This window comes from Brevibacillus reuszeri (genome assembly GCF_001187725.1).
GTDB lineage: Bacteria > Bacillota > Bacilli > Brevibacillales > Brevibacillaceae > Brevibacillus > Brevibacillus reuszeri.
The window spans coordinates 1,549,493-1,607,163 of record NZ_LGIQ01000009.1 but is presented as its reverse complement, the minus strand read 5'-3'; the positions used below and the strand labels follow the sequence as shown (position 1 = coordinate 1,607,163).

General features: G+C 46.4%; 59 protein-coding genes and 8 tRNA genes (1 of these 67 cut by a window edge). 20 read left to right on the top strand and 47 right to left on the bottom strand.

Translation table 11 applies throughout. From position 1 onward, the window contains the following. Positions 1 to 180 carry the 5' end (the start) of a helix-turn-helix domain-containing protein gene (locus tag ADS79_RS22055; RefSeq protein WP_049740503.1) on the bottom strand. Its footprint begins 441 nt before the window's first position, so 180 of the gene's 621 nt are visible here — the first part of the coding sequence; the start codon lies at positions 178 to 180; its stop codon lies beyond the left edge, outside the window. A 374-nt stretch (positions 181 to 554) separates the two neighbouring features. Between ADS79_RS22055 and ADS79_RS22050 the strand changes: the two genes are divergently transcribed. Continuing rightward, positions 555 to 953 (top strand): RidA family protein, encoded by a 399-nt coding sequence (locus tag ADS79_RS22050; RefSeq protein WP_049740502.1) that lies wholly within the window; start codon positions 555 to 557, stop codon positions 951 to 953. A 138-nt stretch (positions 954 to 1,091) separates the two neighbouring features. Here ADS79_RS22050 and ADS79_RS22045 read toward each other — a convergent pair whose 3' ends face one another. The 9 genes from ADS79_RS22045 to ADS79_RS22005 form a co-directional block, all read right to left on the bottom strand. Then, positions 1,092 to 2,360 (bottom strand): cytosine deaminase, encoded by a 1,269-nt coding sequence (locus tag ADS79_RS22045; RefSeq protein WP_049740501.1) that lies wholly within the window; start codon positions 2,358 to 2,360, stop codon positions 1,092 to 1,094. Next, on the bottom strand, positions 2,350 to 3,624 hold the full coding sequence (gene codB / locus ADS79_RS22040; RefSeq protein WP_049740500.1) for a cytosine permease: 1,275 nt from the start codon (positions 3,622 to 3,624) through the stop codon (positions 2,350 to 2,352). The genes ADS79_RS22045 and codB overlap by 11 nt, the downstream gene beginning before the upstream one ends. 346 nt (positions 3,625 to 3,970) lie before the next feature. After that, positions 3,971 to 4,450, bottom strand: coding sequence for a 23S rRNA (pseudouridine(1915)-N(3))-methyltransferase RlmH (gene rlmH / locus ADS79_RS22035; protein ID WP_049740499.1), 480 nt, complete (start codon positions 4,448 to 4,450; stop codon positions 3,971 to 3,973). Between the two features lie 222 nt (positions 4,451 to 4,672). After that, positions 4,673 to 5,275 (bottom strand): copper amine oxidase N-terminal domain-containing protein, encoded by a 603-nt coding sequence (locus ADS79_RS22030; protein ID WP_049740498.1) that lies wholly within the window; start codon positions 5,273 to 5,275, stop codon positions 4,673 to 4,675. Between the two features lie 40 nt (positions 5,276 to 5,315). Next, on the bottom strand, positions 5,316 to 6,611 hold the full coding sequence (locus ADS79_RS22025) for a M56 family metallopeptidase (protein ID WP_049740497.1): 1,296 nt from the start codon (positions 6,609 to 6,611) through the stop codon (positions 5,316 to 5,318). Beyond that, entirely contained in the window at positions 6,608 to 6,988 is a 381-nt protein-coding gene (locus tag ADS79_RS22020) for a BlaI/MecI/CopY family transcriptional regulator (RefSeq protein ID WP_049740496.1), read from the bottom strand. Before ADS79_RS22020 ends, ADS79_RS22025 begins: the two co-directional genes overlap by 4 nt. Before the next feature lie 175 nt (positions 6,989 to 7,163). Beyond that, the gene (locus ADS79_RS22015; protein WP_174769590.1) at positions 7,164 to 7,406 is read right to left on the bottom strand and encodes a CxxH/CxxC protein; all 243 of its coding nucleotides are present in this window, start codon (positions 7,404 to 7,406) and stop codon (positions 7,164 to 7,166) included. A 208-nt stretch (positions 7,407 to 7,614) separates the two neighbouring features. After that, complete coding sequence (locus tag ADS79_RS22010) at positions 7,615 to 8,841, bottom strand: S1C family serine protease (RefSeq protein WP_049740495.1); 1,227 nt, start codon at positions 8,839 to 8,841, stop codon at positions 7,615 to 7,617. A 296-nt stretch (positions 8,842 to 9,137) separates the two neighbouring features. Further along, positions 9,138 to 9,746 carry a LysE family translocator gene (locus ADS79_RS22005; protein WP_049740494.1) on the bottom strand — a complete coding sequence of 203 codons (609 nt, stop codon included), beginning with the start codon at positions 9,744 to 9,746 and terminating at the stop codon, positions 9,138 to 9,140. A gap of 332 nt (positions 9,747 to 10,078) precedes the next feature. On the opposite strand from ADS79_RS22005, the gene ADS79_RS22000 reads away from it, so the two are divergent. Further along, positions 10,079 to 10,315, top strand: a complete 237-nt coding sequence (locus tag ADS79_RS22000) for a hypothetical protein (protein WP_049740493.1) — start codon at positions 10,079 to 10,081, stop codon at positions 10,313 to 10,315. Here the strand turns inward: ADS79_RS22000 and ADS79_RS21995 are convergent. The 6 genes from ADS79_RS21995 to ADS79_RS36500 all read right to left on the bottom strand — a co-directional run bounded on the left by ADS79_RS21995 (position 10,310) and on the right by ADS79_RS36500 (position 17,530). After that, entirely contained in the window at positions 10,310 to 11,098 is a 789-nt protein-coding gene (locus ADS79_RS21995; RefSeq protein ID WP_049740492.1) for an MBL fold metallo-hydrolase, read from the bottom strand. The two genes, ADS79_RS22000 and ADS79_RS21995, sit on opposite strands and share 6 nt — an antisense overlap. A gap of 56 nt (positions 11,099 to 11,154) precedes the next feature. Then, a complete protein-coding gene (locus ADS79_RS21990; protein WP_049740491.1) occupies positions 11,155 to 11,934 on the bottom strand; it encodes a two-component system regulatory protein YycI in 780 nt (259 codons plus the stop codon). Beyond that, positions 11,921 to 13,303, bottom strand: a complete 1,383-nt coding sequence (locus ADS79_RS21985) for a YycH family regulatory protein (protein ID WP_049740490.1) — start codon at positions 13,301 to 13,303, stop codon at positions 11,921 to 11,923. Before ADS79_RS21985 ends, ADS79_RS21990 begins: the two co-directional genes overlap by 14 nt. Then, on the bottom strand, positions 13,300 to 15,144 hold the full coding sequence (gene walK / locus ADS79_RS21980; protein ID WP_049740489.1) for a cell wall metabolism sensor histidine kinase WalK: 1,845 nt from the start codon (positions 15,142 to 15,144) through the stop codon (positions 13,300 to 13,302). The genes ADS79_RS21985 and walK overlap by 4 nt, the downstream gene beginning before the upstream one ends. After that, positions 15,141 to 15,851: a response regulator YycF gene (gene yycF / locus ADS79_RS21975; RefSeq protein ID WP_049740488.1), complete on the bottom strand. Its 711-nt coding sequence runs from the start codon at positions 15,849 to 15,851 to the stop codon at positions 15,141 to 15,143. The genes walK and yycF overlap by 4 nt, the downstream gene beginning before the upstream one ends. A gap of 185 nt (positions 15,852 to 16,036) precedes the next feature. Next, positions 16,037 to 17,530: a LysM peptidoglycan-binding domain-containing M23 family metallopeptidase gene (locus tag ADS79_RS36500; protein WP_049740487.1), complete on the bottom strand. Its 1,494-nt coding sequence runs from the start codon at positions 17,528 to 17,530 to the stop codon at positions 16,037 to 16,039. 259 nt (positions 17,531 to 17,789) lie between these two features. Between ADS79_RS36500 and ADS79_RS21965 the strand changes: the two genes are divergently transcribed. Further along, positions 17,790 to 18,161 carry a hypothetical protein gene (locus ADS79_RS21965; RefSeq protein ID WP_049740486.1) on the top strand — a complete coding sequence of 124 codons (372 nt, stop codon included), beginning with the start codon at positions 17,790 to 17,792 and terminating at the stop codon, positions 18,159 to 18,161. A gap of 82 nt (positions 18,162 to 18,243) precedes the next feature. Here ADS79_RS21965 and ADS79_RS21960 read toward each other — a convergent pair whose 3' ends face one another. The 10 genes from ADS79_RS21960 to ychF all read right to left on the bottom strand — a co-directional run bounded on the left by ADS79_RS21960 (position 18,244) and on the right by ychF (position 27,182). Beyond that, a complete protein-coding gene (locus ADS79_RS21960) occupies positions 18,244 to 18,450 on the bottom strand; it encodes a hypothetical protein (RefSeq protein ID WP_049741103.1) in 207 nt (68 codons plus the stop codon). A 133-nt stretch (positions 18,451 to 18,583) separates the two neighbouring features. Further along, positions 18,584 to 19,870: an adenylosuccinate synthase gene (locus ADS79_RS21955; protein WP_049740485.1), complete on the bottom strand. Its 1,287-nt coding sequence runs from the start codon at positions 19,868 to 19,870 to the stop codon at positions 18,584 to 18,586. Between the two features lie 218 nt (positions 19,871 to 20,088). Further along, the gene (dnaB, locus tag ADS79_RS21950) at positions 20,089 to 21,441 is read right to left on the bottom strand and encodes a replicative DNA helicase (RefSeq protein WP_049740484.1); all 1,353 of its coding nucleotides are present in this window, start codon (positions 21,439 to 21,441) and stop codon (positions 20,089 to 20,091) included. A 24-nt stretch (positions 21,442 to 21,465) separates the two neighbouring features. Beyond that, positions 21,466 to 21,909, bottom strand: a complete 444-nt coding sequence (gene rplI, locus ADS79_RS21945; protein ID WP_049740483.1) for a 50S ribosomal protein L9 — start codon at positions 21,907 to 21,909, stop codon at positions 21,466 to 21,468. Positions 21,910 to 21,935: 26 nt separating this feature from the next. Next, a complete protein-coding gene (locus ADS79_RS21940; protein ID WP_049740482.1) occupies positions 21,936 to 23,873 on the bottom strand; it encodes a DHH family phosphoesterase in 1,938 nt (645 codons plus the stop codon). 4 nt (positions 23,874 to 23,877) lie between these two features. After that, a complete protein-coding gene (locus ADS79_RS21935; protein WP_049740481.1) occupies positions 23,878 to 24,786 on the bottom strand; it encodes a DUF2232 domain-containing protein in 909 nt (302 codons plus the stop codon). 83 nt (positions 24,787 to 24,869) lie between these two features. Beyond that, positions 24,870 to 25,100, bottom strand: a complete 231-nt coding sequence (gene rpsR / locus ADS79_RS21930) for a 30S ribosomal protein S18 (RefSeq protein WP_049740480.1) — start codon at positions 25,098 to 25,100, stop codon at positions 24,870 to 24,872. A 41-nt stretch (positions 25,101 to 25,141) separates the two neighbouring features. Further along, a complete protein-coding gene (locus tag ADS79_RS21925; protein ID WP_049740479.1) occupies positions 25,142 to 25,621 on the bottom strand; it encodes a single-stranded DNA-binding protein in 480 nt (159 codons plus the stop codon). Between the two features lie 30 nt (positions 25,622 to 25,651). Then, complete coding sequence (rpsF, locus tag ADS79_RS21920; RefSeq protein ID WP_049740478.1) at positions 25,652 to 25,939, bottom strand: 30S ribosomal protein S6; 288 nt, start codon at positions 25,937 to 25,939, stop codon at positions 25,652 to 25,654. A 142-nt stretch (positions 25,940 to 26,081) separates the two neighbouring features. Further along, positions 26,082 to 27,182: a redox-regulated ATPase YchF gene (ychF, locus tag ADS79_RS21915; RefSeq protein ID WP_049740477.1), complete on the bottom strand. Its 1,101-nt coding sequence runs from the start codon at positions 27,180 to 27,182 to the stop codon at positions 26,082 to 26,084. Between the two features lie 198 nt (positions 27,183 to 27,380). Between ychF and ADS79_RS21910 the strand changes: the two genes are divergently transcribed. Next, entirely contained in the window at positions 27,381 to 28,004 is a 624-nt protein-coding gene (locus ADS79_RS21910; RefSeq protein ID WP_049740476.1) for an NAD(P)-dependent oxidoreductase, read from the top strand. Between the two features lie 68 nt (positions 28,005 to 28,072). Here the strand turns inward: ADS79_RS21910 and pepF are convergent, their stop codons facing one another. Further along, positions 28,073 to 29,986, bottom strand: a complete 1,914-nt coding sequence (gene pepF / locus ADS79_RS21905) for an oligoendopeptidase F (protein WP_049740475.1) — start codon at positions 29,984 to 29,986, stop codon at positions 28,073 to 28,075. Between the two features lie 359 nt (positions 29,987 to 30,345). Here pepF and ADS79_RS34600 point away from each other — a divergent pair, with 359 nt between their 5' ends. Then, positions 30,346 to 30,432, top strand: a complete 87-nt coding sequence (locus ADS79_RS34600) for a YjcZ family sporulation protein (protein ID WP_016739383.1) — start codon at positions 30,346 to 30,348, stop codon at positions 30,430 to 30,432. A 186-nt stretch (positions 30,433 to 30,618) separates the two neighbouring features. On the opposite strand, the gene ADS79_RS21900 is transcribed toward ADS79_RS34600, so the two are convergent. The 4 genes from ADS79_RS21900 to ADS79_RS21885 all read right to left on the bottom strand — a co-directional run bounded on the left by ADS79_RS21900 (position 30,619) and on the right by ADS79_RS21885 (position 32,901). Continuing rightward, complete coding sequence (locus ADS79_RS21900; protein WP_049740474.1) at positions 30,619 to 31,407, bottom strand: Ig-like domain-containing domain; 789 nt, start codon at positions 31,405 to 31,407, stop codon at positions 30,619 to 30,621. A gap of 109 nt (positions 31,408 to 31,516) precedes the next feature. Beyond that, on the bottom strand, positions 31,517 to 31,726 hold the full coding sequence (locus ADS79_RS21895) for a DUF951 domain-containing protein (protein WP_049740473.1): 210 nt from the start codon (positions 31,724 to 31,726) through the stop codon (positions 31,517 to 31,519). Positions 31,727 to 31,747: 21 nt separating this feature from the next. After that, complete coding sequence (locus ADS79_RS21890) at positions 31,748 to 32,623, bottom strand: mechanosensitive ion channel family protein (protein ID WP_049740472.1); 876 nt, start codon at positions 32,621 to 32,623, stop codon at positions 31,748 to 31,750. Then, positions 32,620 to 32,901 carry a putative Se/S carrier protein gene (locus ADS79_RS21885; RefSeq protein ID WP_049740471.1) on the bottom strand — a complete coding sequence of 94 codons (282 nt, stop codon included), beginning with the start codon at positions 32,899 to 32,901 and terminating at the stop codon, positions 32,620 to 32,622. Before ADS79_RS21885 ends, ADS79_RS21890 begins: the two co-directional genes overlap by 4 nt. A gap of 219 nt (positions 32,902 to 33,120) precedes the next feature. Between ADS79_RS21885 and yyaC the strand changes: the two genes are divergently transcribed. After that, positions 33,121 to 33,726 carry a spore protease YyaC gene (yyaC, locus tag ADS79_RS21880; protein ID WP_049740470.1) on the top strand — a complete coding sequence of 202 codons (606 nt, stop codon included), beginning with the start codon at positions 33,121 to 33,123 and terminating at the stop codon, positions 33,724 to 33,726. Positions 33,727 to 33,869: 143 nt separating this feature from the next. Here the strand turns inward: yyaC and ADS79_RS21875 are convergent, their stop codons facing one another. From ADS79_RS21875 to rpmH, 16 genes are all read right to left on the bottom strand, one after another. Further along, on the bottom strand, positions 33,870 to 34,814 hold the full coding sequence (locus ADS79_RS21875) for a diacylglycerol/lipid kinase family protein (protein WP_049741102.1): 945 nt from the start codon (positions 34,812 to 34,814) through the stop codon (positions 33,870 to 33,872). A gap of 235 nt (positions 34,815 to 35,049) precedes the next feature. After that, positions 35,050 to 35,766: a DUF554 domain-containing protein gene (locus ADS79_RS21870; RefSeq protein WP_049740469.1), complete on the bottom strand. Its 717-nt coding sequence runs from the start codon at positions 35,764 to 35,766 to the stop codon at positions 35,050 to 35,052. A 23-nt stretch (positions 35,767 to 35,789) separates the two neighbouring features. Continuing rightward, entirely contained in the window at positions 35,790 to 36,944 is a 1,155-nt protein-coding gene (locus ADS79_RS21865) for an aminotransferase class V-fold PLP-dependent enzyme (RefSeq protein ID WP_049740468.1), read from the bottom strand. A 17-nt stretch (positions 36,945 to 36,961) separates the two neighbouring features. Next, on the bottom strand, positions 36,962 to 37,807 hold the full coding sequence (locus tag ADS79_RS21860) for a ParB/RepB/Spo0J family partition protein (protein ID WP_049740467.1): 846 nt from the start codon (positions 37,805 to 37,807) through the stop codon (positions 36,962 to 36,964). After that, complete coding sequence (locus tag ADS79_RS21855; protein ID WP_049740466.1) at positions 37,804 to 38,562, bottom strand: ParA family protein; 759 nt, start codon at positions 38,560 to 38,562, stop codon at positions 37,804 to 37,806. Before ADS79_RS21855 ends, ADS79_RS21860 begins: the two co-directional genes overlap by 4 nt. 643 nt (positions 38,563 to 39,205) lie before the next feature. Then, positions 39,206 to 40,060 carry a nucleoid occlusion protein gene (gene noc / locus ADS79_RS21850; RefSeq protein WP_049740465.1) on the bottom strand — a complete coding sequence of 285 codons (855 nt, stop codon included), beginning with the start codon at positions 40,058 to 40,060 and terminating at the stop codon, positions 39,206 to 39,208. 740 nt (positions 40,061 to 40,800) lie between these two features. Further along, positions 40,801 to 41,361: an MgtC/SapB family protein gene (locus tag ADS79_RS21845; protein ID WP_049740464.1), complete on the bottom strand. Its 561-nt coding sequence runs from the start codon at positions 41,359 to 41,361 to the stop codon at positions 40,801 to 40,803. Positions 41,362 to 41,644: 283 nt separating this feature from the next. After that, the gene (gene rsmG, locus ADS79_RS21840) at positions 41,645 to 42,361 is read right to left on the bottom strand and encodes a 16S rRNA (guanine(527)-N(7))-methyltransferase RsmG (protein WP_049740463.1); all 717 of its coding nucleotides are present in this window, start codon (positions 42,359 to 42,361) and stop codon (positions 41,645 to 41,647) included. A gap of 12 nt (positions 42,362 to 42,373) precedes the next feature. Then, positions 42,374 to 44,275 carry a tRNA uridine-5-carboxymethylaminomethyl(34) synthesis enzyme MnmG gene (gene mnmG / locus ADS79_RS21835; RefSeq protein ID WP_049740462.1) on the bottom strand — a complete coding sequence of 634 codons (1,902 nt, stop codon included), beginning with the start codon at positions 44,273 to 44,275 and terminating at the stop codon, positions 42,374 to 42,376. 171 nt (positions 44,276 to 44,446) lie between these two features. Next, positions 44,447 to 45,823 carry a tRNA uridine-5-carboxymethylaminomethyl(34) synthesis GTPase MnmE gene (mnmE, locus tag ADS79_RS21830; RefSeq protein WP_049740461.1) on the bottom strand — a complete coding sequence of 459 codons (1,377 nt, stop codon included), beginning with the start codon at positions 45,821 to 45,823 and terminating at the stop codon, positions 44,447 to 44,449. 334 nt (positions 45,824 to 46,157) lie between these two features. Continuing rightward, positions 46,158 to 46,787: an RNA-binding cell elongation regulator Jag/EloR gene (gene jag, locus ADS79_RS21825; protein ID WP_049740460.1), complete on the bottom strand. Its 630-nt coding sequence runs from the start codon at positions 46,785 to 46,787 to the stop codon at positions 46,158 to 46,160. Next, a complete protein-coding gene (gene yidC, locus ADS79_RS21820) occupies positions 46,784 to 47,542 on the bottom strand; it encodes a membrane protein insertase YidC (protein WP_049740459.1) in 759 nt (252 codons plus the stop codon). Before yidC ends, jag begins: the two co-directional genes overlap by 4 nt. Positions 47,543 to 47,580: 38 nt before the next feature. Then, the gene (yidD, locus tag ADS79_RS34595) at positions 47,581 to 47,805 is read right to left on the bottom strand and encodes a membrane protein insertion efficiency factor YidD (RefSeq protein WP_084766017.1); all 225 of its coding nucleotides are present in this window, start codon (positions 47,803 to 47,805) and stop codon (positions 47,581 to 47,583) included. Between the two features lie 4 nt (positions 47,806 to 47,809). Next, positions 47,810 to 48,178: a ribonuclease P protein component gene (gene rnpA, locus ADS79_RS21815; protein WP_049740458.1), complete on the bottom strand. Its 369-nt coding sequence runs from the start codon at positions 48,176 to 48,178 to the stop codon at positions 47,810 to 47,812. 144 nt (positions 48,179 to 48,322) lie between these two features. After that, entirely contained in the window at positions 48,323 to 49,291 is a 969-nt protein-coding gene (locus tag ADS79_RS21810; RefSeq protein WP_049740457.1) for a nucleotidyltransferase family protein, read from the bottom strand. A 152-nt stretch (positions 49,292 to 49,443) separates the two neighbouring features. Further along, entirely contained in the window at positions 49,444 to 49,578 is a 135-nt protein-coding gene (gene rpmH, locus ADS79_RS34590; protein WP_084766016.1) for a 50S ribosomal protein L34, read from the bottom strand. A gap of 583 nt (positions 49,579 to 50,161) precedes the next feature. On the opposite strand from rpmH, the gene dnaA reads away from it, so the two are divergent. The 14 genes from dnaA to ADS79_RS21735 all read left to right on the top strand — a co-directional run bounded on the left by dnaA (position 50,162) and on the right by ADS79_RS21735 (position 57,550). Beyond that, a complete protein-coding gene (gene dnaA / locus ADS79_RS21800) occupies positions 50,162 to 51,523 on the top strand; it encodes a chromosomal replication initiator protein DnaA (RefSeq protein ID WP_049740455.1) in 1,362 nt (453 codons plus the stop codon). A gap of 207 nt (positions 51,524 to 51,730) precedes the next feature. Next, on the top strand, positions 51,731 to 52,870 hold the full coding sequence (gene dnaN / locus ADS79_RS21795) for a DNA polymerase III subunit beta (protein ID WP_049740454.1): 1,140 nt from the start codon (positions 51,731 to 51,733) through the stop codon (positions 52,868 to 52,870). Positions 52,871 to 52,919: 49 nt separating this feature from the next. After that, on the top strand, positions 52,920 to 53,135 hold the full coding sequence (gene yaaA / locus ADS79_RS21790; protein ID WP_049740453.1) for a S4 domain-containing protein YaaA: 216 nt from the start codon (positions 52,920 to 52,922) through the stop codon (positions 53,133 to 53,135). Positions 53,136 to 53,151: 16 nt separating this feature from the next. Next, positions 53,152 to 54,270, top strand: coding sequence for a DNA replication/repair protein RecF (recF, locus tag ADS79_RS21785; RefSeq protein ID WP_049740452.1), 1,119 nt, complete (start codon positions 53,152 to 53,154; stop codon positions 54,268 to 54,270). 10 nt (positions 54,271 to 54,280) lie between these two features. Further along, entirely contained in the window at positions 54,281 to 54,565 is a 285-nt protein-coding gene (gene remB, locus ADS79_RS21780; protein ID WP_049740451.1) for an extracellular matrix regulator RemB, read from the top strand. A gap of 3 nt (positions 54,566 to 54,568) precedes the next feature. Next, the gene (gene gyrB / locus ADS79_RS21775; RefSeq protein ID WP_049740450.1) at positions 54,569 to 56,494 is read left to right on the top strand and encodes a DNA topoisomerase (ATP-hydrolyzing) subunit B; all 1,926 of its coding nucleotides are present in this window, start codon (positions 54,569 to 54,571) and stop codon (positions 56,492 to 56,494) included. Between the two features lie 177 nt (positions 56,495 to 56,671). Further along, a tRNA-Ile gene (locus ADS79_RS21770) sits at positions 56,672 to 56,748 on the top strand. 51 nt (positions 56,749 to 56,799) lie between these two features. Beyond that, positions 56,800 to 56,875: transfer RNA gene (locus ADS79_RS21765), tRNA-Ala, on the top strand. A gap of 9 nt (positions 56,876 to 56,884) precedes the next feature. Next, positions 56,885 to 56,960, top strand: a tRNA-Asn gene (locus ADS79_RS21760). Positions 56,961 to 56,980: 20 nt separating this feature from the next. Further along, a tRNA-Glu gene (locus ADS79_RS21755) sits at positions 56,981 to 57,057 on the top strand. Positions 57,058 to 57,167: 110 nt separating this feature from the next. After that, positions 57,168 to 57,243, top strand: a tRNA-Val gene (locus ADS79_RS21750). A 26-nt stretch (positions 57,244 to 57,269) separates the two neighbouring features. Continuing rightward, a tRNA-Asp gene (locus ADS79_RS21745) sits at positions 57,270 to 57,346 on the top strand. 36 nt (positions 57,347 to 57,382) lie between these two features. Continuing rightward, a tRNA-Phe gene (locus ADS79_RS21740) sits at positions 57,383 to 57,458 on the top strand. 16 nt (positions 57,459 to 57,474) lie between these two features. Next, a tRNA-Thr gene (locus tag ADS79_RS21735) sits at positions 57,475 to 57,550 on the top strand. The last annotated feature ends 121 nt before the right edge of the window (positions 57,551 to 57,671 follow it).

Below are 57,671 nucleotides of genomic sequence, written 5' to 3'. Positions count from 1 at the left end.
ATAATCTGTCGTCACTTCAAAGAAATCGCTCAACAAAACGATTTTATCCAGTTCAGGGGTAGATTGTTCACTTTCCCATTTTGAGACTGCCTGCCGTGATACGCCTATTTTTTCTGCAAGCCCTTCTTGAGAAATTCCTTTTGCCTTTCTCAAAGTTTGTATTCTGTTTGATATAGTCATTATCTACACTCCTTTCGTTGTTATTATCATTGCAAAAGCTTAGGTTGCATTGCTAGCAACCATGCCTTGAAGGTTGTCAACTAGCGGTTGCATATGTGCAAATTTACCACAAAAACGATGCACGTATATCGTCACCGATCAATCCATTTTGACTCAACCTATTATTTTGGCTACAATCTATTCATAGCATTCACTTCGTATCTACAAGAAAGGAGTAATCCATCCATGAAGAAAAAGTCCCTACGCTGTATATCTTTTGGATATGGATACTCTACTGCTGTTTTTTTCTAGAATTCATTTTACGGGAGAAGTCTGTCCAAAAATGAATGCATAGTCAAGATAGCAGAAAACTTTAGATTGCGAGGTCATATAAAATGGAAAATGCAAAAATCGTTAGGAAAAACCCGGCAGGTATGTATAACCCAGTAGGTAACTACACGCATATTACGAAGATTCCGCGAAATGCAGAGTGGTATGTTGCTTCTGGTCAAATCGGGGCAGATCAGAATGGTGAGATACCCGACAGTATGAACGAACAAATAGAGAATACGTTTAACAATATACAAACCGTATTACACGCAGAGGAATTAACAGCAGAACATATTATCAAAGTAAATATATGGGCTACTCAAAAAATAGATTGGGATTATCTTTATGCAAAATGGGAGGAATTGTTCGGGAGTAATTATCCGGCAATGACGATTGGTTATCTTTCTGAATTAGGATTACCAGAAATAAAAATAGAAATTGAAATATGGGCAGCTAGAGTCTAAAACTACTTGCATACCATCTAACCCACGTAAAAGACACGACATTTACGTGGGTTTTTTGCTGATTTTTTTGACCTCGCTCTATCGTGTAATGCCTGTAAAAAAAAGCGCAACCCTATTAAGGCTGCGCATCATTGTCTCCTACCTATTAAAAGTAACGTTCTCTTCCTTTTGATCAAGAGTGATCGTTGTTTCACTTGGTTTTGTTTTGGCAATTTGCTTTCCATTTCTAAAGGAATACGTAACCACCGCTTGCTTGCGAATGGCTTCATATTCATTTTCCGCAGACAAGACAATGAAATTAGCTGGTTTGCCTTCCTCAATTCCGTAAGTCTCTTCAATGTGCAGTGTTTTGGCGCTGTTTTTCGTGATCAAATCAATGGAATTGACAATTTGCTCATAGCCCATTAATTGCGAAGCATGGATGCCCATATGCAAGACTTGAAGCATATTTCCTGTTCCCAGCGGATACCACGGGTCAAAAATATCGTCGTGGCCAAAGCAAACATTCAGCCCAGCTTCCTGCAGCTCTTTTACCCGTGTCAGACCTCGTCTTTTTGGATACGTATCAAATCGCCCTTGAAGGTGAATATTCACTAGTGGGTTCGATACAAAATTAATGGAAGAAAGCTTTAACAGACGGAATAATTTATACGTATAGGCATCATTGTAAGAGCCCATTGCCGTTGTATGGCTCGCTGTTGTACGCGTACCGATTCCACGTTCGTATGCCTCTTTCGCGACAACCTCAACAAAGCGTGATTGTTCATCATCGATTTCATCGCAATGAATGTCAACCAATCGGTCATACTTTTCAGCCAGGTCAAAGACTATTTTTAATGAATCCACACCATATTCTCTCGTAAATTCAAAATGAGGGATGCCACCGACTACATCTGCGCCCATCTTCAATGATTCCTCAAGCAACTCGACCCCATTCGGATAGGAAAGGATCCCTTCTTGTGGAAACGCAACAAGCTGAATATCTACGAAGGATGCCAGTTCTTCCTTAACTTCCAGCATTGCTTTCAGGGCTGTTAGCTCTGGATCGGTTACATCTACATGTGTACGGACGTGCTGAATCCCTTGAGCAATTTGCCATTTTAGCGCTGTTTTCGCTCTCGTTTTCACATCGTCCCTTGTTAATGTTTCTTTTCGCTGCGACCATCTTTGAATCCCTTCGAACAAGGTCCCACTGATATTCCACTCCGGTTCACCGGCTGTTAATGTTGTGTCCAAATGGATATGCGGCTCAATGAACGGTGGAAGGACGAGAGAACCATTCACATCTACAATTTCTTTGCCTTCCACATCTCCAAGTTCCTGCGTCACTTTATGGAACTTGCCGTCTTCTAGTAGTAGGTGCCAAAGCCCTTCTTTCCCTCTAAGCTTTGCATTTTTAATTATCATTGATTACACCGCCACTTTCATTTATTTTACTCATCGATGATTTTTCCTGAGGCAGACATTTCATCACAACGACATAAATAATGGCAGACCCTAATAATCCATTGATTGGAGGGATGCCTGGTGCAAATTTTGCAATGACAACTCCACATACCCATGCGACAATCGCAACCCAATTCACTGCTTTAAAACGCATCGTTTCAAACGGTTGGTATTTTCCACGCTTTAAAAGAAAGTAATCTGCGAGTACAATCGCTCCAATCGATGGCAGCGTGGAGCCTAGGATGGTCAAAAAGCCAACAAAGTTATTATAAAGCCACATAGCTGCGATTGTACCGACAATTCCGTTAAAGACAACCACTTTATGCTTCGATATTTTCGTAATATTGGCGAAGCCTAACCCTGAAGCGTATAACGCACTATCATTTGTCGTCCAAATATTTAAGCCGAGTACAATGATCGCAGGGATAATGAGACCCTGTAAAAACATGATATCCGAGACATCCGCTTTCCCAAAAGCAATGGCCCCTACAGCACCAAACAAAAACATCAGTGAGTTTCCGAGAAAGAACGCAATCACAATCGCCGTAACAGCTGAACGTGATGTCTTGGCAAAACGGGCAAAGTCAGGTGTAAGCGTACCACCACTAATAAAAGAGCCGATACAAATGGTTAATGCTGCTGCAATACCCATTGTCTCAGTTGGTTGATAGGCGAGCAAGCCCTGTAACCCCCCGATTGTTCCAGCTGCATCAACCATAGAATAGCTCCCGAAAATAGCAATTGCAGGAACGGCGACAAATCCTAATACGGTTAAAGCCTTCATCCCAAAAATAGCGGACGCTGTCATCATTAAACCTAAAATCGCAATTAACACATACACATTAATCCCAGTCGCTTTTTCAACGGGAACAGCAAACATCGCAAGTCCGACACCAAACCACCCTACTTGAGTTGTCGCTAATAAAAAGGAAGATAAATACGAGCCTTTTTCACCAAATGCATATTTCGTCAACAAATGGGTGGACAACCCCGTTTTTGCTGCAATATAAGCCAATGAGCCTGTATATAGACCCAGGATCAGGTTACCTGTTATTACGATCCAAATAAACTGGACAAACGTTAACCCGCTTCCTAATGTCCCTCCAGACCACATGCTTGCTGAAAAGAAAGTGAAAGAGAGCATGACCGCAAGAATCTTCCAAAATCCATTACGACTCGCCTGAGGCACCGCCTGAAACGAGAATTCCTTATCTACGTTAGACATACCAATTCCCCCCAATAAGTTAGTTGATTAGAAACTGGTACCGAAGGAAACTTCGATTACTTTAGACGATTAGGAAAATGAAAAAGCTTCTTGCCAATACCTGACAAGAAGCTTTTTCTACATAAATGAACGTTGGATATCCCATAGGCTACCCAAGCAATGATCATTTTTCCGCTGTCCTTGTCAGCCTCTCTGGACTGAATTAAAGGTACCAGTATGTAATTATGGATATTATTGCACAAAAATGTTGGGCTGTCATTTGAAAAATTCTTTTTGTGTGGAATTATTTTATGTGGGGTGAAAAAATGGTGTTTGAGATAGATTGAGATATTAAAATTTTTCGCCGTTACTTGTGGTATGGCTCCCCCCGACTAATCCGAAACGCCCGATAAACCTGCTCAAGTAGAACCAGCCTCACCAACTGATGCGGAAAAGTCATCTTCGAAAACGACAACAACGCATCCGCCCGCTTCAACACCTGATCAGCCAGCCCCAGCGACCCTCCAATCACAAACGCAATTTGGCTACGCCCATGCAAAGCGAGCTTGTCCATCTCCGCCGACAGCTTCTCCGATGACCACATCTGCCCATCAATCGCGAGCGCAATCACATACTGGTCCTGCTTGATCTGCGCCAGGATGCGCTCGCCTTCCTTGCGCTTGACCTGCTCCATCTCTGCCGCGCTCATCTCTTCAGGCGCTTTTTCGTCGTTCACTTCTATGACCTGCAGCTTACAGTAAGCCGACAAGCGCTTGCTATATTCATCTATGCCTTCACGCAAATACTTTTCCTTAAGCTTCCCTACCGTAATAATCGTAATCTGCACGTTCTCTTACAGTCCTTTCTCTATGTCATAGCGCGATCTGTCCCATTGTCGCGTGAATATCTAATCGTTTCTATCGTCTGAACATGCTTGTCATTTCCATTCCCGGTTTCCTACCTTATTCTACCCCAGAATAGCTAGAAGAGCGCGCATTTAACGAAAAATCCCCTAGACTCGTCCCTTACGGAACCTTGTCTAGAGGCTGATACACATCAAGCACAAATCCTATTCACTGGTAAACGTCGCAGTTCTGGTTGTTCCATCCCAGACAACCTGAATTCCTAGTATTTCAGCGAGCTTGCTGGCGGGTAAAAATGTCCGACTGTTTTTCGTCATCGGTACTGCTCCTTCAAAATATTCTGTCTTTCCGTCAACGATAATCTCCGACTTCCCGATGTGAAGAATAATGCTTCGACCATCTTTGGTAAGCGTAATTTTTCCTTCAGTTGCTTCCCAATTCGTTTGAAACCCGAATACATCCGCCATTGCTCGCAACGGAATCATGGTTCGTCCATTTTCAATGAATGGTGCTGATTCAGCTTTAACCCCTCTCACATGCAAATACTTTCCGTTCACAAGGACTAAAACACGTGTTTTCTTCACTTCTTCACAAGAAGGAATCTCCATGATCACTTTCTTGCCATCGATCACCACACCACCTTGACTCGGAGGTGTTCCATCCCCCCTGCTTCCTCCGCTGCATGATGGGAGTGGCACAGATTCTGACCAGAAAAATTCCTCAACCTCCTCAGCGGCTTGCGCAATAGGCACGATCATCAGAACAAAAAGCAAACTGAACAGCATGTATTTCAACCTTGTATCGAACAACTTTGTCATCTCCCATTTTATTTAGATAGGTTAACCGTCCCTAATTGGAACTGTGAAGCTGAATGCTATATGCCTCGTTTAACGCATCTCGCTCATTTTGTGGCAAAGCCTCAAGATATCCCTCTGGCACAGGAAGCTGCTTTTCTAAATGTTTTTTAATGCGATCCACGAGCTCCTTGTCTGTAAGTTTCTCAGGAGCATCGCTTCCTTTCGGTGTTGCCGGCAGCCTATTCCCATTTTTATCGTAAGCAACCATGGTACCGTCGATATCTTTAACGTTGATTTTATTGTAGCCACTCGACACAGTAGTTAATGGTGCAACAACACGTCTGGCCTTCTCAGACAAAAAATCTACTGGCAAAGTAGTTTTGGCAACATACGCAGCAAGTCCGCCTGCTCCAATCAATACAAATAACGCGACAAAAGACATCAACAGAATCGATCTCTTTGTTTCTTGCCCTTTCATCAGATTGGAAAGTCTCCTTTTTATATAGCGTTTTGAATTGCTAAAGCTGCTGGTGAAAACGATATTTCTCTGGTTGACTCCATACTCGAGCATGGATAGAATCATTTCACCGTACAACCTTCTGCTCTCCGCATCCATTCCTTTAACGACTTTCTCATCACAGGCGAGCTCACATTGCATATTCATTTGCTTGTTGATTAAATAGGTAACCGGATTAAACCAATGGACGGCATTTGCCACGAGCACAAGCAGCTTTACAAACAGGTCGCAACGCTGCAAATGAACGAGCTCGTGGGAGAGAATCAAGGCAAGCTCTTTATCTTCTAACTGGGTATCTGGCAGCACGATCATTGGTTTCCACAAACCGATGAGCATCGGTGTTGTTGCATGAGCACTTACTATGACCTGTACAGGACATTGCAAAGTATCGCATACCCGACTCTCAGCAAAAATTAAAAACTTGAATTTATAGTAATTTTTTACATTCGAAACAAGAAAAATAATGGCCCCTGCTGCCCACAGTACAATGACGAACAGAACCATTTCGCTCAAATATGGAAGCCGCAAGAGATTATCGAACTGTTGGTTGATTAACGATGAGAGAGTTGGCTGAGCAGGTATATATTGCTCAGCGATCATACTCGTTCTGGAACTTGTATCTGTCACGGCAACAATCGATCCTAGAAACGAAATCATCCTGCTTAGGATCTCTGAACCACCAAGCAGAAAAAATACAGGGATCAATCCCGTGTAGTAATGCCAAGTCTGCGAAAATATTTTTTGTGTAACAGGCTTTATACTGCTTTGAACAATCCATATTATCGTACCAACGAATGACCCAATCATTAGAGACATCAGGAAAGTCATCATTTCTTGTCTTCCTTTTTCGCAAACCACTCTTTTAACTCCGCTATGTCATCACGACTGAGTTCTCCATCGTCAGCAAGAGCAGCTATAAAATTTTTCACTTTCCCATTGTACAAACGACTTAAGAAGGTTTGTGTCTCGTACTTTTTGTATTCATCCAGAGTCAAAGCAGGATCGTAGTAGTTCGCCTTGCCAATCATTGATTTTGTCAAAAAGCCTTTTTCAATTAGCCGCTTTAAAATTGTAGATACAGTTGAGGTCTTCCAACCTTTGCTTTCGAAAATATCAAGTAGCTGTGCAACTGTTACCGGAGCAGCTAACTCCCAAATCCCCTCCATTACCTCCATTTCCGTTTCTGATAACCGTCCCAATTTTTTCATCGTAACACCTCTGGTTATTAGTGCGACAACTTGTCGTACGTTTAAAATACGACAGGTTGTCGCACATGTCAATATCAACTTGGAAAATTTTATAGAACTTCCTCTGATTCAGCAAACGACAAAAAAGCATCCCGTATCATTCCCAATAATGGGACGGGATGCTTCCAACTCTCACCTACAGTCCTTTCTCTCGCAATAACACAATCTTCCCCGGTTCTCCACAAGCCCGGCAACGCTTGTTTACCGCTTCAGCCTCAACCGCCTGTGCCGCATACGTATCCGGCGCTACCTCATAATCATTGACGTACTCATCCAGCTCCTGGTCAAAATGCTCCATACAGGCAAACCGCACCGGGAATTCCTCCTGCAGCTCAACCTCTTTTCCCTCTATATAAATGCTTTTCATCATCTGTTCCATGTTGTCCGATCCTCTTTTCCGTTCATTCTGATATCGCTTCCTATTCTACCCCAGTACAAAAAGAAAACAAGCTCACACTCATGTCCCACCCCAAAAAAAGAGAGCGCCGATTTCAGCTCGACGCTCACAAGGGTGATCTATTTAAAATAGATAGAGGGGGGAACAAAAAATTTATGGAAACGGGACAATGTCCCGGGGTTGGTACACCTTATTGCTGTGGTGTTTTGGTCAGCTTGACTGTCGCGGTTTTCTTCACACCATCGCGATAGTACGTAATCTCCACAGAGTCACCTGGCTTTTTATTCAAGGTCAGGAATTTGCGCAGCTGCGCGCCATTCGTGATATCCTTGTTATCCAGCTTGACAATCACGTCGTACTGTTTGAGACCCACTTGGCCTGCTGGAGAGAATTTTCCAACCTCGCCTTGAACGACTACCCCTGCTTGCACTTCATCAGGCAGATTCAAGGTTTCTTTCCAGTTGTAGCGCGGTACATTGGTCAGGTCGAAAGGTTGCACACCCAGATAAGCGCGCTCCAGTTTGCCTTTTTCCATCAGCTCGCTGACGATGCCTTTTACATCGTTGATCGGGAGGGCAAAGCCCAAACCTTCTACACCCGTTTTGGAAATCTTCAGTGTGTTAATCCCAATGACCTGTCCCTCGATATTGACCAGGGCACCACCACTGTTACCAGGGTTGATCGCGGCATCGGTTTGCAGAACATCCAACTCCCAGTCGTCTTGACCATCGCCATTAAAGTCCATCGGCATAGAGCGCTCCAGAGAACTAATGATTCCTTGTGTTACGGTACGCGAGAATTTCATGCCAAGCGGGTTACCGATGGCGATTGCAGGCTCGCCTACTTGCAGTGTCGAGGAATCCCCCAGCTCCGCTACTGTTGTTACTTTGGAGCCATCGATCTCCAGTACAGCCAGATCGGCATACGGGTCAGCGCCCAAAACTTTCGCCTCTACCTTTTCACCCGTTGGCAAAGCAATTTCCAGCTTTTGCGCTTGATCAATTACGTGGTAGTTGGTAATAATGTGGGCTTTTCCACCCTTTTTCTCGAAGATAACGCCAGAACCTTCGCCCTGCTCGACATCTTGTGTATTATTAAACCAATTGCTTCTGGTTTGGCCGATGTTGATGACCCCTACCACCGCATTCTCCACTTTTTTCACAGCATCGATAGTGCCTGTCTCTACCTTGACGGATACTGGCTGTGCAAACAGGTTAGCGGCTGGATTACTCATCACATTGGTCGCTCCCGGTTTGACCATATTGATAAATCCGGCATTGGAGAGAGTCGGGAGCATGAGCAGGACAACCATTCCTCCAATTACCGCCGACGTAACTGACGTCATGATTAGACGACCAGCTCCTCCCGTACGTCGTTTTTTCCGTTCTACGTGAGTCAAATCATCATAAAAACCCATGATTCACACTCTCCTTCCTCTACTATTATTAGGGTTACAGGTTTTTGCTACTCCTATACGCCTTATCATTGCTGTTCACTTCTTTATGGATGATGTCTTTTGTTGCTTCTTCCTTTTGACACCCTTAGTATACGCCCGGGTTTCGGTAAAATCGCGTGAGAAATAAGGAAAGGTTGTGGAATAAAGACACCTCTATTGAATGGTCAAATGAATAGCACTCCAGAACAGAAAAAACTGTTGGGTTATGCACCTCAACAGTTTAAAGCTTCTCTCTTACATTTGATTCGAGATCCCTTTTAACGAATGGCAATCAAGAGCCCTGCAGCAAGCATCATACTACCTGCTAATCGATCAACGATTTTCTTGGAATTTTGCGAAGCAAACCATGCTCTTACCAGCTTTGCCATGATGCCATAGCCAAACACGACGCAGGTCATTACGCCAATAATAATAAAACACAAGACAGCATAGGTGTTCAGCGTCAAACCGGAAATATCAATTACACCTGGTAGAAGCGCCATGTAGAAAACGATGGCAATTGGATTGGAAAGTGTCATTGCGAGTCCAAGTCCGATTTCGACCATGACGTTGGCCCTATTTGCCTTCTCGTTTGCCGAAAGCATGTGCCCGGCATATCTCCATTTCTTGATACCAAGCCAGATCAGATACGCAGCACCACAGAATTTCAACACCACGAACATTGGACCTAGTACTTCCACGAGAGCTGTGAGGCCAGCAACAGCAGCAGACAGCATTAGCAGCTTGCCAAGAATGATGCCAACGGCGAGAGGAAGACTGGCGATTATTCCGCCAGAAAGCGCTCTGGACAGAAGTCCCGCTATTTCCGGACCAGGTGAAGCCGCAGATGCAGCAAAGGCCAAAATAAACACTGTATATTCAGACAAACAAACGTCCCCCTATTGACATGACTGACTTACTCTCTTGAATATGTCGGTATTATCGTTAATTGCTAGTCCTCCTTCTCCTCATCATAAACGGGAAGAAATAGAACAGATCAGATGAAGCAGAACAGAATGATTGATCATGCTTACCATACAAAAAAACTGCACCTCCAACTGTTAGCCTTATCTAACAATGGGGTGCAGTTCATCACTTTCATTTCGTGTTTACGTCTGGTTTTTGTTCTGATAGAGCTTCTAGGAATATTCTTTCGAGAGCCCGGATATGATAGATTAAAAGCTTTTCCCTCGAACAAGGGATGAAAGGATTGATAGAAATGAAAGAGGTTCATCTCATCGCCAAGCTGGCAGACCTGCAAGAAGTGGACTACCACAATACGCTTGTCCTGCATGCACTTATCGAGCTGCTCGTCGAAAAAGGCTTGCTGACACACGAGGAGCTAACGGCAAAAGCACATGCGCTGGATTCGCAATTATCCTTTCAGCTCGATTTGGCGTCCAAGCTGTCCGAGACGATCCAGAATCGTCACACCCAGATCAAGCCGATCTCATAGCTCTTCCAGCTTGGTTGGGCGATCCGGGTACGTGTCACGCAGATGCACATCGTCACCTACAGTCAAGCCCCGCTCTTCCAGAATATTTTTCACAGTCAGTCGAGCCAGATCAATCATGTTATTTTCTTTGCTCAAATGGGCCAGGTAGACACGCTCGGCACCGCCTGACAAACAATCAAGCAAGGCATCGCCTGCTGCTTCATTGGACAAGTGACCGACATCACTCAAAATACGCCGCTTGATGCTCCATGGATATTGTGACATACGCAGCAGCTCGACATCGTGATTGGATTCAAATACATACGCATCCGCCCCACGAATCGTCTCCTTGATCCGATCACTGACATAGCCCAAATCCGTAGCCACACTGAGCTTTTTCTTGCCATCGTAAAAGCAGAAGCCCATCGGCTCCGCCGCATCATGCGAAATGCCAAAGGACTCGATCCCCAAATCCTCCAGCTCCTGCTTTTCCCCTACTGCAAACAAACGACGCTGGTCTTCTTTTATCGTGCCGATTTGTCCGTCCAGCTCGGACCACGTTTTTTGATTCGCATAAATCGGCAGGCCATACCGCCTGGCCATTACGCCGACCCCTTTGATATGGTCGACGTGCTCATGCGTGACGAGAATGGCACTCAGGTCGGCTGGATTCACGCCAATCGTCTGGAGTGCTGCTTCGGCCTGTTTCCCTGTAATCCCCACATCAATCAGTACAGAGACGCGGTCAGTCGCCACGTAGATGGCATTGCCCGTGCTTCCGCTTGCCAACACACTAAATCTCACCCATCATCCCTCTTCCCGTAACGTTCCCTGTTGCTTCTCTTTTTGAAGTTTGGATATTACCGCTGGGAGACGACCTGTCTCTCCAGCGCACCTGTAAACGCATTGACATAATGCGACTTGCCATCGTGAATCACTCGCCAAACAGGAGCCAGCGTCTGAATATCGGCATCATACGAACCGAAATAGCCAAGGCTCACACCCTCGATGCGCTCCCCTGGTTGAATAACCTGCTTCTCTACCAGAGAGCGAAGCGCCGAATAACCCGACAGAACCTGTCCCTGACGTCCGCCCTGCTGCTCACGAATATGGAAAAACGTTTGCCGATATCCGAGAATCGAGCCATTATCCAAATACACTTCCAGTGGCGCGACGAACACAGGCATCTTATTATACATCTGCCAGTATAACAGACGGGTCTGATTCGAACGGTTCATATCTGCCGAATACTGATCGCCGTACATGAGCCGCTGTCCAATTTGACGCAGGATTTCATTTGGCGTAATCTGCCCGCGGAATTGCAGCGGCGGGTCCAGCTTTGCCGCCAGGGCCATCTTTTCCATTGTCGCTTGGAGTCCCGGCAGCTCCTGCAGAGAAATCGGGTTGATCCCCACGTACTCGGCATTCAAATTTGTCATTTCCGGTGTATCCTGCGGGATCTCGGTCGCCAATGTAATATTTTGCTGCGTCAGGTACAGCTCCATATTCCATTTTTCCCCTTGGGCCACTTCCTTGTCACTCCAAAAACTAATTCTCGCCTCATACACCTGATAACCGAGAAACAAATCGAGAAGAAGAAAGGACCAGATCAGGATCGTCTTGGTTCTACTCCAATCCATTCACCTTTCCCCCTCCCTGATTCGTATTCGCAGGAATGTACATGGTAGGCTGGTTAGCCAGTTCTACTACCCAGATGGGCATCAGGTCTACGTAATCATCCACGACGTCGGTCTGATAGGCCAAGTAGGCATTCGTGATTCGTTCCGTATCTGCCAGCTTTTTGTCCCGAATCATCTGATACAGCTCTGGTCCGGACATGACCGTCCACTCTTTGTTGGAGATATACCTGTCCAAATCGACCAGCGAACGACTCATCGTCGAGACTTGTCCTGCCTCGGATGTAATCTGGATCGTATCGATAAGCGTAGAACCGTTCAGACTTACAAAGGGATACGCCCCCAAATACTGTCGGAATGTGATTAAATCTTTATCATTGTAGCTCTTCTTGATCTTTTCAAAGTGGAAATCATCCAGCCAACCCAGATGCTTGTTAATAAAAGTGACTGCCCCTTGAACCTTCTCCTGATCAGACAGCTCTTGTGCTCGTACCTGATAGGCAGGATCGGTAAAAGTAATGGCTTTTTGGTCTGATCTCAGCTGAATCGAACGACTGCCATCCGTAAAAATCACCGTTTTATCTCGTTCCATAATTTGTCTGACAAGCGACTGGTCGATAAAATAAGCTTCCATCAGCCTTTCGTTGGAGACAGGTACATAGCTGTAGCGGAACTGCTGCATACGTCCCTGGTTTTTCGGCAAATAGTAAATGCTCCAGAAAGGTGCTGCGCCTTCCAAAGCGGAATAATTACGATCTGGGCGTACGATTTTCATAATCTGCTCAGGCATCGGACTGCCAGCCGCGAGATAGGAATCACGCAAATCCTTTGGAGAAATGGAAGTCCGCGACCGCATCATGCGTCCTTCCTCTGTGGAAAGGAACAACGCGTAGACGATATCCTCGTCCTTTTCATAATACAGCCACAAACGGTCAATTCCCTTCATCCGGTTGTCATACTCATCGCGAAACGTCACTAAACGCCCAATAATAGACAGTGGTATCGTACTTCTGAAACGGACCTCTAGCCCCATCTTTTCCCGGGCAATTTCCCCCCACTTTTCATTTGAAATCATAAATGGAGTGAAATCGAGAAAGATCCACTTAGGCATTTCTCTCACAATCATGCTGTATGGTGCATCTGTTGAGACGGCTTTTGTATGACGTTCCTCTCCGTAGTGAAAAACAACTGATTCCGGGGTTACCAGCTGCTCCAGCTGTTTTTCCTGAACGGGCTTCGACTCGGTGTACTGCGCGGGCTGAATAAATTGAAACTTGGGCTGATTCGTCCACAGCATCGCGGTCAGGCAAAAGCTGGCTAACACCAACAGATTGAGTAACACGGTTTTGGCAGGCTCTAGCATCCGCTTCATCCCGTTTTACCTCCTTGGGCAAATGGCACCCAGAACGTTACGGTCGTCCCAACATTCCATTCGCTTGTAATCTCGATATCTGCACCGTGTGCCTGCACTAATTCCCGGGCAATAGCCAGTCCCAGCCCAGTACCGCCCTGGCCGCGAGAACGTGCCTTGTCGACTCGGTAAAAACGTTCAAAAATCCGCTTCAAATCACGGCTCGGGATGCCGATTCCGGTATCCCTAATCGAAATGTACACCCGATTTTGATAGAGATTCGCTTTAGCATGCAGGACAACCGTACCGCCCTGCGCTGTATATTTGATCGCATTGGACAAGAGGTTATCCAAAACCTGATTGATAGCATCCAAATCGATATAAACAGGTGGCAGCTTAGTTGGCACTTCGAGATTGAGCTGTACCTCCTGCTGCTCACTAAACATCGAAAACCGATCGGCTGCGTATCGAAGCAGACTTGTCAGATCGGCTTCCTTGCAATGCAGCCGTATGCCTTGTGAATCAAATCGGGAAAGCTGCAGCAAGTCATTTACCAGTCTGATCATGCGTTCCGTCTCCGACATCGTGACGCGCAAAAACCGATTGGACAGCTCAGGGTCTTCTACAGCGCCATCCAGCAAGGCCTCGACATAGCTTTTAATCGTCGTTAGCGGAGTCCGCAGCTCATGTGATACGTTGGCTACAAACTCCCTGCGATGATGCTCCAGACGCTGCTGCTCGGTTACATCGGCTACTACCGCAATGATCCCTCCTTTTTTTCCACTATCATGCTGCAACGGAGTAAACGTCACACGAAAGATCACTTCATCCTTATTCGGAAGCATCATTTCGATAAACAACGGCTCCTCCTGCTTGTGCAGAGGCATCTCTTCCTCTGGCGGCAGACTTAACAAGTCATGCAAGGTCCGTCTATTACGCAGCACGTCCCTCGTTTTTACTTGCAGCATTTCTTCCGCAGCACGGTTGAACAAAATGATCTGCCCATTCCGATCGGCAGCAATTACGCCGTCGGTCATGTTGCTCAAGATCCCCGCCAGCTTTTCTCGTTCTTCTTCCTGCTGCAAAATGGCTTCCTGAAGGCGCAGTGTCATATGGTTAAATGCCATTCCAAGCTGACCAATCTCATCTCCGCTATATACCCGTACATTGCTGTTAAAGTCGCCATCTGCTACGGCTCTTGCCTGACGCGTCATTTCTTTTACCGGCTTTGTAATCGTTCGCGCCAGTACAACTCCAAGCCCTGCCGTAATGATCAGCGCAAACATGGTACCTGTCGCCAAGATACCGTTCATTTTGCGGATCGTTGTGTAGGTTCCTTCCATGGAAGCGACCATGTACACGGCCCCATATACAATCTGATCTCCTTTGACCGGCAGCACTAATACCTTTACACGCGCACCTGTCCGCGGGTCAATCCGCATTGACTCACTTCGTGTGCCCAGCAAGGCACTGGTCACCTCTGGCTGCGAAGTCCGTTGACCAATCGTGCGCTTGTCTTCTGTTGTACTGACTACCGTTCCTGTTTGATCAATGACCTGTACATTGGCACCGTTGATTTTCACGAGGTTGTTGATCAGGTTATCGATATCCTGGCGATTTTGTTCAGCGCTTTGTTCCTTTCCGTCACGTGGACGCAGGTCACCCTCCAGCAGGGTTGCCAATAGACTCGCCTGCCCGTTTAAGGCTTCTGAAAAGTTATTTATGTAATAACTCTCTACTTCTCGGGCAAAGTACGCTCCGATAAATTGCATCGCAAGCAAGATCAGCAACATGTAAATGACGACCATTTTCCATTGAATCGTTTTGAACAACTGCTGAAAGACTCTGACCAGCCGCCTCATCCAGGCGTGCCCCCCATACCTGGGTTACGCAAGGTGTAGCCCAAGCCACGGCGTGTAATGATATATTTCGGTTGGCTTGGATCGTCCTCGATCTTTTCGCGCAAACGTCGTATCGTCACATCCACTGTGCGCACGTCGCCAAAATAGTCAAAGCCCCAAACCGATTGAAGCAAATGCTCACGCGTCAAAACTTGTCCCTGATGACGAGTCAGGTAAACCAACAGCTCAAACTCACGGTGGGTCAGCTCTAGCTGCACTCCTACTTTTTCTACTGTATACGAATGCAGGTCAATCTCCAGCTCATGCACACGCAACAGATGCTGGCTATCCCGTTCTTCCATTTTTGACTGATTTCTTCGCAGATGCGCCTTTACCCTGGCAACAAGCTCGCGGGTGCTAAATGGCTTTGTAACGTAATCATCTGCACCGAGCTCTAGCCCCAATACTTTATCCAGCTCCGAATCCTTTGCTGTTAGCATAATGATCGGCACATCATGGGTCTGGCGAACAGCTCGGCATACTTCCATGCCGTCACGTCCTGGCAGCATGACATCAAGTAAAATCAGATCCGGTCTTTCGTCTTGCACAACGAGCAGTGCTTCCTCACCATCGTAGGCGCACACGACTTGGTAGCCTTCTTTTTCAAAGGTAAATTTCAAAATATCAGCGATCGGTTTTTCATCGTCTACAACGAGGAGTTTTGCCATCCCGCTCCCTCCTTTTCTCACTTAAGGGATTCCACTTGAGGAGCTTCTATTCCTCTACAATACACCATGTCCCGCTCGTAAAGAAGTCCCTTGGAAATGAGTCCCTGTCAGGACAGATACATTCTGTATACAAAAAAAGGGCACTCATGAAAGAGTGTCCCTTTTAACTGCCAAAAATTACATGTCTATTTTAAGAAACGCATTGGGTTCTGAACTCGTCCATTCTGATGAACCTCAAAATGGAGGTGGACACCTGTGGAGTCTCCTGTGGAACCCTTCACGCCAATTTTCTTTCCTTGTTCTACGACATCGCCGACCTTTACGTTAATGGTGCTCAAATGACCATACAAGGTCTGCATGCCGTTTCCGTGGTCGATCACGATTGCTTTTCCGTAATCGCCATCCCAGCCAGCCAGTGTGACACGTCCGTTGTCTGCTGCCAGAACGGAACCGGAACCTGCAATATCGATACCTTTATGCAATCTACCCCAACGTGTACCAAAGCCACTGCTGATGTAGCCCTGTGCTGGCCAGCTCAGACGGCCTGTCCCACGCGAAGGAATTACTTTTGTACCGCGCTCCATAATTTTTGCTACAGGCTGTGAAATGACATCCTGCTTGATGATTTTACGGTCGACAACTTGTCCATTCTCTTTCACGATCTCATACTGAACCATCTTACTTCCGTCGCGACCTTCTTGCAGCACTTTCGTTTCGCCTTTTGGCAGCTTTTCATTGTTATTGATCTGAGTTGTAAAAGCAACTGTCTCTTGCTGATTTAGCTCCTCTTTCACCTGCACGGTTACGAGAGGACGAATCGCAGTAACGTTTAGTTGTTGCCCTAATTGCAGCAACGTATTTTCTGTAACACCAGGGTTATTGGCATAAATATCATTGGACGTAATTCCGTATTTTTTGGCAATGCAGCCGATGCAATCGCCTTCAACAACCGTATGCTTCATATCCTGGAAGGTACCCTTTACTAGCAGCTCCTCCAGTTTTTCGGCAGGCAAAATTTGAGCTGCAGCAACTGATTCCGTCTGCATCTCCACGTCTTCCTTGAAGGTTACTTCTTTGATCGGGTTAGTCGGAACTGCTGATGTCGAAGCTGCAACTACAGCTTTTTTTGCATTCCCACCTGGAACACCCGAATATTTTTCTTTTACATGAGCAAGCACTTCGTCTGCCGCTTCCTGATCCGGCAGGTACCCGATTGCCTTGCCATCAACCACGATTTTTACTGCCTGAACCTTGATATCTGCGATGTCGGAGAGAGCCTTAACCGCTGCGTCATTGTCGAATGGCGCCTTGTACTTGGTCTCTTCCTGGAATGTTATGTAATCGGCAAGCGTCAGAGTAAGTCCGTTCTTTGCCTTTTCCTCTTCCAGCTTGCTATTCGTCCAGTTGTGAATTACATCTGGATTGTTTACTACGCCGATCTCTTTGCCATTTACGATCACATGATATACAGATGTGATATTGCTTGTGTAGTAATATTGTGCAGATGCACCTGCTGCTACTGTTACAACCAGCCCCGCTGCAACGGAGATGCATAGTTTTTTGTGTTCTTGGATGTAAGAGCTTGTACGTTTCATAGTACGTTTCGCCAGATCACTGCAATCTCGAACGATTCGTTCTGACCGTTCCTGCAGCTTGGCCTTCCATTCAGACCATTGCATAACTTGTCCCTCCTGAAAACAGATACAGCTTTCTCGTTTCTATTTCCTGAAAATTTTTAATATACCGAATAGGTCATATATCCCAAAATTTGGTTTCCATTTATCTGCCAAATTGCCCAAAGAAATCAACTATGTCGACTTTACCATAAATTTGCCGACAACATCAAGTGTAAATTGCCGTCGAATAAAAAATGCGAAAAAGCGTCACGATATGGACATACAAATGGGTGGTTTTATCATAAATGGGAGGCTGATTTCATTGAAGGAACGTAACATTCTGGCTGGATTTCATACAGAAGAGGATGCAGGGAAAGCAAAAGAAGCGCTTCAACAAGCTGGTTTTTCCATCATTTCGATCGACAGAGTTGGACAATTTCCTGGTAATGGAAACGAGCGCATCATGAACCCGATCTCAGGAGAATTTCCCTCACTAGGCAATCTCACATTGGCTGGCGATTTTCCAAGCGGACGGGATGCAAGTGTGCTAGCGGCTGTAGACCCCGATGCCAGCGGAATGGCTGATCGTGGCGATGACGACATGAACCGTAGCGTATTACTTACGGCTGTCGTGCCTGAGGAGCGAGGGGATGAAGCAACTGAGATCATTCGTTCCTGCGGAGGAATGATCTAACAGGGTCTTCCCTTTCAACAAATAATAGCCATCTTCCCTACCCACAGGAAAGATGGCTTATTTCGTTTTGCTCATCTAGGGCTCACACCTCTTGCATTGAAGTAATATCTCGTAGAGCAAGACGGCGGATTTTCATTTTTTCGGCATCGTTTTGTTGCTTGTATGTGGTAATGAAGCAGAGATATCCATTGTTAAAATGAGTCATCGTCCCCTTGATCACGACGCCATTAAACATTTTGACCTGCACGTTTTTCCCTAGGAGCTTCATGGCCTTTTGGTCGAATCCCATCATCATGATCACCTCTTTGTTTTCTGCCTATGACAAAGCATATGCCCAGAGAGTGCCGTTTTGTGTCTGTCCGCCTAAAAAAGAAAAAGCTGTCGATGCTTCGACAGCTTTCTTTCTATCTAATGACCTACGCTTATCCGTAAATGCCACGAACAACAACTGTTTGTTCACGATCTGGTCCTACAGAGAAGATCGACATTGGGATACCGGTCAATTGTGTAATGCGTTCGATGTAATGACGTGCGTTTTCTGGCAAATCATTGAGATTGCGTACGCCTGTAATATCTTCGCTCCAGCCTGGAAGCTCTTCATAGACAGGTTCGCATTTTGCCAGCAAATTGAGGTTCGCTGGGAATGATTCGATGATTTCACCATTGTATTTGTACGCTGTGCAAATACGCAGCGTTTCGATGCCAGAAAGAGTATCCAGCTTGGTGATAGCCAAACCAGTAATACCACTAACACGACGAGCATGGCGAACAACTACGCTGTCAAACCAGCCAACACGGCGTGCACGTCCAGTAGTTGTACCGTACTCAGCACCAACCTCACGAATGTGATCACCAGTTGCATCTGTCAGCTCAGTCAGGAACGGACCATCACCAACACGAGTTGTGTATGCTTTCGCTACACCGATAACTTGATTGATTTTAGTCGGTCCTACGCCAGAACCGATTGTTACGCCACCAGCAATCGGGTTAGAAGATGTTACATATGGATAAGTACCTTGATCGATATCGAGCAACACGCCTTGCGCACCTTCAAACAAAACGCGGCTGCCACGGTCAATCGAGTCATTCAGTACAACGGATGTATCCGTTACATATGGACGGATGATTTCGGCAAGAGCCAAGTATTCGTCCAGTACTTCTTGGAGTTCAAAACCGGTTGTGTTGTACAGCTTCTCCAGCAACAGGTTTTTCTCAGCCAGATTGCGCTCCAGCTTGCGAGCAAACTCTTCTTTGTCCAACAAATCAGCGATGCGGATACCGATACGAGCTGCTTTATCCATGTATGCCGGACCGATCCCTTTGCGGGTGGTACCGATTTTATTTGCACCGCGGCTATCCTCTTCTACGCCATCCAGTTTAATGTGGTATGGCATAATGACATGCGCACGATCGCTAATTTTCAAGTTATTTGTAGTGAAACCAAAGCTGTGAATGTACTCCAGCTCTTTAATCAGCGCTTTCGGGTCGATTACCATACCGTTACCGATTACGCAGGTCTTGTCTGTATAAAAAATTCCGGATGGAATCAGATGTAGTTTATATTTATTTCCACCAAAAATAATGGTGTGACCCGCGTTGTTACCACCTTGGTAACGAGCTACTACTTCTGCACTTTCAGCTAAGTAATCTGTAATTTTACCTTTACCTTCATCGCCCCACTGGGTTCCGACGACAACGACAGTTGACATCGAAAAACACCTCCTGATATAATCATGTCTTTTTGGGCCTGAAACAATCTAAGTGTACTAAACGATTTCTCACATGTCAACGGAAAATACGAACATTTGAATTGTGGAAAGATTATATGTTCGGTAATTTATCATTCTTTCAGATTTCTTTTTCACGCGCTGCCACAAGCGCTCCCCGCACGAAAAAAGCCGGATTTTCTCCGGCTCTCTTTTTCCACTTATTGTCCCGCAGCATTACGAAAGCGATGATCCAAGCTCACGAATTTATTGAATTCCTTCAAAAACGCCAGCTCTACCGTTCCGGTAGGGCCATTACGCTGTTTGGCGATGATGACCTCGATCACGTTTTTGTTTTCGGTTTCCTTATCGTAGTAGTCATCACGGTAAAGGAACGCTACGATATCCGCATCCTGCTCAATCGATCCGGATTCACGGATATCAGACATCATCGGCCGTTTGTCTTGACGTTGCTCTACCCCACGACTCAGCTGTGACAAGGCAATAACAGGAACATTCAATTCACGAGCAATCCCTTTTAACGTACGCGAGATTTCCGATACTTCCTGCTGACGGTTGTCTCCTTTGCCGCGACCATGAATCAGCTGCAGATAATCGATCAATATCATTCCTAATCCGCGCTCGGCTTGTAGACGACGACATTTGGCCCGGATATCCTGCACCGTAACCCCTGGCGTATCATCGATATAGATCGGTGCCTTCGCCAGAGTTCCAATCGCCATGGTTAGCTTTTGCCAATCATCCTCTTCCAATGCCCCAGAACGCATCCGGGATGCATCGAGGTTGCCTTCCGCACAAATCATACGCTGTACCAGCTGAGAGGCACCCATCTCCAATGAAAAGATGGCTACCGTTTCACCCGCTCGTGCAGCTACGTTTTGCGCGACGTTCAGTGCAAATGCCGTTTTCCCTACAGAAGGACGGGCAGCCAAGATGATCAGGTCACTTCGCTGAAAGCCTGCTGTCATCTTGTCCAAATCAGTATATCCAGTCGGAATCCCCGTAATATCGCCTCGCCGCTGACTCAAAACCTCAATCCGCTCGTAGGTTTCCAGCAGTACGTCCCGAATCGCTTGAAAACCGCCGCTATTGCGGTTTTGGCCGATTTCCATGATGTACTTCTCGGCATCGGCCACGATCTCGGTTACATCGTCCTCGCGGGAGTATCCGTCATTGGCAATCTTCGTTGCTGTATGAATCAATCGCCGTAAAAGCGATTTTTCTTCAACGATCTTAGCATAGTACTCGATATTGGCTGCTGTCGGAACGGAGCTGGCAATTTCCGTAATGTACGTAACGCCACCCACTTCATCGAGCAGCTTGTGATCCTGTAAGTCGGCCGTCACTGTTACCAGGTCGACAGGCTCACCTTTCTCGTACAGATCCACCATCGTTTGAAAGATGCGCTGGTGCGCGGTCTTATAAAAATCCTCCGGACGGAGAACCTCAATGGCCGTGGTTAGAGCTTCCTTTGACAAGAACACAGCACCCAGTACCGATTGTTCTGCTTCCTTGTTCTGCGGCGGCACACGATCCAAAAACAGGTCGCTCACGTCACACCTCCCAGTAATCAGGCATTATTCTTCTACGACGTGTACTTTGAGAGTCGCGGTTACTTCGTTGTGCAGCTTTGCTTTAATTTGTGTCACACCCAGAGAACGAATCGCTTCCATCTCCAGCTTACGCTTGTCTACCTTGATCTGGAACTGCTCTTCCAGAGCTTGGGCAACCTGCTTGCTCGAAATCGCTCCAAACAGACGACCACCTTCGCCTGCTTTGCCTTTAATTTTCACAGTCAGCTCAGCGAATTTGGCTGCCAGCTCCTGCGCTTCCACCTTTTCTTGCTCTTTGCGTTTTTCTTCGCTGCGCTTTTGTGCATCAAGCGTTTTTACGTTGCTATCTGTTGCTTCCTTCACCAATTTTTTCGGCAACAGGAAGTTGCGTACATATCCTTCAGAGAGGTCTTTTACCTCACCTTTTTTACCTTGGCCTTTTACATCTTGAAGAAAAATGACTTTCATCATCGTTTCCCCCTTTTCATTTTGGCCTAAACGACCGTATCAATCGCTTCTTTCAAGCGTTTTACTGCTTCCTTCAAGGAACTGCCTTCGATTTGTGTCGCAGCACCCGTCAAATGACCGCCACCACCCAAGAGCTCCATGATCGACTGTACATTAATGTCGCCCAATGAACGTCCACTAATCAAAATCGTACCATCGGATCGCTCTGCTACTACGAACGAAGCTTGAATGCCTGACAAGGTCAAAAGCTGTTCCGCAGCCTGAGCGACTTGTACCTGCGTATAATCCTCAGAAGGATCACCAACGGCAATCGCCATGTTATCCCGATACGTTTCGGTATTCATGATGATGCGTGCGCGCTTCACATACTGATTCAGATCCTCTTTTAACAAGCGCTGAACCGCAGCTGTATCTGCCCCGTTGCGTCTGAGGAAAGAGGCTGCTTCAAACGTACGCGAGCCTGTGCGGAAGGCAAAGCTTTTTGTATCCACCACAATACCCGCGAGCAAAGCGGTCGCAATCAGGTTGTCGATGTTCAATCGCTCACTCTGATACTGCAGCAGCTCGGTTACCAGCTCGGACGTAGACGAAGCGTAAGGCTCCAGGTACAACAGGACAGGCTCAATGAATTCCTCTGAGCGTCTGTGATGGTCAATGACCACAATACGTCCGGTTTCACCCAGCAGCTTCGGTTCAATCACGAGTGATGGGCGATGCGTATCTACTACCACGAGCAGTGTACGTCCGGTGATTAATCGTATTGCCTGCTCCGGTGTGACAAACGTGTCTGCCAATTCTTCATTGGCGTAGATTTCCTTCATCAAGCGTTCAACGGAGTTATTTCCCTCATCCATCACGATGTACGCTGCTTTATTGTGCAGCTGTACGGCTTTTAATACGCCCAGAGAGGCACCGATGGAGTCCATGTCAGGCTGCTTGTGCCCCATAACAATCACATGCTCAGCCTCGTGGATCAAGTCACGCAGCGCATGGGCGATCACACGTGCCCGGACGCGTGTCCGCTTCTCCACTGCATTGGATTTGCCACCGTAGAACGTCAGCTTGTTCCCGACCTTGACGGCGCTCTGGTCACCGCCACGGCCCAAAGCAATGTCCAAGCTGGACTGTGCCATTTGACCCAATTCGATATACGTGCTGGCAGCCGCGCCTACCCCGATACTGAGCGTAATCGGAATCTTGTTGTCAGCTGTCATCTCCCGCACGACATCCAAAATGTCAAAGCGCGTTTCTTCCAATTTATCAAGCGCTTCCCGCTCCATCAGCGCCAAAAACTTGTCGGCCGTGATTCGGCGAAGATATATGCCATGTTTGTTCGCCCACTCTGTAATCACGCCAGCAACACTCGTCGATAGAAGTGTGCGGCTCTGATCATCCATTACTTGTCCAATCTCGTCCAGGTTGTCGAGATGAATAATGGCGAGAGCGGCTTTTTCACGATGGTATCGCGTCGTCAGTTCTTTAAAATCCGTAATGTCCTTAAAATACAAAAGACGCTCATCGGACCGAACCAATACTTCGTATACCCGCTCGTTGTAAGTGAATTCCAGACGCTTCTGTTCTGGCTTCCAATTCAGTTGGGGAAAAACATCCTGAAGAGTCTTTCCGATCAACAGCTCATCCCCGGACATGTGTGTCATGAATGGGTTAACCCACTCAATTGCCTTTTCCTCGTTGTATAAAAGAATTCCGATCGGCAGCTCCGAGATGACACCTTCTCCTGCCTTCTTCACACGATGTGTGACCGTAGCCAAATATAGGCGCAAATCCCGTTGGAATCCCTTTTCAGCTTGAAGGGCATAAATTACAAGGCCAATCAAGCAGACAATGCCGATCGCCCCGTACATCCAATGGTGCAGGGTCAAAATTCCCAATAACAACAAGCTAAAGCTGAGTGCCAGGACCATATGCATCCCGTACCAACGCTTTAACAGGAATTTGGGCATTTCCTCAGCCCCTCTTCACTCTTGTTTCCAATTTATCCCGTAAACGAATACCTAGGTCAAATATCCCTACTAGACACAGTATAGTGGCTAGAGGCTGAAAAATAAATAGACAGACGACAAGCACTGGAGTCAATCTTTTCCATCCATACAAATAAGCTGCAAACAAGCAGAAGCTGAGACCTTGAAGGGTAAAAACAGCATCTAACATGATTTTGACATTGAGGATCGCGCTTTTCCAAAACGTCCCCTCCATACTACCACCAAATACCAGCAAACTGATCATCGCGATAAAATAGTAGTACAAAAGTGAGCGCGGAAAGCTCCATTCACGGATTGGTTTTAAAGCAGGCACTGGTTTTCGCAAACGTTTTCCGATGAGACGAGCCAGTCCATGAACGATAATACTAAACATAAAGCTTGCCATGACAAATGAAGATGGCAATCCCATCTTGGCAACCGCTATTGCCTCATCATACTGCTCCTGAGACATAAAGGAAGGTTTGAATTGGGCAGCCTGCTTCATCAGCGCGCCAAAATCGACGTGCAAGCCGTAAACCATAAAAGCAAGCATAAAAATGATACTGAGGAATACAATCCCTGCACCCGATGCAATCGCTGGAAGTGCCGTCCCCCGCTTCCTATAAGCCATCCCCATTACTGCACCCATTATCGCCAGCAAGAGAGCATAAATGGCGAAGAATGGATCAGTGACGATCCACCCGAGAAACCCAAAAGCGAGGCAGATCCACACCATGCTAGAAGCAGTCATGCTCATGGCCAATAGTAAAAATGGCAGAGGGACCAAAAATACGGCTACTGCACCGAGCAACGTATATTTCGTCAGAAACAACAGCACAAGTGCTGTCCCCAGCATCAGTGAGCTTTCGACCAGTTGCTTTGTTTTTGAAGGCATTTGAGCACCTCATTTTAAGTAACAAAAAATATGGAAAAAAGAGGGCCACGCAATTGTGTCCCCCTTTTTATAGCTTGTGTGAATTATTCAGTCGTGTAAGGCAGAAGCGCTACTTGACGGGAGCGCTTGATTGCGATTGTCAGTGCGCGTTGATACTTCGCGGAAGTACCAGTCACACGACGTGGCAAGATTTTACCACGCTCGCTGATGAATTTTTTGAGCAGATCAACATCTTTATAGTCGATGTGCTTGATTTTGTTGACTTTAAAGAAGCATACTTTACGACGCTTATTAGGACGTCCTTTGCGTGCCATGATAGTCCCTCCTTCTTAGGAATGTGAAAGTTTTACGATTTTTAAAACGGCAAGTCATCATCCGAAATGTTGATCGGCTTGCCTGCACTCGCGAAGGGATCGCCAAACGGATCAAAGTCGTTGTTTCTCTGACCGGACGGCTTGTTACCACCGCCAAATCCTGGTCCTGGATCGTATCCGGAATTATCTCCGCCGCCCTCATTGCCTCGACCGCCCAAAAATTGAACGTTCTCCGCAACGACCTCCGTTACGTATACCCGTTTTCCTTCTTTATTATCATAGGAGCGTGTTTGCATACGTCCCTCGATGGCTGCTTGTCTACCTTTACGCAAATAGCTCGCGCACAGGTCGGCAAGTTTTTGCCAAGCGACAATATTAATGAAGTCGGTTTCTTTTTCACCCGCCTGATTGGTGCGGGGACGATTAACAGCAACGGTAAAAGTAGCAACGGCAACGCCATTTGGCGTGTAGCGAAGTTCTGGATCTTTCGTCAGGTTGCCGATGAGAATGACTTTATTCATCTTGGTTCCCCCTCTGATCGCGACAAATGATTACTTCTCATCACGAACGAACATAAAGCGGATTACATCGTCATTGATTTTCATCAGACGCTCAGCTTCCGCTACTGCATCGGAATTCGCTTTGAAGTTCATCAAAACGTAATAACCTTCACGGAACTTATTGATTTCGTACGCAAGACGGCGTTTACCCATTTCTTGAAGCTTGGTGATTTCGCCACCGTAGTTAGTCACAACATCGCTGTAACGAGCTACATTGGATTTCACTTTCTCTTCTTCAAGGTCTGGACGCAATACATACATTACTTCGTATTGACGCATACCTTTTCACCTCCTTATGGACTTTGCGGCCCTATTGGGCAAGGAGCGAGTGCTTAAAAACGAAACGCATAAACCATGCACTCCATAAATACTCGCATTATCGTATTATAGCAAAGTGACTCTCTCGAAGCAAGATTTTCGTTTATACATTGAAACGGAAATGCATAACATCTCCATCAGCTACTACGTACTCTTTCCCTTCCAGACGGTACTTCCCGCGCTCACGGGCTGCCGCTACAGAACCAGCATCTACCAGATCGTTGTAGGCAATGACTTCTGCACGAATAAAGCCGCGCTCAAAATCAGTATGAATGACACCAGCTGCTCCAGGAGCCTTCATGCCTTGACGAATCGTCCAAGCGCGAACTTCCTGTACACCAGCTGTAAAGTACGTAACCAGACCAAGCAGCTCATAAGCCGCACGAATCAGGCGATCCAATCCGGATTCAGAAAGACCCAGCTCCTCAAGGAACATCTCCTTGTCTTCTCCGTCCAGCTCAGCGATTTCAGCTTCTACCTTCGCGCTGATGACAACGACTTGTGCTCCTTCTTTTGCTGCGTGCTCACGAACGGTAATTACGTGCGGATTTGTATCAGCATCGTGAATCCCGTTTTCAGCTACGTTGCATACATACAGCATCGGTTTGATTGTCAAAAGGTGCAAATCGCGAATCCATTTGCGCTCATCATCATCGAGCTCCACGCTGCGCGCTGCTTCACCCTCTTCGAATGCTGCCTTCAGGCGCTCCAAAACATCCAGCTCCTGCTTGGATTCTTTGTCACCAGACTTCACCTTGCGTGCGATCCGATCGATACGGCGATCTACGGAATCGAGATCGGCGAAGATCAGCTCAAGATTGATGGTTTCCATGTCGCTCAGTGGATCGACGCGACCAGATACATGTGTAATATTTTCATCCTCGAAGCAGCGAACTACGTGAGCAATCGCATCAACTTCACGGATGTGGCCGAGAAACTGGTTTCCGAGCCCCTCGCCTCTGCTTGCCCCTTTTACCAGGCCAGCAATGTCTACGAATTCAAATGCGGTCGGAACTACTTTGTTCGGAACTACAATTTCTGTCAGCTTTTCCAGACGTGGATCTGGTACCTCTACGATTCCCACGTTGGGGTCAATCGTACAGAACGGGTAGTTCGCGGATTCCGCACCCGCCTGTGTAATGGCATTAAATAATGTAGATTTTCCTACGTTAGGAAGACCTACAATCCCGCAAGATGCACCCATCTATATACACTCCCTTATCAACATCATGACATCCTATTAAGTATATAGATTTGGATTTAAGAATACAATTGTCTCCTTGTGGTAACGCTGGCTGTTCATTCAAGCACTAGCCATCCATCTCGCTTGTCTACCAAAGCATAGCGCAAACTGGTGGGACAAAAAAAGAAATGCTAGACTAGGGTGACGAGGTGAATTGGAATGAAGCTCTCCCTATTTGGAGCTACCGGGCGCGTCGGCAGCCATATTCTTGCCAATGCTCTCCAAGATGGACATGAAGTAACCGCACTGATTCGATCTTTGGTCAAGCTCTCCCAAGCGCCTGCGGATGGCTTGCACGTCTCGACCGGAAACGTCCTGCAGGAAGCCGATGTAGCTCTCGCCATACACGGTGCTGATGCAGTCATCAGTGCTTTAGGGACGGATAAGTCGACTACCTTATCAGAAGGTATGCCACTTATTATCAAAGCCATGAAACAGGAAGGAATCTCCCGGATTATCACTGTCGGAACGGCTGGCATTTTGCAAAGCAGAGTCTCTCCCGAGCTTTTGCGCTATCAATCCAGTGAATCGAGACAGAAATTGACGCGTGCTGCTGAGGAGCATCACAAAGCTTATACACTGCTTGAGCAGTCCGGCCTCGATTGGACGATTGTTTGCCCTACGTATTTACCGGATGGCGTCTATACAGGCACGTATCGGGTCGAAGCCAATCATTTGCCTGTCGATGGTGCGCAAATCTCGGTTCCTGATACCGCCGAGTTCACGTATAAGCAGCTGTTCAGTATGGAACATGTACGGACACGAGTCGGAATCGCCTATTAAGCTTCATCTACAGCCAGACACCAAAAGGCCCCCTTCCAATTGAAAGGGAGCCTTTTTGATTTTGCCTTTTACTTCTCGTTTACTAGTTTTTCCAGCTCGTTCAAGGTCTCTTCGAAAATCTCCATGGCCTGCTCAATTGGCTTGGATGTAGACATATCTACGCCCGCTGCCTTCAGAACGTCAATTGGCGGTGCAGAGTTGCCTGCCTCCAGGAAGTTGGTACGGATGCGGTCTACAGCTGGCTGCCCCTCATCCATGATCTGCTTCGCGAGCGCTTGTGACGCGGCAAAGCTCGTCGAGTATTGATAGACATAGTACTGATAGTTGAAGAAGTGAGAAACACGCGCCCACTCCATTGCGATCTCGTCATCAGATACCATGTCTTTGCCGTAGTATTTCTTGTTGATGTCGAGGTAAATCTTTTTGATCGCCTCTGCGTTGAGCGATTCTCCCGCTTGCTCCTTGTCATGAATCGCTTTTTCAAACTCTGCAAACTGAGTCTGGCGGAACAAGGTCGAACGGAAGTTTTCCAGATAGTGATTCAAGAGATACATCTTCTCTTCTTTGGTCTTCGCTTTTGCATACATGCTCTTGAAGAGCAGCGTCTCGTTCATTGTAGATGCAACCTCAGCTGTAAACGTCGGATAGTTCGACGAAATGTACGGCTGATTTTTATTCGTGTAATACGATTGCATCGCATGTCCCATCTCATGTGCGATCGTATAGACATCATCGAGCGTTCCCTGGTGGTTCAAGAGAACGTACGGATGCGTGTCATACGCGCCCCACTGATAAGCACCTGTCCGTTTGTCATCTGTCGAGTACACATCGACCCAGCCAGCATCGAGACCTTCAGCCAGTACCTTTGTATACTCGTCGCCCATCGCTGCAAGTCCATCGACAACCATCTTCTTCCCTTCATCAATGGAAATGTACTTGTCATCAGACGGTACGATCGGCACATAAATGTCGTACATGTGCAGTTCGTTTACACCGAGCATTTTCTTTTTCAAGGAAATGTAACGGTGTAAAAGCGGCAGATTGTCATTCACGGTATCAATCAGCTCATCGTATACCTTGGTTGGGATATTATTCGGAGTCAAGCTGGCTTCCAATGCCGATTTGTAGTTACGAGCATCGGCATAAAAATTATCTCCCTTTACCTTGGCAGCCAACGTTTGGGCGAACGTATCCTGGAAGCCGATCAGTGAGCTGTAGTATGCTTTGAACGCATCTTTACGGACACGCTGATCCTTGCTCTCCATATAAGAAATGAAATTGGCGCGGGTCAGCTGTATTTCCTTGCCGCTCTCATCCTTGATTTTCGGGAACTTCACATCCTTGGAAAGCATGCCGTAAATATTGTTTGGCGAATTCCCAAGTGGAGATGATTTTGCCAAAAGCTGCTCCATCTCTGTAGAAAGAGAATGTGGCTTGGTACGAAGCATGTCCTCTAAGAACAGCTTGTACGGCGCTACGCCTTTGTCAGCGAGCAGGCTCTTCATTTTGGCATCAGGAATGGCTACAATCTCAGGCTGAATCCATGCTGTTTTTTCAGAAACAAGTGTATACATTTTTTCAGCGCGGTCAGCCAAATTTTGCAGCTCTGAATTGGCTGAGTTCACATCAAGCGCCATGTTAGCGTATACATAAGCTTTGTCATTCAGACGCATCATGTCGATGTAGTCCTCGATCGCCTTTACAAGCGAAGCTGCAGAGCTTCCCAGCTTGCCTTGATGCTTGGTGAATGCATTTGCCATCGCTTCGACCTTGTTCACATCTTTTTCCCAATCCTGAACGGTCGCGTAAATATGATTGAGTTTCCATTTGTATTGGTCAGGTATCTCTGATCGATCTTTGTAGTTTGGTGCTTTTTCCGCAGCAAACGCTACTGCTGGAGAGCTGTACGGAATAAAGGGCACCGCCACGGTAGTCAATGCAATCGCTAAAGCTGTAATTGAAGCAAACGCACGTTTTTTCAAGTCAAGATCGCCCCTTTTCGTCTTTATATATCATTTCCAATTTCTAGATAATGTAATTACGTGATATATGTACGAAACTCCTTCTTATTAATAAAAATATTTTAAATATTTATTAAGAACAGTCAATTTATCCAGAGATTATTGAGTTTTGTGGATAAAACTGTGGATAACTCGTCCTTTTGCCTCTGTTCATCCCCAGCCCAAATATCCACAGCTTGTTTTCGGTTGAAAAGTTGTCCACAATTTTCTGTGGATAGCTTGTGTATAACTAATTTTCCTCGAACCGGGCATCCGCCCATACCTCTTTCCCTGTTCTGACATAGCATGAGTAATGAATCTAGGGTAGGAGGTGTTAGCAAGTGGGTATCTTTAACGGCTTCGACGACTTCGCGCTGATCTTGGTTCTCTTCATCCTTCTCGTTATCGTAGGTTGTGACTGCAACTAAGCTCCCCGCTGCGATCCTGACCTATCTCCAGGAAGGTAGGCTTGCATATGCATGCAGCCTTACCTTCACAACCAACCTCGATCAATTACGAGCCGCATAAACGCTCGTAATGTTCAGTCACATTACTGGGACATCAATTTTTCAAACAAAAAAGGATGCGCCAACACTCGGCAGCATCCTTTTATCCTATTTGGTTGCACCTGTGGAAAACCTAGACGTCTGAGATGGATTCAAATTCCCCTCTGCATCCTTTAGCTGTCCTCCACTCAGGCTGATCTGATAGCTGGTATGAGGCAGCCAGGAGCCTCCCTTTGGCTTTACGGTGATCGTTCGTTTGCTCTTGTTCCACGTTACAGTATGTGGAATAACAGAACCCTTCGCATCCTTCACCTGAACGAGACCGACTGCTGTTTTACTGGACAGAATCGTGCCATCTTTCAGGAAAACATCCTCAGCAAACTGCAAGGTTATTTTCTCCTGAAGCTTCACCTGCTTCGCTCCATCCCCAGGCAAAATCACTGCCTTTGGTGGGATTTGATCAACCTGCTTTTTGGTGGAAAACGTGCTGCTGACCTCTGGATTCAGCTGTCCCTTGGCATCCTTCAGCTTTTTTTCTAAAAGGGTAACCTTATACGATTGACCCGCTTCCAAATTTCCGACAGGATCAATTGTTACGCTGCGGTTTGTCTTGTTCCATTTTGCAGTAAACGCGACCTTCTTTTTCTTCGCATCTGTTAGTTGAATCGCAGTAGCTAGTGCTTTCTCCGTAATATCCTTATTGTTTGCCAACTTGATTTGCTGTGAAAAGGACAGTGTTATGACTGCTTCAGGGTCGATTTGGTCAGCTTTGCTCGTCGGTGTTATCCTGACGCCCCAATCGCTCTCCACCTTGGCCCACGCAGACTGTGTCAGCAGCAGCAAAAGTCCCATCACACTTAAGAAATGCAACCATCTAATACCCATCCACTTCTTCATCGTACACCTCCTGTTTTTGACGGCCGAGGTCACCCATTGCTCATGGTTTTCTGACCGTTTACAGGCATTGTAGGAAAAGACAGATGGGTTGTTCAAAAAAACTTTCCTATCAAGATTCTGGTTCTTCCTCGGAGCGTATCAAGATTTTCTTCAGCTTTCGTTCAAATTCCAGACGTGGAATCATAACACTATGCTCACACCCCGTGCACTTGATGCGCACGTCCATCCCCATGCGGATGACCTTCCATGCATTCGTTCCGCATGGATGCGGCTTTTTCATCTGAACGACATCCCCCAGCCCAAACTGCTTCCGTTCCATTCTCTCTTTCTCCTCCCTGATTTACGCTTGTCCTTTTCCTGGCATGGCGACAATTTTGGGATATGGTATTTGGATGCCACGCTTGGTAAATTCGGTTCTGATCATCGCACGCAGGTTACGATTAACCCCGTGGTGCGTATTTGGCTTACATTCTGCCGTCACACGCAAGACGACCTCCGATGGTCCCAAAGCTTGCACGCCTAATATTTGAGGCTCCCCTACGATATCTTGCAATTCGGTTTGTGCCAGCTGCAAAACTTCCCTCAGCACCTGCTCTACCTGGTTCAGGTTTTCTTCATATGCTACCGAGACATCTACGACAGAAAGCGTATTTTGCAACGAGAAATTGGTCACTTGTGTAATCGTTCCATTAGGAAAAATGTGCACCTCGCCAGTCCAGCTGCGGACACGAGTGATTCGCAAGCCGATCTCCTGGACCGTTCCCGTCATATTGTTAATCGTTACGACATCGCCAACGGCAAACTGATCCTCAAAAATAATAAAGAAGCCAGTGATGATATCCCGTACCAAGCTCTGCGCTCCGAAACCGACTGCCAGTCCCAGCACCCCTGCACTCACCAATACCGGTTTTAAATCAATCCCCAGCAGCTGGAGTATCATCAGGATCGCCAGGAAATAGAGCGTATAGCGCACGATGTTGTTGACCAGTACACGCATCGTATCCACTCTGCGTTGGTCCATCTGTATCTTGCTGCCTTTTCGGTGCTGGAAAATTCGATTGACTGCCGCTTGCACAACCGATAACACAATACGTGAAATCAAGATAATCGCAGCAATTTTTAACAAAACCATTCCTATGTTTACCCACATATCAGCGTCTGTTACATAGCCGTATACCTGTGCATAAATGGTCTCAAAAAAGCCTTCTTTTTTCATTCCTCCCGCTCCTTTTGGTTCCCATCCTCATCAATTTCCCGATACCTATCCGAAAACTGGCGAAAATAGCCTCGTACTACCACTTGTTGTTCTTCCATGATTGTTTTTGCTTGTGAGTAATCTGGCATTGGAAACTCAATGGAAAGCGCACAGCCCGCCGTTATCTCTTTTGGCGTTGGTCTTGTGTCTATATCGATGTCCGCGTACTCCAGAAGCATCTCTGCCCGCAAGGCTTGCTGCGTGGAGTCAAATGCGATCAGTACAGTCTTTCCCTCCATTCATCTCCCTCCCTTATCTGACCTGTCCCTTTTTGTTTGAAATAGCATCTGTTTTGCTTCTCCTCTTATTGTACCTGTTCAACTTTCCTCTTGCCAGTTTCGCTGATTTTTCAAAACTTCCGTAACCTTCCCATTACCTGGTATAAAAATGACTTCTCGGTACTATACTGTGAATACTCTTTATATCTTTGAATCAAGACCGCAAGAGTGGAGGTAGCCATGAATACATTTGATAGTAGCAAAGACTGTTTTTTGCCACCCTTTAAAGTGGAATACCAAAGTGATGACGCAGATGAGCATCTGGCACAACACCTTGCGCAACGCTTTCGCAGAACACCGTTCGAAGATGATATTGTCATTGTATGTATTGGGACAGACCGTTCTACTGGAGATGCGCTTGGCCCTCTCGTGGGAACAAAGCTGCAAACAAAGACAACCCGTCATTTGCAAGTATACGGAACCTTGGATGATCCGGTTCATGCTATGAATCTGAAAGAAAAAATGGAGATGATTCAGGATACTCATTCCCAGTCCACCATTATTGCCATCGATGCCTGTCTGGGACAATTCAGCCATGTCGGTAACATCAATGTAATCAATGGCCCGTTGAAGCCCGGTGCCGGTGTAAAAAAGGAGCTTCCTCCGGTCGGAACCTTTCATATTACAGGCATTGTCAACGTTGGCGGCTTCATGGAGTATTTTGTGCTGCAAAATACGCGTCTTGCTGTTGTGATGAACATGGCAGAAATCATTGCCTCCGGAATCTCGAAAGCAGCCACGCTAACCACCGCCAAAGGCAGATTGGACAGCGTACTTCACGAATAATGAAATCGATTACTACGAGACGAATAAAGCCCCTGTCAGACGACATCCCCAGATAGACTTGTCTTCTCCTCCTGTAGGCGAACAGGTCTTTTTTCTTTTAGGAAAGGACGAATTACCAGCTTATTCACCGTATTTCTCGCTTTTCAAACAGGCACACGCTTCCTCTGCCCCGATTGTATGGGATCAGTTGCATCGCAAATGGCTTGTCTAGCCGCTAGCAGCTCTATATTTACAGGAGTCTTACCTACTAATTCGCCATCGGCATGAACAAATAACGACTTCTCTGCCTGAATCTGAACTTGGCGCCCTGAGTAAAACAAAACACCTGAATGACTCACATGTGTTCCTCTAAAAATTTTGGGAAAAGCCAATAGAAATTGTAGCCGACTTAGGCTATGAATGACACAAATTTTCATCTCCCCGTCATCTGGTGCTGCGTCTGGACAGATGAGCATTCCTCCCCCGTAATTCGGAATGTTGGCAAGTGCTATCAGCCAAGCATTTGGAATGGAGTATTTCTGGTTATCAACTGTCAACGTTACATGGCAAGGACAATAGGAGCAAAGAACCCGAATCACCGATATGATATAAGCAACCCTTCCGAGTCTGTACCGATTTAGCCAGCCTTTATACCGTGCTTCGTTCGTCTTTTTCGCAACTAAGGCATCAAGGCCTGTCCCTATCGAATTGACTGCGACCCGTCCATTTATATACAGCAAATCAATCAATCGCTCATCCTGATCCGACAGGATTCCCTCCAAAGCCTCCAGTGGATCAAACGGTACGCCATGTCCACGCGCATAATCGTTTCCTGAACCAGCTGCCACATGACCGAATACACACGTTTGACCTGACTGCTGGATTCCGTTGATCACTTCATGAACCGTTCCGTCGCCACCTACTGCGATTAATTTTTTTACTCCCTCTTTTTGGATCAGCTCAATTGCTAATTTTTGAGCCTCCCCCTGTCTTGATGTCTGCCTCATAAGAAAACGGGCTCCTTGCCCCCTTAACGTCGGCTCCAGAAGCTCCCATACTTTTTTTCCTTTCCCATTCCCCGATACTGGATTGACGATAAAACCCATCATATGTTGTCCCGCTCCCCAATGCTGCTTTCCCATTCTTTTGCGTTTATTATCGCATGTCTTGCTCTCTTTTTTTAGAACCCGCTACCAATTTATGTACTTCTTTTTCTCTTACAGCCTCCTATTCCACCTTCTTTTAACTATATAAAAATGCTCAGCCTATTCTATGACCTATTTCCTGTTTTATCTTTTCACAAAAAAAATAGCCCTTTCTATTTGAAAGAGCCTTTATGCCTACTTATGAAAACAGCTTCGAAAACCATTCCATGAATGGAACCCCGAGTGCCGCTATCAGTAAAGCCGGCAGCATATTTGCTACGTTTATTTTTTTAATTTCCAAAACGTTGATGCCAATGGCAATAATCATCAGGCCACCGACAGCTGTCAGCTCGACTAACATCGCATCTAGCATCGTTTGGCTTACGACATTAAAAATTTGGGTCGATAATAATGCAATCAGCCCTTGGTACAAAAACACAGGAATCGCTGAAAATAACACGCCGATCCCTAACGTAGAAGTAAAAATAATGGCAGAAAACCCGTCAATCAAGGCTTTTGTGTACAAAATATCGTGGTTATCACGCAAGCCACTATCCATCGCACCCAAAACACCCATGGCACCAATACAATATACCAGCGTGGTTGTAACAAAACCGGTAGCGATACCGCCTTCTTTTCCTTTCCCGATCTTGTGCTCCAACCAATGTCCCAGTCTGTTCAAGCCCTTTTCAATGCCAATCAGCTCTCCAATAATGGCCCCTACTACGATGCTAATGATGACCAGCAGAAAGTTGTCAGATCCGAGGCTCATTTTTATACCTAAAACAATAACAGCCAAACCGATTCCTTGCATGACTGTTTTTCGAATCGACTCAGGTATGCGGGTCAAAAGGCATCCTAATAACGAACCAGCTACGATGGCCACCGCATTGACCAAGGTCCCCAACAAGATCACGTCTGTTTCCTCCCACAGATGCCTTACACGAACGCAGATGAAATCTCTTGTACCGCGTGAATAAGCGCCTCTACGTCTTTGTCTGAGTTAAATATCCCGAAGCTGGCGCGAACGGCTCCCCGCTGTTCCGTACCCGCTGTTTGATGACCAAGCGGTGTGCAATGATAGCCAGATCTCGTGGCGATGCCGTATTGTTGATCAAGGATAAAGGACACCTCTGAGGCATCTGCTTCCCCTACATTAAAGGCAATGACGCCTACTCGTTCCGTTTCAATTCCTGGACCATACACCTTCACTCCAGGAATCTCTTGTAGGCGAATGATCGTCTGCTTTACCAATTCCCACTCATGCTGACGAATGTTTTCTACGCCTTTGTCCAAAACGAAAGAAACGCCAGCTTGTAATCCAGCCAATCCGACTGTATTTACCGTTCCACTTTCATACCGATCCGGTCTTGTGGTTGGCTGCTCAATCGCCTCTGACTGACTGCCTGTCCCACCATGAATAAGCGGTACCAAATCAATGTCACCATGCACGTATAAACCACCCGTTCCTTGAGGGCCATACAAGCCTTTATGCCCAGGAAAAGCGAGCATATCGATATGCATTTCTTCTACATGAATCGGCAGTACACCAGCAGACTGAGAAGCATCTACCAAAAACGTTATTCCTCGCTCTTTTGCCATTTTCCCCAATTCTGCTACAGGAAGAATGACTCCGGTCAAATTGGAGGCATGACTCACAACCAGTAAGCGAGTATTCGGCTGAATCGCTTTTTCAAAATCCTCTACATAAAAATGGTGGTCGTCCCTCGGCTCGATAAATGTAGCCTCTACTTGGCTTGTTTTACGCATAAACTCGATCGGGCGCCGTACTGAATTATGCTCTACCGATGAGGAAATGACGTGATCTCCAGGCTTCAAAAAGCCTTTTATCGCCTGATTAAGCGCTTGAGTCGCATTGAGATAAAAAAAGAGGTTATTCGGGTTTTGAATCCCAAACAACCGCGATAGCTGCACCCGTGTACGAAACACAGTCTTGCTTGCTTTCATCGCCAACGCATGCCCGCCTCTTCCGGGATTGGCGGCATATTCTTCTATAGCTTCAGCCATCATGTCCTTGACAGTAGGTGGCTTCGGCCAGGTAGAAGCTGCGTTATCCAAATAGATGATCGCCATAAGACTACCTCCTAGGCTCACTTCTCCGCATTTAGTATGTCTATGATTCGTTGCAAATCTTCCTGTGAGTAGAAATCGATCTCGATCTTTCCGCGCTTCGAGCCCTTTTTGATTTTGACCGAGGTTCCAAAACGGGTACGCAGTCGTTCTTCCATCGCGATCAAAACCGGTTCGTTTTTCGCAGGCTTTTTCTTTTTTGTTTCACGTGAAACATTCAACTGTTTCACCAATTCTTCCAATTGACGTACACTCAGCTCTTTTGCAACAACATCCTTCGCCAGCTGCTGCTGTGCCTTCTCATCTGAAACGGTTAGCAGTGCACGAGCATGACCCATGGACAGTTCGGTAGCCGATACCATTTTGCGAATCCCCTCAGGCAATTGCAACAAGCGCAGCATATTTGCTACATGTGGTCTACTCTTCCCGATTTTTTTGGCAAGTTGGTCTTGCGTGTAATCGTGATGAGCAATCAGCTTTTCATAAGCTTCTGCTTCTTCCAATGGATTGAGATTTTCACGTTGCAAATTTTCGATGAGGGCAATTTCCATCAATTGTTGATCTGTATACGCCTTCACTACAACCGGAACCTGCTTTAATCCAGCTAATTTTGCAGCCCGCAGCCGTCTTTCACCCGCGACCAGTTCAAACCCCTTGATGCTTTTCCGTACAATCAGAGGTTGGATAATTCCATGCTCCTTAATAGATCCAGCTAATTCATCAATGGCCGATTGGTCGAATTCTTTACGGGGCTGATACGGGTTGGGACGAATCTCACTCACGGAAACTTCTTTTACTTGTTCCCCTTCTTCAATGAGATTGGACGTTATAAGTGCATTCAGCCCTTTTCCCAAACCTCTACTCATACCCCAACCACTTCCTTCGCCAAATCAGTATAGACTTCCGCACCTCTAGAGCGGGGATCGTACGTAATAATGGCTTGTCCGTGTGACGGTGCTTCACTCAAGCGAACATTCCGAGGAATAATCGTTTTATATACTTTTTCTTGGAAATACTTTTTCACTTCTTCAATGACCTGGATACCCAAATTCGTTCGTGCATCCAGCATGGTCAAAACAACGCCCTCAATCGCCAACTGAGAGTTTAGGTGTTTTTGCACCAGTCGAATCGTATTCAATAATTGGCTCAATCCCTCCAGTGCATAGTACTCACACTGAATAGGGATTAAAACCGAGTCAGCCGCGGTCAGGGAATTGACAGTCAAAATGCCCAAGGATGGCGGGCAATCAATAATGACGTAATCGTACTTGTCCTTGACAACCTCGAGCGCTTTTTTCAATCGAACCTCGCGCGATATAGTCGGAACAAGCTCAATTTCTGCACCCGCCAATTGAATGGTGGCAGGAATAATCATCAAGCCTTCGATGTCAGTAGGCAGAGTGGCATCAACCGGGCTGATGTCATTGATCAGTACGTCATAAATGCAGTACCGCACATCGGCTTTATTAACTCCGATCCCGCTGGTAGCATTTCCTTGTGGATCAATATCGACCAGCAGCACCTTTTTCCCCAATGCGGCCAAACAAGCACTTAGATTGACGGACGTAGTCGTCTTCCCGACGCCGCCTTTCTGGTTCGCAACCGCAATGATTTTACCCAACTTCTCCACCTCTTTTTTTCATCTAGGAAAGTTAGAGATCATCACTTGTCCATCTCTTCGTTTCCATATCACTCTCCGTAACACGGTCTTTGATGCTTTGGAGAATTCTCTGAAAAGATCTATCAGCATTTGTTCATTTCTCGTCAACTACTTATTAATACGTAATACGTCTCACTTAGGAAACACATCATTGCTCTGGATAGGGGGTTTTTCCCTCTTCACCTCGGCCACCCTAAAAAACTGCTATCGACTCTATCTCACGAGAAGCGAGCACACTTTTACAATTCAGGAATTCCTAAGCCCCCAGATTGTACATTCTGATAGGTTCCCTAAGAAATATTTCGATATTTCCCATGTTACCAGATTTGCTGCTTGCTCGTACGCTGTTTTTTTGATAAAGAGCCATTTTGTCCATTATTTTTGTGCGAACAGATACGTTTGTCCCCATTTTTACGGCCCAGGCGCGCTTTTGTCGTAACAAACATTTCCAAAAACCGTGTTACTCTTTCTTTACTAGTAAGTTACGGGCTTCTCCTGCCTCTTTCTTCCCTACTAAAAAAAGAGAGAGCAAAGCAAAAAGAAAAGCGACCTTGTCGCCAGTGTTCTCCCCGTATCGGCAAGAACATATCGAGTCGCATTTTAATTATTTCCCTGTTTCTTTATTTTTCGGGATCCGAATAGTGAACTGATAAAATTCATCGTGATCCTCTTCGTCCGTTTCAACAGTCAAGCCCGTTTGAATTACCATATCAATGGACTGACGTACTGTATTGATTGCAATCCGCGCATCTCTAGAAAATGCTTTCCACCGCGGCTTTTGTTCCTTTTCCTTCTTCGGATTGGCCGTTGCCTCCAAAAGCTGCTTGACCCGTACTTCCGTCTGCTTGACATTCCATTCACGCTCGATTATCTCGATCAGAACCTTGATTTGCAGCTCGGTATCCTTCAGAGGGATCAAGGCTCTTGCGTGGCGCTCCGTTACCTGGCGAGCCAATAAAGCATCCTGAATTTCTCCTGGCAAATGCAGCAGGCGCAGCTTGTTAGCGATCGTCGATTGTCCTTTACCCAAACGCTGTGCCAGACTTTCTTGCGTCAAATTATGCAAGTCAATTAACTTTTGATAAGCGATCGCCTCTTCAATTGCTGTTAAACCTTCACGCTGCAGATTCTCAATCAACGCGATAGAGGCTGTCTGTGCGTCATTAAAATCTTTGACAATCGCAGGAATTCGCTCCATGCCCAATTTTTTTGTTGCACGCAAACGCCGTTCCCCAGCGATCAATTCATAATGACCGTCGCGCATCCGTACAACGATCGGTTGAATCAATCCATGAGTCCGAATGGTTTGACACAACTCATCAATTTTCTCGTCATCAAATACAGTCCGAGGTTGATAAGGATTAGGCACAATCTCCTCGACTGGTATTTGCTTGATTTCTTCGTTGTCAGTTTTGTCGGTCAACCCGAAAATCCGAGAAAATGAATCTTTAACTGCCATAGAAAAATCCCCCACTTCTACCCGTTCCATCCAAGCTTGTTCTGCGTAAAAAATCGTTTCAGGTACCTTGCCATGCGCTCCAGAATTTATAAGCCTCGTACTTATAAATTCTTATACGTGAAAAAAAGCCTCTGCCCAACTTATGACAGAATCTTTATGACAACCATGCTTGTTCGATAGATGCCTCATCGTCTTTTGCTCATGCTGCTTTTCTGCTTCCGCTACGAATGACTCCTATACCTTCATATCGGTCTTTTGAGAACATAAATAAATGGCTTGTCCTTCTTCTGAACACTTCATCTTCTATCACACTGCCGCATAGACACAAAAATACTGACGAGTATCCTAGTTTCCTACGAACCTTCTCGTCTCTGTTCTGCTTCGCCCAAAGCTTCATTACAAATCAAAAAGCCCGCTTTAAGACAACACAAAAATAATTCTTCTTTTTTCATCAAACGAAGCTTCCAAAACGACCAAGTAATAAGTAATGGCCTGCAACTCTCGTACTAGACACATACGTACTTGTTCTGCATCAATTTCGTTCCATAGTTGTTGAACAAAGGTTCTTTGTCCCTACTTACTGTTTGCGGGACAATTCCCTTTGCCCAAGCTGCAAAAAGTAAAACTCCAGTGGACCCAAGTCTTATTTCCCGCCAATTCGCTTCTCTCGTTCTTTATCTATATGGTATTCTTCAAGATTCGCCCAATTCCTGCTACTGAAAAACGTTTCACGTGAAACATCAATCGTGATCGTCATCATCGAAAACCCTATGATTATGCCGTTTCTCCTGCTCTTCCTCCCCTATACTTTCATCAGATGGATGTGAAATCTTAGTGACAGGAAAAAGTCGGGGAAACAGTCGATGGAAATCCAATGTCAAATACGCGAAAAATGCAGCTACGATCGCGGTAATATACATTCCGGCGCTAAACATCAATCCAATCGCTGACGCCACCCACATACCAGCAGCTGTCGTCAAGCCTTTGACCGATCCGTTGTATTTGATAATTGCTCCTGCACCCAAAAATCCCATCCCAGTAACCACCTGCGCGGCGACCCGCCCGGGATCATGATTCATTCCACTGGAGGAAAACCCATAAATAGAGGCCAGTCCAAACAAACAAGAACCAAAACAGACGAGACTGTACGTTCGAAATCCTGCTCCTCTTTGTCGACTCACATCTTTAATGAATCGCTCCCTCTCCCACCCCATAATTGCTCCAGCCAAAAAGGCCAAAAATAAGCGCAGAAGAATCGTTGGCAGTTCCGGTGGAAAAAACAAACCGAGTGCTGTATCCATGCTTGCAACATCCCCTCAGACAAGCATTTCCCTTTGAAAAAGGTTACTTACATGCTATGCTGTCCACCTTATCTGCATGCAGGGAGAAATCTGAATGAGGATGCCATATATGAAAATTTTGTAGCTTCTGAATTCAAGCACCTACTCTGCTAAATAGATATGAAATGCCTTTTGTCGGAGACGCGGCGATAAATGTACTGGATCATCATTTTATGTACAAAAAAAGACCGCAGCCCTCTCTACGATTGGCTACGATCTTATTCAACTTCGCTTTATTCTGCACTTAGATGAGCGGCTTTTTGGCAGGTACTCCTGCTTTACGCGGATATCCCTTTGGTGTTGCCTCTACTTTTTCGATGATCACGATGTTTCTTTCACCGGCGTCTTCTAGCAGTTGGAAGGTCTCTACTTTTCGAGTCTTTCCTCCAAGCGTTTTGATTGCCTTTTTCGCTTCATTCAGCTCAGGAGTGATCTCTGCTCCTTTCAGAGCAATGAAATGGCCCCCGACCCGGGCGAACGGCAGACAAAACTCCGTCAGCAGATTCAATCGAGCTACCGCACGTGCCACCACCAAATCAAAGCCTTCCCGATAGGCTGATTCTTGCCCTCGATCCTCGGCACGTCCATGGACTGGGCGAACGTTTTCAAGTCCCAATTCATCCGCCACATGCGTAAGAAAGTTCATACGCTTGTTAAGAGAATCAATGATGGTCATTTTCAATTGTGGAAAGCAAATTTTCAATGGAATACTGGGAAATCCAGCTCCTCCGCCAATATCGACAACCGTTTGCACCTTATCAAACGGAAAGTAGAAGGCAGGCGTAATTGAATCGTAAAAATGCTTGATGTACACCTGGTCTTCTTCTGTAATTCCCGTCAAATTCATTTTTTCGTTCCATTCTACGAGCAAGTGAAAAAATTGGTCAAACTGCTCCTTCTGGCGATCTGTTAAGGAAATGCCATGCTCAGCAAGAGCCTGGGCAAATTGTTCTTTGGTCATGTGCTCTTCTCCTTACTCTGCCGCTCCCACGCGATTATACTGCTCCAAATACACCATCAACACAGAAATGTCTGCGGGAGTAACCCCGGAGATACGCGCTGCCTGACCAATGTTCAATGGACGAATGTTACTGATGTTTTCACGAGACTCTTTGGACATACCCGAAATTTGGTGGTAATCGATATGATCCGGAATACGCCGCTCCTCCATCTTTTTCATCCGCTCTACTTGCTGCAAGGACTTGCGAATGTATCCATCGTACTTGATCTGAATTTCGACCTGTTCAATGACATCCTCTGGCAATGGCTGTGGAGCAGGTGACATTTGCATGATGTGGCCGTAATTGATTTCTGGTCGACGCAGCAGCTGAGCCAGTTCAATTACTTCCGTCAATTCAGGAGAACCGGCAGCAGCCAATACTTCCTGCACCTGTGCCATGTCAGGACGGACACGTGTATTCATGACGCGCTCTTTTTCCTGTTCAATCAGTGCACGTTTTTGCTCAAAACGCTTGTAGCGATCTTCACCGATCAGACCAATTTCATAGCCGATGTCGGTAAGACGCAAATCAGCATTGTCATGACGCAATAACAAGCGATACTCTGCACGCGAAGTGAGCAAACGATATGGTTCATGCGTTCCTTTGGTCACGAGATCATCGATCAATACGCCGATATATGCCTCTTCCCGGCCCAGTACGACAGCTTCTTTGCCTTGAACGCGGCGAGCTGCATTGATTCCAGCCATCAAGCCTTGAGCCGCCGCTTCCTCATACCCCGAGGTTCCGTTGATTTGTCCCGCAGTAAACAGTCCAGGCAGCAGCTTGGTTTCCAAGGACGGCCACAGCTGCGTTGGCACGATTGAATCGTATTCAATCGCATAGCCTGGGCGCATCATTTTCACTTCTTCCATACCCGTCATCGAGCGCAGCATAGAGAGCTGTACATCCTCCGGCAGGCTGGTAGACAAGCCTTGAACGTACATTTCTTCCGTATTGCGTCCTTCTGGCTCCAGAAAGATTTGATGACGAGGCTTATCGTTGAAACGAACGACCTTATCTTCAATCGATGGGCAATAGCGTGGCCCCGTACCTTCAATCATGCCCGAATACATCGGTGCACGGTGCAGATTGCTTGTAATCAGTCCATGTGTATCTTCGTTTGTATACGTTAGCCAGCATGGGAGCTGATCAGTAATAAATTCAGTTGTTTCATAGGAAAACGCACGTGGAACCTCGTCCCCAGGCTGAATCTCCATTTTCGAGAAATCGATGCTGTGCTTGTGAACACGCGGCGGTGTCCCTGTTTTGAAACGAGTCATTTCAAATCCGAGCTCTTTCAAATGATGCGCCAGACGAATCGACGGACGCATGTTGTTCGGTCCGCTTTCGTATTGCAAATCACCCAAGATGATTTTTCCGCGCAAATACGTTCCTGTAGTCAAAACGACTGCTTTTGCCAGATAGCGTGCACCCGATTGGGTCAAAACCCCTTCACACACACCATCGTTTACGATCAATTCCTCAACCATCGCCTGACGCAAAATCAGGTTTGGTGTATTTTCGATCGTTCGTTTCATTTCATGCTGGTACGCGAATTTGTCTGCCTGTGCGCGCAAGGCATGTACAGCAGGACCTTTTCCTGTGTTGAGCATGCGCATCTGGATATGGGTTTTGTCCGTATTGCGCCCCATTTCTCCACCGAGTGCATCCAATTCCCTTACGACGTGGCCTTTTGCTGGTCCACCGACGGAAGGATTACATGGCATAAACGCAACTGCATCCAAATTGATCGTCAAAAGCAGCGTACTACATCCCATCCGCGCTGCTGACAGTGCCGCTTCACTTCCCGCATGACCAGCTCCAATTACGATGACGTCAAACGAGCCGGCTTCATACGTAGGTACAACACTCATTTTCTCTCCTCCTCCTTACTTATGAGAACTACGTTGAATATACTTTCTTTCGAATAAGACTACGTGCCCTTTGGGTGCTCCTTACTTGTGAGAACTACGTCGAATATACTTTCTTTCGAACAAGACTACGTGCCCTTTGGGTGCTCCTTACTTGTGAGAACTACGTCGAAATTACTTACCCAGACAGAACTGGGAGAATATCTGGTCAATCAAATCCTCGCCGACACTCTCACCGATCACCTCGCCGAGCAGCTCCCATGACTTTTTGATATCAATCTGAATCATATCAACCGGCATCAGATCATCAATTCCTGCCAATGCCTCATCTATCGCCCGATCCGCCTGGCGGAGCAGGTGAATATGACGAGCATTGCTCACATACGTCAGATCATCCTGCTGCACGCGACCACTGAAGAAAATCTCTCCGATCGCCTGCTCCAAAAGATCAATACCCGTTTCCTCACGAGCAGATGTCATGATTAAAGGCTGCTGCGGGAAATGCTTTTTCACTTCTTCCAAATCGACTTTTTGCGGCAAATCGAATTTGTTTACGATGACGATGACTTGAAATCCCTTGGCCGCTTCAAAAATGGCGTAATCATCAGCACTCAGCGTCTCGTTGTAATTGATGACGAGCAGGACAAGATCTGCCTTTTGCAAAAGCTGTCTGGATTTCTCTACGCCGATTTTTTCAACAATATCTTCGGTATCACGAATTCCGGCCGTATCAATCAGACGCAATGGAACACCACGTACATTGACATACTCTTCAATCACATCACGGGTTGTTCCAGCCACGTCCGTGACGATTGCTTTTTCCTCTTGGACCAGACTATTTAATAGAGACGATTTTCCTACGTTCGGTCGTCCAATAATGGCAGTTGAAAGTCCTTCACGCAAGATTTTTCCTTGCTTGGCTGTCTGCAGCAGGCGTTGAATCTCCTCTTTTACCTCTACACACTTTCCTCGCAAAAAGTTTTGAGTAAACTCTTCGACGTCATGCTCCGGGTAATCCAACGTCACTTCTATATGAGCCATCGCTTCGATCAGATTTTGGCGCAGCTGTCGAATCAGCTTGGAGAGCTTTCCCTCCACCTGATTGAGCGCGACCTTCATCGCCCTGTCTGTCTTCGCCCGAATCAAATCAATAACAGCCTCAGCCTGAGACAAGTCGACACGTCCGTTTAAAAACGCCCGCTTTGTAAACTCTCCAGGCTCAGCCAATCTGGCACCGTTATCCAAAATTAGCTCCAATACCTTCTCCACGGACACGATTCCTCCGTGACAGTTTACCTCTACGACATCCTCCCGCGTAAAAGTCCGCGGTGCCTTCATCACAGAAACCAGCACCTCTTCCACTAGCGCACCTGTCTGTGGATCATACAGATGTCCGTAGTGAATGGTATGGCTGTCCACAGTGGACAACTGCTGTTTTCCTTTGTATATCTTATCCACAACTTCGATCGCCTCCGGTCCACTTACCCGGATTACGGCAATACCGCCTTCACCCATCGGTGTCGCGACCGCCGCTATCGTATCGAATTTCATGCTATTCACCTCAAGCTTTCCACATAAAACAAGTCAGCCACTAACTTACTAGCTTAACAGATCGCCCTCAAAAATTCCAAAAGAAAGTGCAGATTTTACGGCTACTGTCATCGCCCAATAGCAAAAAGCAACCCTGCGCCTCAAGGTTGCTGCCACGCTTTTGTTATCCACAGTATGATCTTTTTCTTCCTACTCCAATCCTATCACGGATTATCCACAGTGGATAACATAAAAAACAGATAAAAAGAGTAAAAATTTGCTGCGTATGAGATTAAAAAATGTCGATACCGTTTGGTCGTGCTGATAAGTCATATGTGTGTCAAAAAAAAGAAGCCTAACGAGAGGCTTCTTTTGGTCCGATGACGATATAGCGATTGGGTTCGTCTCCTTCGCTGAAGGTAACCACATCTGCTCTTTTTTGTAAAAAGGCATGGATTACTTTCCGCTCAGCAGCCGACATAGGCTCCAAACGAACATCTCGCTTGGTAGAAAGGGCTTTTTTGGCCACCCGATCCGCGAGCTGCTCCAGCGTTTCTTTGCGACGCAGCCGATAATTTTCAGCGTCCAACGTGATGCGTACATGTTTCACCGCATGACGGTTCGCTACGACGTTTACGAGATACTGTAATGAATCAAGAGTTTGTCCCCTACGGCCAATAATGATTCCCAGATTGGTTCCCTGGATGTCAAACAGCATGCCCTCTTCAGTTGAACGTGTCTCCACTTTGGCATTTACCTTCATGTTTGACAGTACATCTTGAAGAAAGTCATGTCCCTGTGCAACCGGATCAAAGTGAAATTCTACCTCCACCTTGGCGTCCTTGGCCCCAATCAATCCAAACAAACCTCTGCTTGGTTCCTCTAGAACACGGACACTTGCCTTTTCACGCGGCACACCCAATTCCAGCAAAGCTTTCTGCACAGCATCGTCTATCGTTTTTGCCGTAGCAACCACCTTTTTCACTTGGAGGCTCCTCCCTTAGGGATAGGCTTATTACTACTATCGCGGTACAGGAAGTACGTTTGCACGATAGTGAACAGGTTACCGTACACCCAGTACAGAGACAGTGCGGAAGGCAATGTGACCGCAATCGCTAGAATCATAAGTGGCATCATGATAATCATCATTTGCATCTGCGGATTGCCCTGTGTAGCCTGACCCATCATTTTAGACTGCAAGTAAGTCGTAATTGCCGCAACGATTGGCAAGATATAGTACGGGTCTTTCTCACCCAAAGTCAGCCACAGGAAGCTCTGCTCCTTAATGGCTTCGGTACGGATAATCGCATGGTAGAACGCAATCAGGATTGGCATTTGTACCAGCATTGGCAAGCAGCCCGCTAATGGGTTGACGCCGTTCTTCTGGAAAATGGCCATAGTTTCTTGCTGCGCTTTTTGTGGATCGTTTTTGTACTTCTCACGGATTTTTTGCATTTCAGGCTGAAGCTCTTGCATTTTCTTCGAGCTCTTGATTTGCTTGACCATAAGTGGCAGTACAATCAGTCGAATGATGACTGTCGCTACCAAAATACCCAATCCGTAGTTGTTACCGAGTATTAATGCGCTCTCACTAATCAACCAGGATAGAGGATAGACTAAATACTTGTCCCAAATGCCGGTTGCGTCAGGGCCGATTGGCGCCGCAGTCTGTGGGTTACAGCCCGACAACACTAGAACCAGCAAGGTCAGCATAAGAATGCTGAGGGTGCGTCTACTCAAGGGTGATCCTCCTTTTCCCCGCTTCAATTGAGGTATGATTATTTGCGTTGATCCGGGACTGGATCAAACCCGCCCGGGTGAAACGGATGGCATTTAAGGATGCGACGAAGTGCCAACCATCCTCCCCTCCACGGACCAAATCGACGAATCGATTCGATAGCGTAGTGGGAACAGGTGGGCGCGAACCTGCATGTCGGTGGTTTCAGTGGAGAAATAAACAGTTGGTATCCACGAATCAACCCAACCATGATTTTCGCCAACATCGCTTCACCCTCTTTTTCCATTATGTACGGGTGCCTGTTTGATCACTTTGGCTCGTTTCATGACGTGCAATAGTGACTGCTCAATGGCTTCAAGGGTCATCGTTTCCACTCCTGGTCTCGCTATGATGACGAGATCAAGACCGCGTGGAATGACGGTTTCCAGACGTGCTACCGCCTCGCGTATGAGCCGCTTAACCCTGTTACGTATAACGGCGTTGCCAATTTTTTTGCTGACGGAAATCCCTGCGCGGAAAGCGGCTTGTCCCTCTTGCTTGGCTGAATATAGAACAAACTGCTTATTGGCGGCAGAGCTCCCTCGCTGAAACACGGATTGAAAGTGCTCATTTTTTTTGAGCCGGTGTGAACGATGCAAGGTAAACAACCCCTAACATCACAATTATAGTAGAAAACGCAAACAGCATCTACCAGTATATCCTTGTTTCGTTCACTTTTTTCCCATAAGTATGCTTTGTTTCAAAGAAAATTAGAAAAACACAAGAAAAGACTGCCCCAAGAATTAGCTGATACTAGCAAAGATTTCGTCGCTGATCTCATGGATCCGCTGAATCAGTCCCTCATCCGCTTGTATGAAACCGAGCTCCTTTAGCGATAAAGAAAGCTCCACGGGAAGTGACTTCCAATGCTCCTCCAGCGAACGTTCTGAATCGACGCATAAATAGAGCCAAACCGCTTCGGAAAATAAGAGGAACCAAGCTGCCTCTTCTTCCTCTTGCTGATGTAAGCGCTCTATCTTTTTTCGCAGCAGCTCATCGTTCAATGGGTCAAAGGCAAACATACCCTCAGTCTGTTGGGAGAGCAGATGAGCCCGATAGGTGGTGACCAGCTCTATTCCCTCCTGCAGATCCCGCTTGTGTGTGTACTTCTCCTTGATAAGCCTCTCTCGTTCATCTGATCGCCCGCATTCTTTCAGCAACGGGTATAGCATACGATCAGCCAATGTGCCCCGGCAAAAATAGGCGAACATCTGTAAGGCATGAATCCAGCCAGCCCATGCCGCCAAAAAAGCCGAGTAGCCACATCCTTCAGAGAGTGCCTCTTTCGCGTGCATGCTGTATTCTTCTTTGATCCTCTTTCCTTGCGCGAGCATTTTACCCCTTCCCTCTTCGGAATCAAGATAGTCTCCCATCGAGTGAAACCAGGCCAAATACCGCCCCTCAGGATCGTATATCAGTCTTGCTTCTTTTATATAGCGCCACGACCACGGCTTTTCATACACAGCCTCATCATTTGGTTTCGGATGTATATGCAGCTGAATGATCTGTCCTCTGAACTCGCAATTCTCACTCTTGTGGTCACAGATTCCCTCCACAATAATGTTCAGATCAAGATCACTATAGGCGTCTGCCTCTCCTCTACCAACTGATCCTCCCGCATATGCACACAACAAGCCTGGAAAAGCCTTTTCCTTTAGAAAGTCTCTTGCTAGCAAAATAAAAAAGTCGGTAAAATTCTCGTTCTGCTCCATCAGTTCTCCCTGCCTTTTGTCTCACCCTTTTAGTAGCTAGGTAATTAAACTCCTCCAAAAAGGGTTCCACATTTTCGCAGGACTTCCTCTTTCGCATGAACAAAGAATTTTCCGACTAAAATCGCAAACAAAAAGGCCACTGTAAGTGTGGCCTAAGCGGAAAGAACTTTTCTACCTCTTTGACGACGAGCAGCCAAAATTTTACGGCCATTTTTCGTGCTCATGCGCTTACGGAATCCATGATCCTTTTTGCGCTTACGGTTGTTAGGATTAAATGTTGGTCTCATTAACTATACACCTCCGCCTTGCACAGACATTCTTTTGCATTATAAAAACATATACCTAAAAAGTCAAGTGACAGTGGAATTCATTTACCAAGGAAAATATCCCCACAAAACTATTTCCCAAGGGCTGTGGATATCATTTTATCCACAAAAACAGATTTCGACAAGTTTATCTACAGCTTGTACACAAAATATGGACATGTGCATATGTACCAGGTACCAGAGGTTGTGTTTGTGGATAAGTATGAAAAAACCATTGATACCATGCGTTATATCTGTTATTATGTTTTTGTTTTGAAACGTGAATAACTTCAGAAGGCAAAAAAGGTTTTCCACAGCATGTGGATAAGTTTGTGGACAGATTTCCTCCATTGTGTATGTTGTTACTCACAAGGGTGAGGATAATCGTCTGCTTTTTTTCTCTTCTCCGGGTGTATTCCCTTTTTTTCGACTATTTTTATCCACAGTCGACAACCATCGACCATGTTGACAATTCGGTCGCACCTAACACGATTTTGCACTTTTTTCGTTATATTTTCGTTTGGATGAAACTATTTTACGGATGGCCCAAAAGGAGGGATTCTGGTTGGATGCAGCGATTAGCGAGCTATGGCGCAAGGTTTTGGCCAAGATAGAAAAATCGCTAAGCAAACCCAGTTTTGATACCTGGCTGAAAGCGACGAAAGCAACTACGTTAGAGGAAGATGCTCTGATAGTTGTCGCGCCCAATGACTTTGCAAGAGATTGGCTCGAAACCAGGTACGCACAACTGATTACCGATACACTATATGAAGTAACTGGTATCAATATGAAGGTAAAATTCGTCGTCTTGCAAAATCCCGACCCCGCATTTGCCGATGAACAGCCTAGCCCTCGGGTAAAAACCAGTGCTCCACCTACTGCTGCGGACGATCAACCGCCCAGTATACTGAATCCCAAATACACCTTTGACACGTTCGTCATTGGCTCCGGGAACAGATTCGCACACGCGGCCTCTCTTGCAGTCGCAGAAGCTCCAGCGAAAGCATACAATCCCCTCTTTATTTACGGGGGTGTCGGACTTGGCAAAACCCACTTGATGCATGCAATTGGCCATTATGTCATTCAGCACAATCCCTCAGCGAAAGTGGTTTATTTGTCATCTGAGAAGTTTACAAATGAGTTCATCAACTCGATTCGAGACAACAAGGCCGTCGAATTCCGCAACAAATATCGGAGCGTAGATGTCCTTTTAATTGATGATATTCAGTTCCTTGCTGGAAAAGAGTCTACCCAAGAAGAGTTTTTCCATACATTCAATGCTTTGCACGAAGAAAGCAAGCAAATTATCATCTCCTCTGACCGGCCTCCAAAAGAGATCCCGACACTAGAGGATCGTTTGCGCTCCAGATTTGAATGGGGTCTTATCACGGATATCCAGCCTCCTGATTTAGAAACACGGATCGCCATTTTGCGTAAAAAGGCGAAAGCGGAGAATCTGGACATTCCTAATGAAGTTATGGCATACATCGCTAACCAGATTGATAGCAATATTCGCGAGCTGGAAGGTGCGCTGATTCGTGTCGTTGCCTACTCTTCCCTGATTAATCGCGATATTGATACCCAACTGGCTGCGGAAGCATTGAAAGATATCATCCCGTCATCTCGCCCACGTGTGATTACGATCATAGATATTCAGCGAGCTGTGGGAGAAGCATATAATCTCAAGCTGGAAGATTTCAAAGCGAAAAAACGGACCAAAACCGTTGCTTTCCCTAGACAAATCGCGATGTACCTCTCTAGAGAGCTGACAGATGCATCTCTGCCAAAAATCGGAGACGAATTCGGTGGTCGTGACCACACAACAGTCATTCATGCCCACGAAAAAATCTCTCGTGCCCTGGCTAGTGATCCGCAAATGCAAACAACGATTCAATCGCTCATTGAAAAATTAAAAGCTCACCACTAAACCTGTGAATAACGCAAAAAGCCTATACACAACTTACCCACATGTGTATAGGCTCTCTTTAACGTAATCGATCCACATATCCACAAATCCACAGGCCCTATTACTACTTCTGTTAAAAAGATATATCCTAATAAGATATGAAAGAGGCGCAGCCATTATGCACGAGCTCGCAAAAAAATGGCGCCTACAAAGAGGGAGGAACAATCGATGCATATTACCGTTCAGCGAGACAAGCTATCCAATGCCGTATCGCATGTTAGCAAAGCGGTTTCCAGCCGAACAACTATTCCGATTTTAACCGGGATCAAGATAAAAACGGATGATGAAGGACTTACCCTGACTGCAAGTGATTCTGATGTATCCATTGAGGTTCAAATTCCTTTGGAAGAAGCAGGAGAATGGGGAGTTACGATTCACAAACCTGGTAGCATCGTGCTGACAGCTCGCATTTTCAGTGAGATCGTGCGCAAGCTGCCTAGTAACGAAATTCACATCCAGGTGGATGATCGTTTGGTGACGCAAATCCGTTCGGGTCAAGCTGAATTTACAATCAACGGGATGGATGCAAGCGAATTCCCTCAATTGCCACACCTGGAAGAGGATAAAGTATTCAGTGTTCCCTGTGATCTTCTGAAAGCTATGATTCGACAAACCGTTTTTGGTGTTTCGACATCTGAAATGCGTCCCATTTTGACCGGTTTGATGTGGTCGCTTGATCAAGGAGAGCTGCGCTTTGTTGCTACAGATAGCCACCGTTTGGCTAGTCGTACAGCAATGGTGGAATGCCCTGATGATCTTTCCTTTCATAACGTTGTCGTACCGGGTAAAAGTTGCAATGAACTGGTAAAAATATTGGATGATGACCAAAATCCTGCTGATATCGTCGTAGCAGAAAACCAGATTCTGGTGAAGTCGAAACATATTCTGTTCTACTCCCGTCTGTTGGAGGGAACCTATCCTGACACGACTCGAATCATTCCACAAGGCAGCAAAACCGAAATTACTGTGAGCACCAAGGAATTGCTGCAATCGATCGAGCGCGCTTCCTTGCTCAGTCGCGAAGGAAAATCCAACGTAGTCAAGCTGGTTACGTTGTCTGACGGCACTGTCGAAATTACCTCAAATGCACCCGAAATTGGGAAAGTAACAGATATTTTGTTACCAAAAGCGATGAATGGCGAGGAACTCAAGATCTCTTTCAACGCCAAGTATATGATTGATGCACTGCGCGCGATCGATAGCACAGAAATCAAAGCAAGCTTTACTGGTCCGATGAGTCCGTTCGTTATTCGTCCGACAGACCACGACTGGATGCTGCATCTGATCCTGCCAGTACGCACTTACTAAGCATTTTTTCGTAAAAGGTTGTTTTTACGTAAAAGAAAGGAGCCAAACCATGGGTGAGGTTTCCATCAAGACCGACTATATAACTCTTGGGCAATTTTTGAAGCTGGCGGAAGTCATTGACACAGGCGGTATGGCAAAAGCATTTTTGGCCGAAGTACCGATCCAGATTAACGGTGAGCTGGATAACCGTCGTGGCCGCAAGCTATATCCTGGCGATGAAGTGGCGATTGAAGGCTTTGGCCGCTATCAAGTAGTACGCCCCTGAGAGGAGAGCGTGATTCTTGTTTCTCAAGAACCTTTCGCTAACCAACTATCGCAATTACGAATCCCTGTCCCTGTCTTTTGACGGTCAGATTCAGCTCTTTATTGGCAACAATGCGCAAGGAAAAACCAATGTTCTGGAATCCATATACGTTTTGGCCCTGGCCAAATCCCATCGAACGCCCCGCGATAAGGAGCTGATCGGCTGGGAGGCTGATTATGCCGCTATCCGTAGCGATGTTCTTCGTCGCTACGGTTCTGTTCGTTTGGAGCTGCAGTTGACAGCGAAGGGAAAGCGAGCCAAAATCAACGGAATGGAACAGCAGAAGCTCAGTGCCTATGTTGGAGCTTTGAATGTCGTTATGTTTGCCCCGGAGGATTTGTCCATCGTCAAAGGAGCTCCTGCGCAGCGCAGACGATTTATTGATATGGAAATAGGACAGGTTTCTCCGACATATCTATATTATTTAAGCAATTACAACAAGGTGCTGGCCCAGCGAAATCAGCTTTTGAAGGATCTGGGAATGAAAAAAAGTAACTCGCTGGAAATGCTGGCAATTTGGAATACCCAATTAGCTGATTTAGCGGTAAAATTGTTACGGAAGCGATTTGAGTTTATTCGGAAGCTGGAAACGTGGGCACAAGAAATCCACACTGGCATTACCGATGGGAGGGAATTGCTTTCTTTGCATTACCAAAACTCTTCGCCAGTTACGGAAGAGATGTCGGCAGAACAGGCTGTCGATCAGCTGCTCGCTGCTTATGAAGAAGTTCGGGACCGAGAGATCATGCGGGGAAGCACCATGATTGGGCCACACCGTGATGATTTTTCACTTAAAATGAACAACATGGATGTACAAACGTACGGTTCGCAGGGGCAGCAGCGTACCAGTGCGCTGTCCATCAAATTGGCCGAAATTGAGCTAATAAAAGAAGAAGTGGGCGAATACCCGGTTCTTTTGTTGGATGATGTCTTGTCAGAGTTAGATGAACATCGACAGACACTGTTACTCGAAACCATCAAGGATCGGGTACAGACGTTTGTAAGCACAACGGGTGTGGAAGGCTTAAAGCATCAGGTTCTCCAGCAAGCCTCTCGTTTCTACGTGAAGGAAGGGAAAATCTCGGGAGAAAGGTAGGGGATCAGGGATGTTTATACACATTGGTGGAGATACTGTGGTGAGCACGAAGGAAGTGATTTCCATTCTTGATCATCAGACGGTGAAATCCTCGAAAATCAATAAGGCTTTCTTGCTTGAAAAACGGAAAACCGTTGTGGATCACAGCGAGGAAGAAACCAAGTCGTATGTGATCACCCAAGATGCCATATACTGTTCACCTATTTCTTCTCTGACGCTAAAGCGACGCGCTCAGTTCGTGGACAGCTTGGATCAGGTTCCCTTAGTACAAGCTGAAGTGGAGGAGTTGACTTAAGTAGTGGATCAAGTGACGACGAAAGATACAAACTACGATGCTAGTCAGATTCAGGTGCTGGAAGGGTTAGAGGCAGTTCGGAAACGTCCCGGCATGTACATCGGTTCGACCAGCGGCCGCGGTTTGCATCACCTGGTATGGGAGATTGTCGACAACGCCATCGACGAAGCGCTTGCCGGTTACTGTGACGATATTTTGGTAGTCATTCAGCCGGACAACTCCATAGCTGTAACCGATAATGGCCGGGGGATTCCAACCGGTATTCATGAAAAGACAGGGAAATCAACGGTAGAAACCGTTTTGACCGTTCTGCATGCCGGTGGTAAATTTGGCGGCGGCGGGTACAAGGTTTCCGGTGGTCTCCATGGTGTAGGTAGCTCGGTTGTGAACGCGCTCTCCGAGTGGATGGAAGTTGAAGTTAAGCAAAACGGCAGCATTTATCACATGCGTTTTAGCGTAGGTGCTCCTGAAGCGGATCTCGCTATCATTGGGGAAACCGAAGAGACAGGAACCAAGGTTACGTTTAAGCCAGACCCGACTATCTTTACCGAGACAACCGTTTTTGAATATGACATTTTGCAAAAACGGATTCGCGAGCTCGCTTTCCTAAACAAGGGACTGCGAATTACGCTAAGAGACGCACGTCCTGAACAGGAGCGGGAGGAATCGTTCCATTACGAGGGCGGTATCGTGCAATTCGTTGAGTACCTGAACAAAAACAGGGAAGCATTGCATGAAGAGGTTATTTATTGTGAGGGAGAAAAAGATGGTCTGCTGGTCGAAGTAGCGATTCAATACAATGACAGCTACGTCAGCAACATTTACTCTTTTGCCAACAATATCAATACACATGAGGGTGGAACGCACGAAACAGGCTTTAAAACAGCCCTTACCCGTGTGATCAACGACTATAGCCGCAAGTTTAATTTCTTGAAGGAAAAAGATCAGAATCTCTCCGGCGATGATGTCCGTGAAGGGATTACCGCGATCATTTCCGTAAAAATTCAAGAGCCTCAATTCGAAGGACAAACGAAAACAAAGCTGGGCAACTCGGAAGCTCGCAGTATTACAGAGTCTGTTTTCGGCGATCGTTTCAATAGCTTCATGGAGGAAAATCCGGGAGTAGCGAAAAAGGTCGTTGAAAAGGCATTGATGGCTGCAAGAGCGCGTGAAGCAGCGAAAAAAGCTCGTGAAATGACTCGCCGCAAGAGTGCTCTGGAAGTAAGTGCTTTGCCGGGTAAACTGGCGGATTGCTCTTCCAAAGACGCGTCTGAGTCCGAGCTGTTCATTGTAGAGGGAGACTCTGCTGGCGGATCAGCTAAATCTGGCCGTGATCGCCACTTCCAGGCAATCCTGCCTTTGCGCGGTAAAGTCTTGAACGTGGAAAAAGCGCGTTTGGACAAAATTCTTGGTAATAATGAGATTCGCATGATCATTACGGCACTTGGTACCGGGGTTGGCGAAGATTTTGATATTACCAAAGCGCGCTATCACAAGGTAGTAATCATGACGGATGCCGATGTCGATGGATCTCACATCCGTACGCTTCTTTTGACTTTCTTCTATCGTTACATGAGACAGCTTATTGAAGCGGGGTATATTTATATTGCACAGCCGCCTCTCTTTAGCATTAAGCAAGGAAAGCAGCTGCACTATGCTTATACCGACAAGCAGCGGGATGAGATTCTCTCAACGCTGAAAACGATGCCGAAGCCAAACATCCAGCGCTATAAAGGGTTGGGTGAGATGAACGCGGATCAGCTGTGGGATACAACTATGGATCCTAACGTGCGTACACTCCTGCAAGTGAATCTGGAGGATGCGATGGAATCCGATATGGTTTTTGAAACTCTCATGGGTGATGAAGTAGAGCCTCGTAGAGAATTTATCGAGCAGTATGCTTCTACCGTACGCGATCTCGATATTTAATCATGTAGGAAGACTCAGCTATTCTAGCGATGTATTCTGATACATGCTAGGATAGCTGAGTTTCTTTTTATTGTTTATGCACTTCAGAAAAATTTTTAGCAGAGTCGGTAAAAAAAATCAAATTTTCTATTGCAATGAAATAAAATCCATGCTAGATTATAGATCTAGAGGGAACACGGGCCTATAGCTCAGTTGGTTAGAGCGCACGCCTGATAAGCGTGAGGTCGGCTGTTCGAGTCAGCCTAGGCCCACCATTATCTACTTCTTACATAAGTAAAACAAAGCAAATAGCATTACCCTTTCATGGGGCTGTAGCTCAGTTGGGAGAGCGCCTGCCTTGCAAGCAGGAGGTCATCGGTTCGATCCCGTTCAGCTCCACCACATAATTATTCCTCGGTAGCTCAGTTGGTAGAGCAATCGGCTGTTAACCGATCGGTCGGCGGTTCGAGTCCGTCCCGAGGAGCCACTTTTACAACTCATAATCCTGGCCCGTTGGTGAAGCGGTTTAACACAGCAGCCTTTCACGCTGTCATACAGGGGTTCGAATCCCCTACGGGTCACCATACCATACCTCGCAAAGTGAAGCTGATATTTTTATTATCTTTCAGTTGTCGGGGTCCCCGAAAAGTAATCGGTGTTGCTACAACGCTGCGCTTCACTTTTTGGGGCATTTGGAGGCTTAGCTCAGCTGGGAGAGCATCTGCCTTACAAGCAGAGGGTCGGCGGTTCGATCCCGTCAGCCTCCACCACTTTTACAAAACGAATCAATCAGTATGGAGCTGTGGTGAAGTTGGAGTTCACGCCGGTCTGTCACACCGGAGGTCGCGGGTTCGAGTCCCGTCAGCTCCGCCATTCTTACTCAAGCAATGGTGGAACAAAAATGCTTGAGGCTCGGTAGCTCAGTCGGTAGAGCAGAGGACTGAAAATCCTCGTGTCGGCGGTTCGATTCCGTCCCGAGCCACCATCTATAAACTAAATATGCCGGTATAGCTCAATTGGTAGAGCACCTGACTTGTAATCAGGGGGTTGTGGGTTCAAGTCCTATTGCCGGCACCACCAATTACCTTGAAAGCAAATTATGTATCTTGTATGTATGATGCTTCTCTGGGAAATGATGGGGAGATAGTGAAGTGGCTAAACACGGCAGACTGTAAATCTGCTCCCTCCGGGTTCGGCG

Coding starts and splice junctions, on each gene's coding strand:
- ADS79_RS21990 (WP_049740491.1), bottom strand. CDS start 11,934: ATGGATTGGAGTAGAACCAAGACGATCCTGATCTGGTCCTTTCTTCTT.
- ADS79_RS21845 (WP_049740464.1), bottom strand. CDS start 41,361: ATGGATACAGCACTCGGTTTGTTTTTTCCACCGGAACTGCCAACGATT.
- yycF (WP_049740488.1), bottom strand. CDS start 15,851: ATGGCAAAACTCCTCGTTGTAGACGATGAAAAACCGATCGCTGATATT.
- ADS79_RS21940 (WP_049740482.1), bottom strand. CDS start 23,873: ATGCCCAAATTCCTGTTAAAGCGTTGGTACGGGATGCATATGGTCCTG.
- ADS79_RS21935 (WP_049740481.1), bottom strand. CDS start 24,786: ATGCCTTCAAAAACAAAGCAACTGGTCGAAAGCTCACTGATGCTGGGG.
- ADS79_RS21960 (WP_049741103.1), bottom strand. CDS start 18,450: ATGGGATTCGACCAAAAGGCCATGAAGCTCCTAGGGAAAAACGTGCAG.
- rplI (WP_049740483.1), bottom strand. CDS start 21,909: ATGAAAGTCATTTTTCTTCAAGATGTAAAAGGCCAAGGTAAAAAAGGT.
- ADS79_RS36500 (WP_049740487.1), bottom strand. CDS start 17,530: ATGCAATGGTCTGAATGGAAGGCCAAGCTGCAGGAACGGTCAGAACGA.
- rpsR (WP_049740480.1), bottom strand. CDS start 25,100: ATGGCACGCAAAGGACGTCCTAATAAGCGTCGTAAAGTATGCTTCTTT.
- ADS79_RS22010 (WP_049740495.1), bottom strand. CDS start 8,841: ATGGGTTTTTATGATGATTTGACTCACGTAGAACGGAAAAAACGACGT.
- ADS79_RS21885 (WP_049740471.1), bottom strand. CDS start 32,901: ATGGAGGGAAAGACTGTACTGATCGCATTTGACTCCACGCAGCAAGCC.
- dnaN (WP_049740454.1), top strand. CDS start 51,731: ATGCATATTACCGTTCAGCGAGACAAGCTATCCAATGCCGTATCGCAT.
- rpsF (WP_049740478.1), bottom strand. CDS start 25,939: ATGCGTCAATACGAAGTAATGTATGTATTGCGTCCAGACCTTGAAGAA.
- ychF (WP_049740477.1), bottom strand. CDS start 27,182: ATGGGTGCATCTTGCGGGATTGTAGGTCTTCCTAACGTAGGAAAATCT.
- ADS79_RS22020 (WP_049740496.1), bottom strand. CDS start 6,988: ATGAAAAAATTGGGACGGTTATCAGAAACGGAAATGGAGGTAATGGAG.
- yaaA (WP_049740453.1), top strand. CDS start 52,920: ATGGGTGAGGTTTCCATCAAGACCGACTATATAACTCTTGGGCAATTT.
- mnmE (WP_049740461.1), bottom strand. CDS start 45,823: ATGAAATTCGATACGATAGCGGCGGTCGCGACACCGATGGGTGAAGGC.
- ADS79_RS22015 (WP_174769590.1), bottom strand. CDS start 7,406: ATGGAACAGATGATGAAAAGCATTTATATAGAGGGAAAAGAGGTTGAG.
- ADS79_RS21955 (WP_049740485.1), bottom strand. CDS start 19,870: ATGTCAACTGTCGTTGTCGTCGGAACCCAGTGGGGCGATGAAGGTAAA.
- ADS79_RS21875 (WP_049741102.1), bottom strand. CDS start 34,814: ATGATGGGTTTTATCGTCAATCCAGTATCGGGGAATGGGAAAGGAAAA.
- mnmG (WP_049740462.1), bottom strand. CDS start 44,275: ATGAGTGTTGTACCTACGTATGAAGCCGGCTCGTTTGACGTCATCGTA.
- ADS79_RS22050 (WP_049740502.1), top strand. CDS start 555: ATGGAAAATGCAAAAATCGTTAGGAAAAACCCGGCAGGTATGTATAAC.
- ADS79_RS22000 (WP_049740493.1), top strand. CDS start 10,079: ATGAAAGAGGTTCATCTCATCGCCAAGCTGGCAGACCTGCAAGAAGTG.
- ADS79_RS21910 (WP_049740476.1), top strand. CDS start 27,381: ATGAAGCTCTCCCTATTTGGAGCTACCGGGCGCGTCGGCAGCCATATT.
- yidD (WP_084766017.1), bottom strand. CDS start 47,805: ATGTTGGCGAAAATCATGGTTGGGTTGATTCGTGGATACCAACTGTTT.
- codB (WP_049740500.1), bottom strand. CDS start 3,624: ATGTCTAACGTAGATAAGGAATTCTCGTTTCAGGCGGTGCCTCAGGCG.
- ADS79_RS22025 (WP_049740497.1), bottom strand. CDS start 6,611: ATGATGACTTTCCTGATGTCTCTAATGATTGGGTCATTCGTTGGTACG.
- ADS79_RS21985 (WP_049740490.1), bottom strand. CDS start 13,303: ATGAAGCGGATGCTAGAGCCTGCCAAAACCGTGTTACTCAATCTGTTG.
- ADS79_RS21895 (WP_049740473.1), bottom strand. CDS start 31,726: ATGGAACGGAAGCAGTTTGGGCTGGGGGATGTCGTTCAGATGAAAAAG.
- ADS79_RS21900 (WP_049740474.1), bottom strand. CDS start 31,407: ATGAAGAAGTGGATGGGTATTAGATGGTTGCATTTCTTAAGTGTGATG.
- ADS79_RS21865 (WP_049740468.1), bottom strand. CDS start 36,944: ATGGCGATCATCTATTTGGATAACGCAGCTTCTACCTGGCCGAAGCCA.
- ADS79_RS21860 (WP_049740467.1), bottom strand. CDS start 37,807: ATGAGTAGAGGTTTGGGAAAAGGGCTGAATGCACTTATAACGTCCAAT.
- rpmH (WP_084766016.1), bottom strand. CDS start 49,578: ATGAGACCAACATTTAATCCTAACAACCGTAAGCGCAAAAAGGATCAT.
- ADS79_RS21890 (WP_049740472.1), bottom strand. CDS start 32,623: ATGAAAAAAGAAGGCTTTTTTGAGACCATTTATGCACAGGTATACGGC.
- noc (WP_049740465.1), bottom strand. CDS start 40,060: ATGGCAGTTAAAGATTCATTTTCTCGGATTTTCGGGTTGACCGACAAA.
- rsmG (WP_049740463.1), bottom strand. CDS start 42,361: ATGACCAAAGAACAATTTGCCCAGGCTCTTGCTGAGCATGGCATTTCC.
- ADS79_RS21925 (WP_049740479.1), bottom strand. CDS start 25,621: ATGAATAAAGTCATTCTCATCGGCAACCTGACGAAAGATCCAGAACTT.
- ADS79_RS21810 (WP_049740457.1), bottom strand. CDS start 49,291: ATGGAGCAGAACGAGAATTTTACCGACTTTTTTATTTTGCTAGCAAGA.
- ADS79_RS22045 (WP_049740501.1), bottom strand. CDS start 2,360: ATGATAATTAAAAATGCAAAGCTTAGAGGGAAAGAAGGGCTTTGGCAC.
- yyaC (WP_049740470.1), top strand. CDS start 33,121: ATGAATACATTTGATAGTAGCAAAGACTGTTTTTTGCCACCCTTTAAA.
- walK (WP_049740489.1), bottom strand. CDS start 15,144: ATGAGGCGGCTGGTCAGAGTCTTTCAGCAGTTGTTCAAAACGATTCAA.
- remB (WP_049740451.1), top strand. CDS start 54,281: ATGTTTATACACATTGGTGGAGATACTGTGGTGAGCACGAAGGAAGTG.